The sequence below is a fragment of the Rhodococcus sp. BUPNP1 genome (genome assembly GCF_002215235.1).
Classification (GTDB): Bacteria; Actinomycetota; Actinomycetes; order Mycobacteriales; family Mycobacteriaceae; genus Rhodococcus.
In genome coordinates, this window is sequence record NZ_NERM01000008.1 from 113306 (window position 1) to 169247 (window position 55942).

The 55942-nt window shown below is 68.9% G+C and carries 56 protein-coding genes, 2 pseudogenes and 1 riboswitch (2 of these 59 cut by a window edge); of the genes and pseudogenes, 25 read left to right on the forward strand and 33 right to left on the reverse strand.

Translation table 11 applies throughout. The features are described from left to right. The 4 genes in view from B9C99_RS10680 to B9C99_RS10695 are tightly spaced (at most 44 nt apart) and all read left to right on the forward strand, a layout consistent with a single transcriptional unit that may run on beyond the window. Nucleotides 1–474 carry the 3' portion of a flavin reductase family protein gene (locus tag B9C99_RS10680; protein ID WP_016694490.1) on the forward strand. The gene continues 36 nt to the left of window position 1, outside the view, so the window shows 474 of its 510 coding nt (coding positions 37–510); its start codon lies off the left edge, out of view; the stop codon is at nt 472–474. A gap of 37 nt (nt 475–511) precedes the next feature. Further along, nucleotides 512–1288: a pyrimidine reductase family protein gene (locus B9C99_RS10685; RefSeq protein ID WP_037191438.1), complete on the forward strand. Its 777-nt coding sequence runs from the start codon at nt 512–514 to the stop codon at nt 1286–1288. Next, a complete protein-coding gene (locus B9C99_RS10690) occupies nt 1278–1769 on the forward strand; it encodes a CinA family protein (protein WP_016694488.1) in 492 nt (163 codons plus the stop codon). Before B9C99_RS10685 ends, B9C99_RS10690 begins: the two co-directional genes overlap by 11 nt. 44 nt (nt 1770–1813) lie before the next feature. Beyond that, nucleotides 1814–2326: a hypothetical protein gene (locus B9C99_RS10695; protein WP_172414915.1), complete on the forward strand. Its 513-nt coding sequence runs from the start codon at nt 1814–1816 to the stop codon at nt 2324–2326. Here the strand turns inward: B9C99_RS10695 and B9C99_RS10700 are convergent. Continuing rightward, nucleotides 2309–4108: an acyl-CoA dehydrogenase gene (locus tag B9C99_RS10700; protein ID WP_016694485.1), complete on the reverse strand. Its 1800-nt coding sequence runs from the start codon at nt 4106–4108 to the stop codon at nt 2309–2311. The genes B9C99_RS10695 and B9C99_RS10700 overlap by 18 nt on opposite strands. 91 nt (nt 4109–4199) lie before the next feature. Here B9C99_RS10700 and B9C99_RS10705 point away from each other — a divergent pair, with 91 nt between their 5' ends. After that, nucleotides 4200–4880 (forward strand): TetR/AcrR family transcriptional regulator, encoded by a 681-nt coding sequence (locus tag B9C99_RS10705; protein ID WP_088897803.1) that lies wholly within the window; start codon nt 4200–4202, stop codon nt 4878–4880. Between the two features lie 86 nt (nt 4881–4966). Here B9C99_RS10705 and B9C99_RS26095 read toward each other — a convergent pair whose 3' ends face one another. The 4 genes and pseudogenes from B9C99_RS26095 to bla all read right to left on the reverse strand — a co-directional run bounded on the left by B9C99_RS26095 (nt 4967) and on the right by bla (nt 8286). Beyond that, on the reverse strand, nt 4967–5332 hold the full coding sequence (locus B9C99_RS26095; RefSeq protein ID WP_039958015.1) for an FKBP-type peptidyl-prolyl cis-trans isomerase: 366 nt from the start codon (nt 5330–5332) through the stop codon (nt 4967–4969). 6 nt (nt 5333–5338) lie between these two features. Then, nucleotides 5339–5689: pseudogene (locus B9C99_RS26100) on the reverse strand (FKBP-type peptidyl-prolyl cis-trans isomerase); the annotation flags it as partial. A 49-nt stretch (nt 5690–5738) separates the two neighbouring features. Next, nucleotides 5739–7037: a citrate synthase gene (locus B9C99_RS10715; protein ID WP_016694482.1), complete on the reverse strand. Its 1299-nt coding sequence runs from the start codon at nt 7035–7037 to the stop codon at nt 5739–5741. 271 nt (nt 7038–7308) lie between these two features. Continuing rightward, nucleotides 7309–8286 (reverse strand): class A beta-lactamase, encoded by a 978-nt coding sequence (bla, locus tag B9C99_RS10720; protein WP_253250036.1) that lies wholly within the window; start codon nt 8284–8286, stop codon nt 7309–7311. A 167-nt stretch (nt 8287–8453) separates the two neighbouring features. Here bla and B9C99_RS10725 point away from each other — a divergent pair, with 167 nt between their 5' ends. Beyond that, the gene (locus B9C99_RS10725; RefSeq protein ID WP_088897804.1) at nt 8454–9329 is read left to right on the forward strand and encodes a LysR family transcriptional regulator; all 876 of its coding nucleotides are present in this window, start codon (nt 8454–8456) and stop codon (nt 9327–9329) included. Continuing rightward, nucleotides 9326–10273: a serine hydrolase gene (locus B9C99_RS10730; protein ID WP_088897805.1), complete on the forward strand. Its 948-nt coding sequence runs from the start codon at nt 9326–9328 to the stop codon at nt 10271–10273. Before B9C99_RS10725 ends, B9C99_RS10730 begins: the two co-directional genes overlap by 4 nt. Here B9C99_RS10730 and B9C99_RS10735 read toward each other — a convergent pair. Then, nucleotides 10256–11524, reverse strand: a complete 1269-nt coding sequence (locus tag B9C99_RS10735; RefSeq protein ID WP_088897806.1) for an MFS transporter — start codon at nt 11522–11524, stop codon at nt 10256–10258. The genes B9C99_RS10730 and B9C99_RS10735 overlap by 18 nt on opposite strands. Then, a complete protein-coding gene (gene pdxH, locus B9C99_RS10740; protein ID WP_172414919.1) occupies nt 11521–12207 on the reverse strand; it encodes a pyridoxamine 5'-phosphate oxidase in 687 nt (228 codons plus the stop codon). The genes B9C99_RS10735 and pdxH overlap by 4 nt, the downstream gene beginning before the upstream one ends. 184 nt (nt 12208–12391) lie before the next feature. Here pdxH and B9C99_RS10745 point away from each other — a divergent pair, with 184 nt between their 5' ends. The 4 genes from B9C99_RS10745 to B9C99_RS10760 all read left to right on the forward strand — a co-directional run bounded on the left by B9C99_RS10745 (nt 12392) and on the right by B9C99_RS10760 (nt 16551). After that, complete coding sequence (locus tag B9C99_RS10745) at nt 12392–13519, forward strand: citrate synthase 2 (RefSeq protein ID WP_088897808.1); 1128 nt, start codon at nt 12392–12394, stop codon at nt 13517–13519. 104 nt (nt 13520–13623) lie between these two features. Then, on the forward strand, nt 13624–14745 hold the full coding sequence (serC, locus tag B9C99_RS10750; protein ID WP_060651998.1) for a phosphoserine transaminase: 1122 nt from the start codon (nt 13624–13626) through the stop codon (nt 14743–14745). 220 nt (nt 14746–14965) lie between these two features. Then, nucleotides 14966–15835 (forward strand): septation protein SepH, encoded by an 870-nt coding sequence (gene sepH / locus B9C99_RS10755; protein ID WP_172414916.1) that lies wholly within the window; start codon nt 14966–14968, stop codon nt 15833–15835. A gap of 14 nt (nt 15836–15849) precedes the next feature. Beyond that, nucleotides 15850–16551: a hypothetical protein gene (locus B9C99_RS10760; protein WP_088897810.1), complete on the forward strand. Its 702-nt coding sequence runs from the start codon at nt 15850–15852 to the stop codon at nt 16549–16551. Nucleotides 16552–16584: 33 nt separating this feature from the next. On the opposite strand, the gene B9C99_RS10765 is transcribed toward B9C99_RS10760, so the two are convergent. The 8 genes from B9C99_RS10765 to B9C99_RS10800 all read right to left on the reverse strand — a co-directional run bounded on the left by B9C99_RS10765 (nt 16585) and on the right by B9C99_RS10800 (nt 23286). Next, entirely contained in the window at nt 16585–18168 is a 1584-nt protein-coding gene (locus tag B9C99_RS10765; protein WP_088897867.1) for an alpha/beta-hydrolase family protein, read from the reverse strand. Nucleotides 18169–18295: 127 nt separating this feature from the next. Then, nucleotides 18296–18721, reverse strand: coding sequence for a hypothetical protein (locus B9C99_RS10770; RefSeq protein WP_059381851.1), 426 nt, complete (start codon nt 18719–18721; stop codon nt 18296–18298). A gap of 208 nt (nt 18722–18929) precedes the next feature. Then, nucleotides 18930–19346 (reverse strand): SHOCT domain-containing protein, encoded by a 417-nt coding sequence (locus B9C99_RS10775; RefSeq protein WP_059381798.1) that lies wholly within the window; start codon nt 19344–19346, stop codon nt 18930–18932. 308 nt (nt 19347–19654) lie between these two features. Then, nucleotides 19655–20080: a hypothetical protein gene (locus B9C99_RS10780; protein WP_059381799.1), complete on the reverse strand. Its 426-nt coding sequence runs from the start codon at nt 20078–20080 to the stop codon at nt 19655–19657. A 94-nt stretch (nt 20081–20174) separates the two neighbouring features. Next, entirely contained in the window at nt 20175–20447 is a 273-nt protein-coding gene (locus tag B9C99_RS10785) for a DUF2537 domain-containing protein (RefSeq protein WP_059381800.1), read from the reverse strand. After that, nucleotides 20444–21250 carry an RNA methyltransferase gene (locus B9C99_RS10790; RefSeq protein WP_088897868.1) on the reverse strand — a complete coding sequence of 269 codons (807 nt, stop codon included), beginning with the start codon at nt 21248–21250 and terminating at the stop codon, nt 20444–20446. The genes B9C99_RS10785 and B9C99_RS10790 overlap by 4 nt, the downstream gene beginning before the upstream one ends. Nucleotides 21251–21340: 90 nt before the next feature. After that, entirely contained in the window at nt 21341–21772 is a 432-nt protein-coding gene (locus tag B9C99_RS10795) for a MarR family winged helix-turn-helix transcriptional regulator (RefSeq protein WP_085469263.1), read from the reverse strand. Between the two features lie 44 nt (nt 21773–21816). Further along, nucleotides 21817–23286, reverse strand: coding sequence for an NCS2 family permease (locus tag B9C99_RS10800; protein WP_016691320.1), 1470 nt, complete (start codon nt 23284–23286; stop codon nt 21817–21819). An 80-nt stretch (nt 23287–23366) separates the two neighbouring features. Here B9C99_RS10800 and B9C99_RS10805 point away from each other — a divergent pair, with 80 nt between their 5' ends. After that, on the forward strand, nt 23367–23618 hold the full coding sequence (locus tag B9C99_RS10805; RefSeq protein ID WP_016691319.1) for a DUF2530 domain-containing protein: 252 nt from the start codon (nt 23367–23369) through the stop codon (nt 23616–23618). 39 nt (nt 23619–23657) lie between these two features. On the opposite strand, the gene B9C99_RS10810 is transcribed toward B9C99_RS10805, so the two are convergent. Genes B9C99_RS10810 through B9C99_RS10820 form a run of 3 tightly spaced genes read right to left on the reverse strand, consistent with a single transcriptional unit; the run spans nt 23658 to nt 27833 of the window. After that, complete coding sequence (locus B9C99_RS10810; RefSeq protein ID WP_088897811.1) at nt 23658–24197, reverse strand: phosphatase PAP2 family protein; 540 nt, start codon at nt 24195–24197, stop codon at nt 23658–23660. After that, complete coding sequence (locus B9C99_RS10815) at nt 24194–27004, reverse strand: ATP-binding protein (protein WP_088897812.1); 2811 nt, start codon at nt 27002–27004, stop codon at nt 24194–24196. Before B9C99_RS10815 ends, B9C99_RS10810 begins: the two co-directional genes overlap by 4 nt. Nucleotide 27005: 1 nt before the next feature. Further along, complete coding sequence (locus B9C99_RS10820) at nt 27006–27833, reverse strand: DUF3027 domain-containing protein (protein WP_088897813.1); 828 nt, start codon at nt 27831–27833, stop codon at nt 27006–27008. 135 nt (nt 27834–27968) lie between these two features. On the opposite strand from B9C99_RS10820, the gene B9C99_RS10825 reads away from it, so the two are divergent. The 3 genes from B9C99_RS10825 (at nt 27969) to B9C99_RS10835 (ending at nt 31042) form a co-directional block, all read left to right on the forward strand. Next, entirely contained in the window at nt 27969–28784 is an 816-nt protein-coding gene (locus B9C99_RS10825; RefSeq protein ID WP_088897814.1) for a glutaminyl-peptide cyclotransferase, read from the forward strand. 91 nt (nt 28785–28875) lie between these two features. After that, on the forward strand, nt 28876–30552 hold the full coding sequence (locus B9C99_RS10830) for an MFS transporter (RefSeq protein WP_088897815.1): 1677 nt from the start codon (nt 28876–28878) through the stop codon (nt 30550–30552). A gap of 1 nt (nt 30553) precedes the next feature. Next, complete coding sequence (locus tag B9C99_RS10835; RefSeq protein WP_088897816.1) at nt 30554–31042, forward strand: DUF2771 domain-containing protein; 489 nt, start codon at nt 30554–30556, stop codon at nt 31040–31042. Nucleotides 31043–31121: 79 nt separating this feature from the next. Here B9C99_RS10835 and B9C99_RS10840 read toward each other — a convergent pair whose 3' ends face one another. Then, nucleotides 31122–31529, reverse strand: a complete 408-nt coding sequence (locus tag B9C99_RS10840) for a cold-shock protein (RefSeq protein ID WP_006551677.1) — start codon at nt 31527–31529, stop codon at nt 31122–31124. A gap of 193 nt (nt 31530–31722) precedes the next feature. Between B9C99_RS10840 and B9C99_RS10845 the strand changes: the two genes are divergently transcribed. From B9C99_RS10845 to B9C99_RS10855, 3 genes are all read left to right on the forward strand, one after another. Continuing rightward, complete coding sequence (locus tag B9C99_RS10845; protein WP_051032935.1) at nt 31723–31965, forward strand: hypothetical protein; 243 nt, start codon at nt 31723–31725, stop codon at nt 31963–31965. Further along, entirely contained in the window at nt 31962–32354 is a 393-nt protein-coding gene (locus tag B9C99_RS10850) for a YccF domain-containing protein (RefSeq protein WP_016691310.1), read from the forward strand. The genes B9C99_RS10845 and B9C99_RS10850 overlap by 4 nt, the downstream gene beginning before the upstream one ends. A gap of 302 nt (nt 32355–32656) precedes the next feature. Beyond that, nucleotides 32657–32816, forward strand: a riboswitch (cyclic di-AMP (ydaO/yuaA leader). A gap of 10 nt (nt 32817–32826) precedes the next feature. Next, a complete protein-coding gene (locus B9C99_RS10855; protein ID WP_016691309.1) occupies nt 32827–33417 on the forward strand; it encodes a resuscitation-promoting factor Rpf1 domain-containing protein in 591 nt (196 codons plus the stop codon). A 155-nt stretch (nt 33418–33572) separates the two neighbouring features. Here B9C99_RS10855 and B9C99_RS10860 read toward each other — a convergent pair whose 3' ends face one another. Continuing rightward, a complete protein-coding gene (locus tag B9C99_RS10860; RefSeq protein WP_006551681.1) occupies nt 33573–33761 on the reverse strand; it encodes a hypothetical protein in 189 nt (62 codons plus the stop codon). 59 nt (nt 33762–33820) lie between these two features. On the opposite strand from B9C99_RS10860, the gene B9C99_RS10865 reads away from it, so the two are divergent. After that, a complete protein-coding gene (locus B9C99_RS10865) occupies nt 33821–36100 on the forward strand; it encodes a helicase-associated domain-containing protein (protein ID WP_088897818.1) in 2280 nt (759 codons plus the stop codon). 20 nt (nt 36101–36120) lie between these two features. Here B9C99_RS10865 and B9C99_RS10870 read toward each other — a convergent pair whose 3' ends face one another. The 6 genes from B9C99_RS10870 to B9C99_RS10895 all read right to left on the reverse strand — a co-directional run bounded on the left by B9C99_RS10870 (nt 36121) and on the right by B9C99_RS10895 (nt 42313). Further along, nucleotides 36121–36585 carry a hypothetical protein gene (locus B9C99_RS10870; RefSeq protein WP_088897819.1) on the reverse strand — a complete coding sequence of 155 codons (465 nt, stop codon included), beginning with the start codon at nt 36583–36585 and terminating at the stop codon, nt 36121–36123. Beyond that, on the reverse strand, nt 36582–38222 hold the full coding sequence (locus B9C99_RS10875) for a GMC oxidoreductase (RefSeq protein ID WP_088897869.1): 1641 nt from the start codon (nt 38220–38222) through the stop codon (nt 36582–36584). The genes B9C99_RS10870 and B9C99_RS10875 overlap by 4 nt, the downstream gene beginning before the upstream one ends. A gap of 81 nt (nt 38223–38303) precedes the next feature. Next, entirely contained in the window at nt 38304–39659 is a 1356-nt protein-coding gene (locus B9C99_RS10880) for an LLM class flavin-dependent oxidoreductase (protein WP_088897820.1), read from the reverse strand. A 28-nt stretch (nt 39660–39687) separates the two neighbouring features. Next, the gene (locus tag B9C99_RS10885) at nt 39688–40413 is read right to left on the reverse strand and encodes an ABC transporter ATP-binding protein (protein WP_088897870.1); all 726 of its coding nucleotides are present in this window, start codon (nt 40411–40413) and stop codon (nt 39688–39690) included. Further along, nucleotides 40389–41252, reverse strand: coding sequence for an ABC transporter permease (locus B9C99_RS10890; protein ID WP_088897821.1), 864 nt, complete (start codon nt 41250–41252; stop codon nt 40389–40391). Before B9C99_RS10890 ends, B9C99_RS10885 begins: the two co-directional genes overlap by 25 nt. Then, complete coding sequence (locus tag B9C99_RS10895; RefSeq protein ID WP_088897822.1) at nt 41249–42313, reverse strand: PhnD/SsuA/transferrin family substrate-binding protein; 1065 nt, start codon at nt 42311–42313, stop codon at nt 41249–41251. The genes B9C99_RS10890 and B9C99_RS10895 overlap by 4 nt, the downstream gene beginning before the upstream one ends. 626 nt (nt 42314–42939) lie before the next feature. Here B9C99_RS10895 and B9C99_RS25830 point away from each other — a divergent pair. The 3 genes from B9C99_RS25830 to B9C99_RS10900 all read left to right on the forward strand — a co-directional run bounded on the left by B9C99_RS25830 (nt 42940) and on the right by B9C99_RS10900 (nt 45078). Further along, complete coding sequence (locus tag B9C99_RS25830) at nt 42940–43107, forward strand: hypothetical protein (RefSeq protein WP_016691300.1); 168 nt, start codon at nt 42940–42942, stop codon at nt 43105–43107. A 21-nt stretch (nt 43108–43128) separates the two neighbouring features. Continuing rightward, nucleotides 43129–43287 (forward strand): hypothetical protein, encoded by a 159-nt coding sequence (locus B9C99_RS25835; protein WP_016691299.1) that lies wholly within the window; start codon nt 43129–43131, stop codon nt 43285–43287. Nucleotides 43288–43419: 132 nt separating this feature from the next. Continuing rightward, on the forward strand, nt 43420–45078 hold the full coding sequence (locus tag B9C99_RS10900) for a DNA repair helicase XPB (protein ID WP_088897823.1): 1659 nt from the start codon (nt 43420–43422) through the stop codon (nt 45076–45078). A 39-nt stretch (nt 45079–45117) separates the two neighbouring features. Here the strand turns inward: B9C99_RS10900 and B9C99_RS10905 are convergent, their stop codons facing one another. The 3 genes from B9C99_RS10905 to B9C99_RS10915 are packed head-to-tail and all read right to left on the reverse strand — an operon-like array spanning nt 45118 to nt 48909. Further along, on the reverse strand, nt 45118–45780 hold the full coding sequence (locus B9C99_RS10905) for a response regulator (RefSeq protein ID WP_016691297.1): 663 nt from the start codon (nt 45778–45780) through the stop codon (nt 45118–45120). Next, on the reverse strand, nt 45762–47492 hold the full coding sequence (locus B9C99_RS10910) for a sensor histidine kinase (protein WP_088897824.1): 1731 nt from the start codon (nt 47490–47492) through the stop codon (nt 45762–45764). Before B9C99_RS10910 ends, B9C99_RS10905 begins: the two co-directional genes overlap by 19 nt. A gap of 49 nt (nt 47493–47541) precedes the next feature. After that, nucleotides 47542–48909 carry a CitMHS family transporter gene (locus B9C99_RS10915; RefSeq protein WP_026060963.1) on the reverse strand — a complete coding sequence of 456 codons (1368 nt, stop codon included), beginning with the start codon at nt 48907–48909 and terminating at the stop codon, nt 47542–47544. A 243-nt stretch (nt 48910–49152) separates the two neighbouring features. On the opposite strand from B9C99_RS10915, the gene B9C99_RS10920 reads away from it, so the two are divergent. After that, the gene (locus B9C99_RS10920) at nt 49153–49821 is read left to right on the forward strand and encodes a DUF3239 domain-containing protein (protein WP_024103075.1); all 669 of its coding nucleotides are present in this window, start codon (nt 49153–49155) and stop codon (nt 49819–49821) included. A gap of 1 nt (nt 49822) precedes the next feature. Beyond that, nucleotides 49823–50386: a GNAT family N-acetyltransferase gene (locus B9C99_RS10925; RefSeq protein WP_088897825.1), complete on the forward strand. Its 564-nt coding sequence runs from the start codon at nt 49823–49825 to the stop codon at nt 50384–50386. Between the two features lie 33 nt (nt 50387–50419). Here the strand turns inward: B9C99_RS10925 and B9C99_RS10930 are convergent, their stop codons facing one another. Then, on the reverse strand, nt 50420–51406 hold the full coding sequence (locus tag B9C99_RS10930; protein ID WP_088897871.1) for an LLM class F420-dependent oxidoreductase: 987 nt from the start codon (nt 51404–51406) through the stop codon (nt 50420–50422). Nucleotides 51407–51571: 165 nt separating this feature from the next. Here B9C99_RS10930 and B9C99_RS10935 point away from each other — a divergent pair, with 165 nt between their 5' ends. After that, complete coding sequence (locus tag B9C99_RS10935) at nt 51572–52621, forward strand: patatin-like phospholipase family protein (protein ID WP_037189806.1); 1050 nt, start codon at nt 51572–51574, stop codon at nt 52619–52621. Between the two features lie 3 nt (nt 52622–52624). Here the strand turns inward: B9C99_RS10935 and B9C99_RS10940 are convergent. The 3 genes and pseudogenes from B9C99_RS10940 to B9C99_RS10950 form a co-directional block, all read right to left on the reverse strand. Next, nucleotides 52625–53904: pseudogene (locus B9C99_RS10940) on the reverse strand (MFS transporter). Between the two features lie 294 nt (nt 53905–54198). Continuing rightward, nucleotides 54199–54573, reverse strand: coding sequence for a thioredoxin (trxA, locus tag B9C99_RS10945; RefSeq protein ID WP_016691289.1), 375 nt, complete (start codon nt 54571–54573; stop codon nt 54199–54201). 31 nt (nt 54574–54604) lie between these two features. Next, nucleotides 54605–55942, reverse strand: the 3' portion of a protein-coding gene (locus B9C99_RS10950) for a rhodanese-like domain-containing protein (RefSeq protein WP_064852757.1). Its footprint extends 42 nt past the window's final position; 1338 of the gene's 1380 nt are visible here — the last part of the coding sequence; its start codon lies beyond the right edge, outside the window; it ends in the stop codon at nt 54605–54607.

The following is a 55942-nucleotide window of genomic DNA, read 5'->3' on the forward strand; positions in this document are numbered from 1 at the left end:
TTCGCGGACATCGCCTCGCAGCTCGACTACCCGATGTTCATCGTCACCGCATTCGACGGTGAGGAACGCAGCGGTTGCCTGATCGGCTTCGCGACCCAGTCCGCGATCGATCCGGCCCGCTTCCTGGTGGCGTTGTCGAACAAGAACCGGACCTACCGGGTGGCATCGAAGGCGAAACACCTCGCCGTGCACGTCCTGACCCCGGACGACCGCGAACTGGCAGCGCTGTTCGGTGAGCACACCGGCGACGACATCGACAAGTTCGACCGCTGCGCGTGGCGCGAGGGACCCCACGGCCTGCCCGTGCTGGACGGTCCGCGCGCGTGGTTCGTCGGCCGGATCCTCGAGACGTTCACGACCGGTGACCACGGCGGTTTCCTCCTCGAACCCGAACGCGGTGAGCTCCGCGGCGACCTGGACCGCCTCATGACCTTCAAGTCCGTGGGCGATCTCGACGCCGGGCACGGCGCGTGACGTGCATCCGGCGGGCGGGAGTGGTCTGATCGGCGACATGCGACGACTCGACGGCACCGATGCGGCGCAGCACGTGGACGACACGGCGCTGCGCGCTCTCTACGCCTACCCCGACGGCCTGTCCCGGCCGTGGATGCGGATCAACTTCGTGTCCTCCCTCGACGGAGCCGTGGCGGTCGAGGGACGATCCGGCGCCCTCGGCTCGCCCGCCGACAAGAAGGTCTTCGGGCTGCTGCGCGAACTCGCCGACGTGATCCTCGTGGGCGCGGGCACCGTGCGGGCCGAGAACTACGGCGGCGCCCGGACCGGCGAGGCCCTGCGTGCGCGCCGCGAGGAGGCCGGACTCGCTCCGATACCGCCGATCGCGGTGGTGACGGCCTCGTGCGACCTGCCGCCCGACCTGCGGCTGTTCACGGACACGACGATCCCGCCCGTGGTCTTCACGACCGCACGGGCCCCCGAGACCGCCCGGCGCGCGGTCGAGGCCGCCGGAGGCGACGTCCGCGTCATCGCCGACGCGGTGATCGACGGGCCCTCTCTGCTCGCGGCGATCGGCGAGGCCGGATGGCTCCGGGTGCTGTGCGAGGGCGGACCGAATCTGTTCGGCCGCATGATCGAGGACGGCGTCGTCGACGAACTGTGCCTGACCTGGGCTCCGGTCCTGGCCGCCGGCAACGCCGCGCGTATCGCGCACTCGCCGACGGCCGCTCTGACACCCCTGCGACGTGCGCACCTCGTGTGTGACGACGACGGCACCCTGCTCACCCGCTGGGTGCGACCCGATGCTCTGGAAGGAGACACGCATGGCCGATGACGACGTGGTGGAGGGGACGGACACCTCCGACGAGTTGATCGAGCAGCTGGCTCAGCTCGCCTCCGACAAGGAGCTGACGCTCGGCTGCGCGGAGTCGCTCACCGCGGGCACGCTCGCAGCCCGCCTGGGTGCCGCGAAGGGCAGCTCCGACTGGTTCCGCGGCGGCATCGTCGCGTACTCGCGCGAGGTCAAGTACGGCCTGCTCGAGGTTCCGGAGGGCCCCGTCGTGTCCGAGAGCGCGGCCCGCACGATGGCGGAGAGCACCTCCCGCCTCTTGGGCGCGGACATCGTCGTCGCCGTGAGCGGCGCCGGTGGACCGGACCCGCAGGACGGCCGCCCGCCGGGCACGGTCTGCTTCGCGACGACCGGTCCGGACGGCACCCGCAGCGAGGAGCAGCGCTTCGACGGTGACCCCCAGGATGTGCTCGCGAAGACGGTGCGTCATGCCCTGTCGTTGCTCGTCGAGCGCGCGTCCGCCTGAAAATCGGATGCGATCCTCTGCCCGCGGGGCCTAAGGTGACGAGCATGCGCGTCGTCTTCACGAAGGGTCCCGGCATCGGGTACGAGATCGCGGTGCACCGCGACACCGGTCCGGAGCTCGCTCCGCGCAACGGCCCGGGCGGTCACCCCTATCTCCCCCACGACCTCGTACATCTGCTGGTCGAGAAGGAGGCGGGGATCGAACTCGGCGTCTTCGGGCAGCTGGCCGCGGGCGACAACGGCCTGTTCTGGCCCGCCGACAACGCGGAACGCACCCGCGCGGGCCGACGCCGCAAGGCGAAGAAGCATGCGATGCCGTTGCGCGCGGAGGCCGACATGATCAGGTCGGAGGAATTGGCGCGCATCGCCGTTCCCGTCTGGGAGGTGCGACGCGGTCTGGCGCAGAGCCTTCCGGCATATGTGTCCGCACACGATGTCACCCCGGTGGTCGACCGGATCGTCGACACCTTCGACGACCACGCCGACCGGTGGCATGCGCTACCGGTCGGCGGGTCGTTGACGGTCGCCTGGAATGTGTCGCTACAGAACCGACGGTGACACGTCGAGGGTCGTGCGGTCGAGGCTTGCGAGCAGATCGAACTGCGGTCCGGTCCTGGGCAGTTCGAAACGGAAGAAATAGCGTGCGGCGGCGCGCTTCCCGTCGAAGAAGTCGCCCTCGCGGTCGCCCACGGCGAGGAGCTGTTCGAGCCACATCCACGCCACCACGACATGCCCGACGGCTTCGAGGTAGACCGACGAGTTGGCGAGGGCCACAGCGGGATCGCCGGTGGACCACAGTGTCGCGGTGGTCTCCGCGACGCGAGCGACGGCCGCACCCAGCTGCTGGGCGTAGGCGGCGGCGTCACCCCCGGCCTGAGTCGCCCGCGCGATCGTCTCGCCCACCGCTTCGCCGAGCAGCGCGAGAGCGGCACCGCCCTGCATGATCACCTTGCGGCCGAGCAGGTCGAGGCCCTGGATACCGTGCGTGCCTTCGTGGATGGGGTTGAGGCGGTTGTCGCGGTAGAACTGCTCGACGTCGAACTCGCGGGTGTAGCCGTAGCCGCCGAGCACCTGGATGGCGAGGCTGTTGGCCTCGAGGCACCACTGCGACGGCCAGGACTTCGCGATGGGGGTGAGCAGGTCCAGCAGCAGACCGGCGCGGGTACGCTCGTCGTCGCTCTCGGCGGTGCGCTGCACGTCGACGAGCTTCGAGCAGTACAACCCCAGCGCGAGCGCGCCTTCGACATAGGACTTCTGCGCCAACAGCATTCGGCGCACATCGGCGTGTTCGACGAGCGGCACCTGCGGCGAGGCCGGATCCTTCGCGCCGAGCGGCCGGCCCTGCGCGCGGGTACGGGCGTAGTCGAGCGACTGCAGGTACCCGGCGTAGCCGAGGGAGGTGGCGAGGAAGCCGACGCCGATCCGGGCCTCGTTCATCATGTGGAACATGTACGACAGGCCCTTGTGCGGCTCACCGAGCAGGTAGCCGACCGCCCCGGCCTCCCCGCCGGGGGTGTGGACGCCCTCGCCGAAGTTGAGCAGAGTGTTGGTGGTGCCGCGGTTGCCCATCTTGTGGTTGAGGCCGACGAGGGCGACGTCGTTGCGTTCGCCGAGCGTGCCGTCGGCCTCGACGAGGAACTTCGGGACGATGAACAGCGAGATGCCCTTCACCCCGTCCGGCCCGCCGGGGATCTTGGCGAGGACGAGGTGGACGATGTTCTCGGTGAGTTCGTGGTCACCGCCGGAGATCCACATCTTGGTGCCGGTCAGCCGGTAGGTGCCGTCCGCGGCGGGCACGGCCCTCGTAGTGATGTCGGCGAGCGACGAACCGGCCTGCGGTTCGGACAGGCACATGGTGCCGAAGAAGCGGCCCTCGAGCATCGGCGGCACGAACGTCTCGATCTGCTCGTCGCTGCCGTGGGTGACCAGCAGGCTCGCGTTGGCGGCGGTGAGGAAGGGATAGGCCGAGGTGCCGGCGTTCGCGGCCTGGAACCACGCCATCGATGCGCGCTGCACGGTGACCGGCAGTTGCATGCCGCCGTGCTCCTCGTCGAACCCGCCGGCAAGGAGTCCCGCCTTGCAGAACAGGTCGAGCGCGTCCTTGACCTCGGGGATGATCTCGACGCGACCGTCCTCGCCGATGCGGGGTTCCTGGGCGTCGCCCTTCTTGTTGTGGGTCGCGAAGTGCTTGGTGGCGATGTCGGCGCTCAGGTCGAGCACGGCGTCGAAGGTCTCCCGGGAGTGCTCGGCGAACCGGCTCCGCGCGGTGAGGGACTCGATGTCGAGCCAGTCGTACAGGAGGAAGTCCAGGTCGCGGCGGGACAGTACGGGAGAGGGCATCGAGGATCCTTTCGGGCGACTCGGATATCGGCCGCAGCAGGAACGAACTCAGCAGGAACGAACTAAGCGCTCACTCAGTAGACCAACGACGGTGCATGATGTCAACGACGCCTTCTCCGCGACCCGCAGGACGGACCCCGTGACCGACACACCCGAGCAGACCCCCGACGCCTCTCTCGCCGCAGCGCTCCCAGGCGGTGGATCCGAGGTCGCACGTCGGCTGGTCGCCTCCGCGGTGGAGTCCTTCGCACGCCGCGGCTACCACGCGACCACCACCCGCGACATCTCCGTCGGCGCAGGATTGAGTCCCGCGGCGCTCTACGTGCACTTCCCGTCCAAGGAGGCCGTGCTCTTCGAGGCCGGCCGCAACGGGCACCTCCACGTCCTCGAGGAGGTCGAGAGCGCCGCTTCGAGTTCCACCGACCCGATCGAGCGGATCCGCGCCATCGTCGATCGCTTCGTGCGGATCCACGCCGTGCACCACACCACCTGCCGGGTGGCGCAGTACGAACTGCATGCGCTCTCGGAGGAGCACTACCGCGAGATCGCGGAGATCCGCAGACGCACCGACGCCGTGGTCCGGGAGGTCATCTCCTCGGGCGTCGACGGCGGCGCGTTCCGGGTCGGCGACGTACCCACCGCAGCCCTGGCGATCCTGTCGCTGGGGATCGACGTCGCCCGCTGGTACCGGCCCGGCCGTGTGGGCGTCGACGATCTGGCCCGCAACTACGTCGACCTCGCGTTGTCGATGCTCGGGGCGTCCCGCAACTGAGCCGGCCGGGCACCGAACGACGACGAGGCCCGCAACCCCGGCGGTCTCACCGGTGTTGCGGGCCTCGAATGTCGTTGCGGGTCGGGTTATCCGACGCCGAGCAGATCGATCACGAAGACGAGCGTCTTGCCTCCGAGCGGGTGTCCGGAACCGGCCGGTCCGTACGCGAGCTGCGGGGGCACCGTGAGCTTGCGACGTCCACCGACGCGCATGCCCGGAATGCCTTCCTGCCAGCCCGGGATCAGGCGTCCGAGCGGGAAGCGGACGGAGTCGCCACGAGCGAACGACGAGTCGAACACGTCGTTGGTGTCGTACTCGACCCCGTGGTAGTGCACGTCGACCACGCCGCCGGGCTGCGCTTCGTCGCCGTCACCGATGGTGATGTCCTCGATGACGAGATCGGCGGGAGCCGGGCCGGTTGCAGGCTCGACCGTCGGAACCTCCGGCGGCACCTGCACGGCGAGCAGGTCGATGATGAACACCAGCGTCTTGCCCGACAGGCGGTGGCCCGATCCGGCGGGACCGTAGGCGAGCTCCGGCGGGATGGTCAGCTGGCGACGGCCGCCGACCTTCATCCCCGGGATGCCCTCCTGCCAACCGGCGATCAGACCGGACAGCGGGAAGGTGATGGACTCACCACGGCTCCACGACGAGTCGAACTCTTCACCGGTATCGAACTCGACCCCGACGTAGTGGACTTCGACCTTCGATCCGGGCTCCGCTTCGGCACCTTCGCCGACCACCAGGTCCTTGATGACCAACTGGGTGGGGGCGGGGCCCTCCTGGAACTCGATTTCGGGCTTTGTCATGCGTGTCTCCTCGTCGGGATTCGGTCGATCTTTCCGGTCGCTACGAGGTTCAGCGCTCCTCGAGGGACGTGTACGGGCGCTCGGTGTAACCGGTGTAGATCTGACGCGGACGGCCGATCTTCAGGGTCGGGTCCGAGTGCATCTCACGCCAGTGCGCGATCCAGCCGGGCAGGCGACCCAGGGCGAACAGCACGGTGAACATGCGGTCCGGGAAGCCCATCGCACGGTAGATCAGGCCCGTGTAGAAGTCGACGTTCGGGTACAGCTTGCGCTCGATGAAGTAGTCGTCCGTGAGGGCGGCCTCTTCGAGCTTCATGGCGATCTCGAGCAGTTCGTCGCCCGCACCGAGCTTCTTGAGGATGCGGTCGGCGGTCTTCTTGACGATCGCGGCCCGCGGGTCGTAGTTGCGGTAGACGCGGTGCCCGAAGCCCATGAGCTTCACGCCGTCTTCCTTGTTCTTGACCTTGCGGACGAAGTCCTTGACGTCGCCGTCGGACTTCTGGATGCCGTCGAGCATCTCGAGCACGGCCTGGTTGGCGCCGCCGTGCAGCGGGCCCCACAGTGCGTTGATGCCGCCCGAGATGGACGTGAAGAGGTTGGCGTCGGAGGAGCCGACGAGGCGCACCGTCGACGTCGAGCAGTTCTGCTCGTGATCGGCGTGCAGGATGAGCAGCATGTCGAGCGCCTGAGCGATCTCGGGATCGATCTCGTAGGGCTCGGCCGGGAAGCCGAAGGTCATGCGCAGGAAGTTCTCGACCAGCGACAGCGAGTTGTCGGGGTAGAGGAAGGGCTGGCCGACCGACTTCTTGTAGGCGTAGGCCGCGATGGTCGGCAGCTTGGCGAGCAGACGGATCGTCGACAGCTCGACCTGCTCGGAGTCGTCCGGATCGAGGGAGTCGGGGTAGTACGCCGACAGGGCGTTGACCGCGCTCGACACGACGGGCATCGGGTGCGCGTTGCGCGGGAAGCCGTCGAAGAACCGCTTGAGATCCTCGTGCAGGAGGGTGTGGCGGCGGATCTTGTCGGTGAAGACCTCGAGCTGCTCCGCGGTCGGCAGCTCACCGTAGATCAGCAGGTAGCTGACCTCGATGAACGTCGACTTCTCGGCGAGCTGCTCGATCGGGTATCCGCGGTACCGCAGAATGCCCTTCTCGCCGTCGATATACGTGATCGCCGACTTCGTGGAGGCGGTGTTGACGAAACCCGGGTCGAGGGTGGTGTACCCGGTCGCCGCGAGGAGCTTGCCCAGCTCGATACCGTCATTGCCTTCCGTCGCCTTGGCGATCGACATCGTGTGTTCGCCACCGGGGTAGCTGAGGGTGGGGTTGGTGTCATTCTCAGCGGGCACGAAGGATCCCTCTCAAGCTCAGACCTACGAGAAACTTCCGGACATTCACGTAGAACCTAGCCGTAGCGCGGGGTATGCGCTGCGGCAGGGTCCGCCGAAAGTCCCCGATCGGTATGTCGTCCATGTGGGTTCCGAACGCTCGCCCGCACCCTCCGCGACTGCGCCGCAAGGCCGGCACACGCCGATAACCTGCGGCAATACTACCCGGGTCTCACCAAGGTCGTTACGCGGGGATCTGCGCGTATCCGGCGCCCCACGCCGGCCACTGTACTCACGGCACGGCGAAGAGCGCATCGACCAGCACGGCGGTGGTCTCCGCGACGGGCCCGCCCTCGAGGGGAGCGTCGGGGTCACCGGTGGTCGAGTCCGACAGGATCACCAGCAACAGCGGCTGCCCGTCCGGCGACCACGCCACCCCGGCGTCGTTCACCGTCCCGTGATTGCCCCCGCCCGTCTTGTCCGCCGACGTCCATCCCGACGGCAATCCCCCGCGGATCCGGGTGTCCGAAGTGGTGGTCGCGCGCATCCAGCCGAGCAGTGTCCGCTGTTGCGGAGCGGGCAGCCCCGAACCGAGCAGCACCTCGCCGAAGCCACGGGACAGTCCGGCAGCGGTGGTGGTGTCGCGCTGATCGCCCCGTGCCGCCTCGTTGAGTTCGGGTTCCCAGCGGTCGAGCCGGGTGGCCCCGTCCCCGACGGAGCGGGCGAAGGCGGTGACAGCCTCGGGTCCACCGATCCGTTGCAGCATCAGGTTTCCGGCGGTGTTGTCACTGCGGGTGAGCGCGGCCTCGCACAGCCGGTCGAGCGGCAGCACGCGCCCCTGATGTTCCGAGGTCACCGGCGAATTGACGACGATGTCGTCCGGGTCGATCGGAAGGGTCTCGTCGAGCCGGAGGGTTCCCTCGGCCTCGAGGCGCAGGATCGCGGCGGCGGCGTAGACCTTGAACGGAGAACAGATCGCGAACCGCTCGTCGGCCCTGTAGGTGTGGACGCGCCCGGTCACCGGCGACTGCGCGACCACACCGAGCCTCACGGCGTAGCGGTCCTCGATCTCCTTCAGGCGCTCGTCGACACCGGTGGCGAGCAGCCGGGTATCGGTGGCCGACTCGGCCGTCGTCGACGGGATCGTGTCGACCGGACCGTCCTGTGACCCACAGGCCGCCGCGGCGGTGACGGACGACAGGGCGAGGGCGGAATGGAGAAAACCCCTGCGCGACAATCTGTTCCGGACAATGGATTCGGTGGGTGTCATGTCGACAGGACACCACCGACGGGAATCGGCCCGCCAATACCCACCTGCCGTCCGCACGAGTCGGAAAAACTATCGCCGCTGTTGGCGGCCGGGACGACGGGCGGGATCCGGCCGCGCGACACGGCGGGTCGGCGAATCGTCCGCCGGTGCTGATTGAATCCCCTGCCATGGACCTGATCCGCCATCTCCGGTTCTTCGTCACCGTCGCGGAGGAAGGACACTTCGGGCGGGCCGCGGCGGCGCTCGACATGACGCAACCTCCTCTGTCACAAGGACTTCGGAAACTCGAACAGCATCTCGGTTCCGAACTCGTGCATCGCACCAGGCAGGGAGCGGTCCTCACTCCTGCCGGAGCCGAGCTGCTCCCCCGCGCGCGTCTCCTCGTCGACGACGCCGACCGTTTCCTCGCCGAGGCCGGACGCGTCGCCCGCGCCCGGGGTCTCCTGCACTGGGGGGCCACCCGCGCACTGCCCGACCGCCTGGTCACCATATGCGTCACCGCATTGAGCAGACGCGGTGAAGCGACCGTCTCGACACGATCCGCGAGCACCGTCGAACTCGTCGACGCCGTGCGCTCGGGCATGTGCGATCTCGCCGTCGTCGAACATCCGGCCCTGACCGAAGGACTCGACGCCGGCCCGGTGGTCAAACTCCGGCGATGGCTCGTCGTGCCGGCCGACCACCGCAGCGCCCGTTCCGACCGGCCCCGTCTGCCGATGCTCTCCGACCTGACGTTCGCCGCGGCGCCGCGGACGGGGAACCCGGCGGCCTTCGACGCGGTGCAGGATCTGTTGCGCGAACGCGGACTCGATGTCGACACCACCCCGGCGGTGGACGACCGTGCGGTACTCGCCGCCGTGGCCGCCGGTACCCACTTCGGGATGTCGACCTCACCGCCCGGCTCGGTGCCCGGCGTCGCCTGGCTGGACTGGGCTCCGTCCGCGCTGGCGCTGCGGGTGCGCATCGTACGACGCGCCGACGCCGACGTCGGTGCGCACGTCGACGCCCTCGACCGCGTCCTGTTCAAGGAACGGGTCCGATGACCGGCGGGGATCGGCGAGACACGGCGGTCGACCGGATCCGGGCGGTCTTCGCGGATGCGGGGTGCACGGGATTGCTGCACGCCCGCCGGTGTTCGGATCCGCGTGCGGCGATGCTGTCGGTGCGCGGGGACGAACGCGTGGTGCTCGCGTCGGTGTACAAGCTTCCGCTGTTCCTCGCGTTCTGTGCAGAGGTGGACGCCGGCCGGCTCGACGCATCCGGGCAGCTGCGCATCGTGCCGTCGGACTGCACCCCCGGACCGACGGGGATCGCGAGCTTCCGGGATCCGGTGACGATGAGCCGACGCGACGTGGCCGCGTCGATGATGACGGTGTCCGACAACGCAGCGGCCGACGTGCTGCTCGGCGAGATCGGCACGACCGCCGTCGAGGAACTCCTCGCGCGCCTCGGACTCACACGGACCCGGATCATCGGTGGCACGGCGGACGTCTATCAACGCCTCGTCGAAGAGACGGACACCCGCACCACCGTCGAGGCGTTCCGGGCGCTCACCGACATCGACGCGGCCTGGACCGTCTCGGCGTACGACCCGGCCTATACGAGCGCGACCACCCCGCAGGAGATGACCCGACTGCTCGAAGCCGTGTGGTCGGGCTCGGTGCTCTCGCCCGAGAGCACCGACTTCGCGCAGCAGGTGATGCGCGCGCAGGTCTGGCCGCATCGCATCGCATCGGGCTTCCCGCATCGCGGGGTCGCGATCGCGGGCAAGACCGGCACGATCGGCATCATCCGCAACGAGGTGGCGGTCGTCGAGTTCCCCGGCGAGTATCCGATCGCCGTCGCGGTGTTCACCCGCGCCGCCCGCGCGGATCCCGTACTGCCCGTCGTCGACGCGGCGATCGGTGAGGCCGCGCGCATCGCCGTCACGGAGTTGCGGGCTCCCCTGCCGGACGACCCCGCAGGCCCGTCACCCGAGTGTGCGTGAGACCCGGTAGCGCACGAAGGCAGGGAAGGCGACGACGCACACGAGCGTGCCTACGATCACGAGGACGCCTCCCCCGGCAGCCGCGACGGCCGTGCCCGCAGCCGCTGCTGCGGCACCGTGGAGCACGTCGCCGATACGCGGCCCGCCCGCGACGACGACGATGAACACGCCCTGCAACCGGCCGCGCATCTCGTCGGTGGCGACGGTCTGCAGCATCGTCGAGCGGAAGGCCGCGGACACCATGTCGACCGCCCCGCCGAACGCCAGGAAGAACAGGGCGACCCACAGCAGCAGACCGCTGCCCTCGGGTTCGGCCCACCACACCGCGGCGCCGAAACCGACCATCGCCACGCCCCACAGGACGATGCACACGATCACGGCGAGACCCTGGCGCTGCACCCGCGGCAGCCATCCGGAGAAGACACCGCCGACCACCGCGCCGACCGACATCGCCGCGAACAGCAGACCGAGGGCGAAGCCGCCCTGGGCCGGATCGCCGAACGACTCGTGGGCGATCTGCGGGAACAGGGCGCGCGGCATCCCGAACACCATGGCGACGATGTCGACGACGAACGACGCCAGCAGGATCTTCTGTCCCGACAGATATCGGAAACCGTCGAAGACCGCGCGCAGTCCGGCCTTCGTGACCTCACCGAGCGGCGGGATCGCCGGGAGCCGGACCACCGCCCACAGCGTGGCGAGCAGGAAGATCGCGTCCAGCAGGTAGAGGGTGGACAGTCCCACGACGGGAATGAGGGCGCCGGCGAACAACGGACCGGCGATCGCCCCGAACTGCACGACCGTCATGTTCAGCGAGGTGGCCGCCGCGATCTGCCCGACCGGCAGCAGCCGCGGGATCACCGCCGCACGGGTGGGCTGGTTGACGGCGAAGAACGCCTGCTGCACCGAGAAGAGACAGAGCAGCACCCACACGTTGTTCAATCCGATCGCGGCCTGCGCCCACAACAACAGCGACGTGAGACCGAGACCGGTGGAGGTGACGATCAGCAGTTTCCGGCGGTCCATCGCATCGGCGAGGGCTCCACCCCACAGGCCGAACACCACGAGCGGCACGAGCCCGAACACACCGGTCAACCCCACATAGGCGGAGTTGCGGGTGATCTCGTAGATCTGCTGGGGTACGGCGACGACCGCCATCTGCGCACCGATGACGGTGACGATCCCGGCCCACCACAGCCGGGCGTAGTCCTTGTTGCGCAGCGGTGTGGTGTCGGCGAGCAGACGCCTCACGGTTGCAGACGCTCGGTGATCCAGCGACCGTCCACCAGCCGGGTCCGGATCCGGTTGTGCAACCGGTTGGGCCGGCCCTGCCAGAACTCGACCGACTCGGGCACGATGCGGAATCCGCCCCAGAACGGCGGTACCGGGATGTCGTCGTCGACCTCGTAGCGCTCGGCGGTCTCGACGAGGGCGTGCTCGAGATCGGCGCGCTCCGCCACCGGACGCGACTGCTGCGACGCCCACGCGCCCAGGCGGGATCCGCGCGGCCGCGTCTGCCAGTAAGCCAGGGTCTCCTCGTCGGGCACGCGCACGACCGGTCCGCGGACGGTCACCTGCCGGTAGATCGGCAGCCAGAGGAAGGTCACCGACGCGTAGGGATGCCCGGCCAGATGACGGCCCTTGTCGGATTCGAAGTTGGTGAAGAAGGTCAGGCCGTCGGCGTCGATCTTCTTGCACAGCACGGTGCGGGTCGCGGGGTGGCCGTGCTCGTCGACGGTCGCGAGCACCATCGCGTTCGGCTCGGGCACCGCGGTGGCGACCGCGTTCGCAAACCACATACGCACCAGCGGAAGCCAGCCCTCGGCGACATCGCCGGGGGTGAGATCGCGGTCGGCCGGGGACTCGTCGGTCGGCCCGGCCGGGCTGTAGTCGACACGCATACGCGCGAGGTCGTCACCCTCGGGACGCGGCAACGGGAAATCGGACGGCACGAACGACGACGGTACTCCCGGCATCCGGGCGTCGACGCTCGGACCACGGGAGCTACAGTTTTGACGACGACCCGAGTGGGGCGCCGATCACACCTGACGGTGACCTCATTCCACCGGCAGCGCGGCTCGGACCGGGCCGTGCTCGAACGAGGAGAGCCCAACCGTCATGGCAGCGAGCGCGTCAGTTCCCGAGGATTTCGTCGCAGGACTCGAAGGCGTGGTCGCCTTCACGAGCGACATCGCCGAGCCCGACAAGGACGGTGGCGCACTGCGCTATCGCGGGGTCGACATCGAAGAGCTCGTCGAGAAGGGCGTCACCTTCGGCGACGTGTGGGCCCTGCTCGTCGACGGTGAGTTCGGTCGCGGCCTGCATCCGGCCGAGCCGTTTCCCCTGCCGATCCACACCGGTGACGTGCGTGTCGACGTCCAGGCCGGTCTCGCGATGCTCGCACCCATCTGGGGCTTCCGTCCGCTGCTCGACATCGACGACGCCACGGCCCGCGACAATCTCGCCCGCGCCGCGGTGATGGCCCTGTCCTATGTCGCGCAGTCCGCCCGCGGCATCTACCAGCCCGCCGTGCCGCAGCAGCGCATCGACGAGGCGAGCACCGTCACCGAGCGCTTCATGGTCCGCTGGAAGGGCGACCCGGATCCCAAGCACGTCGAGGCGATCGACGCCTACTGGGTGTCGGCGGCCGAGCACGGCATGAACGCCTCCACGTTCACCGCCCGGGTCATCGCCTCGACCGGTGCGGACGCGGCCGCCGCGCTCTCCGGCGCGGTCGGCGCGATGTCCGGCCCGCTGCACGGCGGCGCCCCGGCCCGCGTGCTGCCGATGATCGAGGAGACCGAACGCACCGGCGATCCGCGCGGCCTGGTCAAGGGCATTCTCGACCGCAAGGAGAAGCTCATGGGCTTCGGTCACCGCGTCTACCGCGCCGAGGACCCCCGCGCCCGGGTGCTGCGCAGCACCGCCCAGCGGCTCGACGCTCCTCGTTTCGAGGCGGCGGCCGCGCTCGAGCAGGCCGCCCTGGCCGAGCTGCGCGAGCGTCGTCCCGACCGGGCGATCGAGACCAACGTCGAGTTCTGGGCCGCGGTGATCCTCGATTTCGCCGAGGTCCCCGCGGCGATGATGCCCGCGATGTTCACCTGCGGACGGACCGCCGGCTGGTGCGCCCACATCCTCGAGCAGAAGCGTCTGGGCAAGCTCGTGCGTCCCGCGGCGATCTACACCGGCCCCGATCCGCGCCCTGCCTCCGAGGTCACGGGCTGGGATTCGATCACGCATCGCTGATGCCTCTTCCCCTGCCGGGCCGACCAGCGCCCGGCGGGGGCTCCGAGGGGGCGGTCTAGACTACCTGTGCACCATGTCCCTCGACTCTTAGGACACGCATTCCGATGGCAGACGCGTCACCGATCATTCCCGCCGACCTCAAGCCCGCAGACGGCCGCTTCGGCTGCGGCCCGTCCAAGGTTCGTCCCGAGCAGCTGCAGTCGCTGGTCGACGTCGGCGCTTCGGTGTTCGGCACCAGCCACCGGCAGAAGCCGGTCAAGGACGTCGTCGCCCGTGTCCGCTCGGGTCTGCGCGACCTGTTCTCCCTGCCCGAAGGCTACGAGGTCGTCCTCGGCAACGGCGGCACCACCGCTTTCTGGGACGCCGCGGCCTTCGGTCTGATCCGGGAGCGTTCGCAGCACTTCACCTACGGCGAGTTCTCGTCGAAGTTCGCGACGGTCGCGAAGAAGAACCCGTTCATCGGCGACCCGATCGTCGTGGGTTCGGAGCCGGGCTCGGCTCCGGAGATCGTCGCCGACGCGTCGGCCGACCTCATCGGCTGGGCGCACAACGAGACCTCGACGGGTGTCGCGGTTCCCGTGCAGCGTCCTGCCGGTTCCGACAACGCCCTGATCGCGATCGACGCGACCTCGGGCGCCGGCGGCCTGCCGGTGAACATCTCCGACGTCGACGTGTATTACTTCGCCCCGCAGAAGAGCTTCGCCGCCGACGGTGGCCTGTGGATCGCGCTGATGAGCCCGGCCGCGCTCGAGCGTGTCGCCGAGATCAAGGAGTCGGGTCGCTTCACCCCCGAGTTCCTGTCGCTGCCGATCGCCGTCGACAACAGCAGCAAGGACCAGACCTACAACACCCCGGCGCTGGCCACCCTGCTGATGTTCGCCAATCAGATCGAGTGGCTCAACGGCAACGGCGGTCTCGACTGGGCCGTCGCGCGCACGAAGGATTCGTCCTCGCGCCTGTACGAGTGGGCCGAGGCCTCCGAGTACGCGACGCCGTTCGTCGCCGATCCGTCGCTGCGTTCGCAGGTCGTCGGCACCGTCGACTTCGCCGACTCCGTCGATGCGGCGCAGGTCGCGAAGATCCTGCGGGCCAACGGCATCGTCGACACCGAGCCGTACCGCAAGCTCGGCCGCAACCAGCTGCGCATCGGCATGTTCCCGGCCATCGATCCCGAGGACGTCACGCAGCTGACCAAGAGCATCGACTGGGTCGTCTCCCAGCTCTGAGCACGCCGCACAGCGGGGCCGGGTCCGATGTCGGATCCGGCCCCGTTGTCGTCATAGTCTCGACCTCGCATCGAGACATTTCGGCGAACCCTGGACGATAACGCGCCGCGTCGGATTTCTTGCGATGTCGCTCGGCGTGGCGCGGCGTGTCCGGCCACGAAAAATATCCAGGTCGGTTACAGTCGGGCGGGTCAATCGCGATCGGCGCGAGGAGGTCAAGGTGCGAGAGCTTCGAGTGGTCGGTCTCGAGCCCGATGCTAAGCATGTGGTGCTCGCCGATCCCACGACGGGGGACAAGTTCCGCATTCCCGTCGACGACACCCTGCGCGCGGCCGCTCGCGGCGATCTGGCCCGTCTCGGCCAGATCCAGATCGAGACGACCAGCCAGCTCCGTCCTCGCGAGATCCAGGCCCGCATCCGCGGCGGCGCCTCGATCGAACAGGTGGCCGACGAGGCCGGCATCCCGGTCGCCAAGGTCGAACGGTTCGCCTATCCCGTCCTGCTCGAGCGGTCCCGGGCGGCCGACATGGCCAAGAAGGGCCATCCCGTCCGACCCGACGGCCCCGCCGTCGAGACCCTCCACGAGATCGTCACGCAGGCCTTCCGCGCTCGCGGGCACAGCCTCGACGAGGCCGAGTGGGACGCCTGGCGCGACGACGAGGGCTTCTGGGTCGCGCAGCTGCGGTGGCACGCGGGTCGCTCCACGAACCGCGCCCACTGGCGGTACCAGCCCGACGCTCACGGCGGCACGATCACCGCGCTCGACGACATCGCCGCCGATCTCGTCGATCCCGACTGCGGTCGCCCCCTGCGCTACCTGACCCCGGTCTACTCGGCGCGCGACGTCGACGATTCCACCGAGGCGGAGAACGCCGAGCGGCACGCCCCGATCGCGCTGGAGGCTCCCGCCGCCGACGAACCGGCCCCCGAGCCGGTCGCCGACGAGGAGACCACCGTCGCCGTCACGGTGCCCGACGACACCGACGCATCGCGCACGTCGCAGGCTCCCGCGAAGGACAAGCGCGGCAAGCCGGCACTCCCCTCGTGGGACGACGTGCTGCTCGGTGTGCGCAGTAACGGACGCGTCTGAGGAAGTCGTCGACGATGTCGGCGACGGTGTCGACGCTCTGGTACGTCGACGCACCCGATCCCGCAGCGGTCCTGCGCGAGTTCTCCCCGGATCGCGATGCGGCCCAGGCACTTCTGTCGCGCCTGTTCCCGGATCTCCAGGTCGATCCCGGCGGCCGGGTTCCGCTGACCGAGGCCGGGGATGCCGGTGAGGACGACGGCGTCGAACAATTCCGGATCGGTAGTTATCCCGGTGTGACGGTGGTGTCGAGCCCCCGGTTCGCGCTGCGCCACCCCTCGCAGCTACCCGCGATGTGGTTGCGCACGCCCGCCGCCGAACGCACGTGCCTGCTGGCCTCCGATCCGGCCGGCGCGTGGGGATCGTTCGCCGTGTGGGAATGCGGCACGCTGCGCCGCAGCTTCGGGGCGAACACCGTCGAGTTCTTCGAGGATCAGGGACTCCCGTTCGTGTGGGAGCGCCCGTTCTGGGCGGGTGAGCATCCGCTCCGCTGGCCGCCGAACGTGCCCCCTCCCCCGGAGTCCCTGCCCTTCCACCCACGCAAGCTCGTCGAGGAGGCCCACGGGGCGTGGCTCGGATTCCGCTACGTCGGCCGTCGCGACGACGAGCTCGACCCGCGGAACATCGAGACGTGGAGTTTCACGCTGCGCACCCCCGTCCCACAGATCTCCGTCCCCGCACCGAAGACCTCCTGGTGGCGGCGACTCGCCGCGCACTGACGTGCCGTCGAGCGACGCTCCCGGTCGGACTCGTCACTCCTCTGCTCCGACAATGGATTTCAGTTCTTCGATGTCGTCGGGCGTGATCTCCGGGGACTGCAGGACGACGGCCCAGGCGTCGACGTACTCGGTGCTGTACTTGTGGCCGTGCCCGGCAGGGACACCCGTGGAGAAGGGCAGATCGGCCGTGACCTGCCAGAAGGTCACGAACGGGATCCACACCATGCCCTCGAGCACGTCACGGCCGGGGGCTTCGCCGATCCAGTCCGGCTCGCTCGTGATCAGGCGCGGACTCCACCAGACGATCGGATCCGAGGGGTGCATCAGATACAGCACCCGGCTGCCCTCCCACGGCTCGTCCGCCGGCGGGATCTCCGCCTGCGGGTCGTTCGTGAACCGCACCGTGCGGCCGTCCCGGAAGACCGGTTCGATCTCGGGGCTGCCGGCCTCCCTGCGATCGCTGAACTCCCGGAAGAGGACGTTGAAATTCGGAGGTCCGGCGAAGACCGTACCCGACGTGCGATTGCGCAGGTCGTACTCGCCGCTGAAGGCGGTCTCCCCGCCGAACGAACCGAGGCTCTCCCCAGCCACGAGCAGTCGGGGGCGGGCGTCCTGGGGAAGCTTCGACCAGACGTCGTAGACCGCGTCGAACAGGTCGCGTCCGGCTTCCCGCGCCTTCGACTGATCGACGAGATACGAGATCCACGAGGGCAGATAGGAGTACTGGATCGCGACCGTCGCGACGTCGCCACCGGTGAGGTACTCGACGGAGTCCACCAGGGCCGGGTCCACCCAGCCGCTCCCCGTCGTCGTCACCACCACCAGGTTGCTCCGCTCGAATCCTCCTGCCCGGGTGAGGTCCTCGACCGCGAGGGACGCTCGATCCTCGGTGTCGTCCGCCGATGCCAGGCCGGCGTAGATCCGGATCGGTTCCAGAGCAGGACCTTCCGCGAACTCGCCGAGTTGCTCGGTGGTCGGGCCCTGCCCGACGAAGATCCGACCCTGCCACCCGAGAGAATCCCACGGAACGACCGAATCCGGTCCACCGGAGCGGAGTGCGGTCGTCGGTTGCTGCACACCTTCCTCGGTTCTCGTGTCCCGCGCCGAGAACGCCGCGTTGGCGGCGTCGATGAAGCCGGCGAGGAGCACTCCGGAGACGATCGCGTACACGAGTCCCGCGACGAGAACCCACCCCACGACGTTCGCGGCCCGCTGCCCGATCCACCGGTCGAGTGTCCGTGCCGCCCAGTGGTACAGAGCGCGGATACCGCGTCCGATCGCCAGCAGCACAGCGAACATCACGACCGCGACGAGCGGGGAGAGGACCGCAAGTGCCAGGTTGTACTCGGAAACCCCCATCAGAGTACGGATCTCGTGCTGCCAGTACTGACCGAGCCCGAAGAAGACCGCGAAGAGGACCACCGCACAGACACCGAAGGTCCACCACGACGTCGCCTTCGGAGGTCGAGGAGGACGGTCGGCGAACGCACGCCACACGAACGCGACGAGCACACCGAGACCGTATCCGATCGCAGCGGTGATCCCGCAGATCATCCCCTGCAGGATCCCGCCGCGCGGGAGCAGCGACGGCGTGAAGGACAGGCACGCGAAAAGCACTGCACCCCAACACCCGGGAAGTGTGAGGTGCAGCGCTTTCCGTCGTGTCCGCGATCGGGGGTCATCGGCCGCGACGTTCGCGACCGGATCGCCCCGGACGCTGCGGCCGTCTTTCTGCACGGTCGCGTCAGTAGTAGTCGGGGCGCGGGTTCCAGGTCGAGATCGCCCAGATCACGACCGCGTCCAGCGCGATGATCAGGATCGACCACCACGGGTAGTACGGCAACCACAGGAAGTTCGCGATGATCGACAACGCCGCGAGGACGATCGCCGTGACACGGGCCCAGGTGGCACCGCTCATCAACGCGAGACCGGCGACCAGCATCACGACACCGAGGACGATGTGGATCCATCCCCACGTGGTGAAGTCGAACTTGAACGTGTATTCCACGCCCCGGACGAACACTTCGTCCTCGGCCACCGCAGCGATGCCCTGGAAGAGCTGGACGACGCCGACCGTTGCCAGGATGATCGCGGCCCCGATCGAGGTGCCTGCGGCGATGCCCTGTTTCACACTCATCCCGTCCCTGTCGGGACGTACGTCATGCGACATGACGATCCTCTCGTGTACGAAGGAGACATCGATCGTGCACCGACCCTCGCGAGGAGCGGTCACGATCCGATTCGGAGGAACAAGGGTGCTGCGGGTTACGCTGTCACCCTTACACTTTCAACCGCCGGCTGCCCCGACGCGACACGACGATCGCACGAGCCGACCATGGGAGGGCACCGTCCTTCGATGCCCTCCCCGCACCGATGGTTCACGCGATGGGCACGCCGTCGCGTCCGGTCGTGACGTTGCCGAGCGCCTGCGCCTTGAGGTGTTCGTACTCCGTGGGTGTGATCGCACCCGAATCGAGCAGGGCCTTGGCGTCGGCGATCTGCTGGGCCGGGGATTTCCCGACCGCCACGGTCCGGATGTACTCGTCGGTGGCCTGCTTCGCCTCCGCTTGGGCCTGCTGCGCCCGCAGTGCCATCCCGCGGCCCCGAGCGATCAGATAGACCAGTGCCGTGAGGTACGGGAGGATCACCAGTCCGATGACCCACACCGCTTTGACCCAGCCGGACACGGAGTGATCACGGAAGAGGTCGACGATGATTTGGAACAGGACGATCAGATATGCCACGAATGCGAATACGACGACTGTGTACCACACGTAGTCCCAGAATGAATCCATAGCCGAACCTCCTCGGCCGGACCGGGGGACGGAACGATGCCCGCGAAACCGCCCGGAAATTGAAGATCTCGAATCCTGTTTCCCCCTGCGGCGTGCCGCTGCCGGCACCACCACCAGTCACGGCTCATCCGCTCGTCGACACCGGATCGAATCGTGGCATCTGTCCGACTCCGGCGTCGGCGGGTGTCTCTACAAGCCATGACGACCTCCGTCCCTCCCGTCCGGAAGGAACGCATAAACCATACGCCCATCACGAGTGAAGGGCACCTGTTTTCGCTGATCGTGCGGCCGGCGCACGACCGGGTCGTTCAGGAGTAGATCGCTCGGGGGTTCCACGCCGAGATGGCCCAGATCACCATCACGTCGAGCGCGATGATCAGGATCGCCCAGCCCGGATAGTTCGGTAGCCACAGGAAATTCGCCACGATCGACAGTGCGGCGATGACGATCGCCACCACGCGCGCCCAGGTCGCACCGGCGATCAATGCGATTCCCACCACCGCCATCGCGACCCCGATGACGATGTGGATCCATCCCCACGTCGTGAGGTCGAACGCGAACGTGTATTCCGGCCCGGCGACGAGCAACTCGTCGCCGGCGACAGCAGCGATCCCCTGGAGGATCTGCAGCGCGCCGATCAAGGTCAGGATGATGGCGGCTCCCACCGACATCCCGGCTGCCAGACCCTGACCGATCGTCATGTGCTCTTGTTCGGCATGCGCACCGTGGGACATGATGCTCCTTTCGGCCCACCCGACATTTCCGAGTGTGCGCTTCGGAGACGTTCTGCGGAATGCCTGCCGCGGGAGGAATGCTCCGCAGGGACGGTCAGGACACGATCAGCGCGAGCCAGCCGAACGGCACACCGGCCACGAAACCGGCGGCAAGCCAGCGCAGTACCTGCACCCGGAGCCACGACCACACGGTCGGCGCGACTCCCGCGACCGTCACGACATTGACGACGACGGCGAGGGCCGGATGGATCCGTCCGAGCGCCTGCCCGCAGGCGACGACGGTGATGACGGTGGCGACGAAGGAGAATGCCGTCAGTGTGAGCCCCGTCGCCCAGGGGGTGGGCGCGGGGCCGCGAGCCTGGCTCATCGCGGGAGCCGCACCCGCTCGTAGAACGCCATCGCAGCAGCGGTGGCCACGTTCAGCGAATCGGTGCCGGGAGCCATGGGAATGCGGGCGCGCACGTCGGTCGCCCGCATCGCATGCTCGGTCAGGCCCGGGCCCTCGGCACCGAGGAGCAGCGCGACCTTCTCCCCCGTCATCGCTTCGGCGAGCGGGATCGCCCGCGGGTCCGGGGTCAGCGAGATCAGCTGGAAGCCACTGCTGCGCAACAGATCCAGGTCGGACGGCCACCGGTCGACGTGCGCGAAGGGGACACGGAGGACGTGCCCCATCGACACACGCACCGCACGCCGGTACAGAGGGTCGGCGCATCCCTTCCCGAAGAGCACACCGTCGACGCCGAGCCCGGCGGCGTTGCGGAACATCGAGCCGATGTTCTCGTGGTCGTTGACCCCTTCGAGCACTGCGACCGTGGTCGCCTTGTCGAGGACGTCGTCGAGCGACAGCGGTTCGGGCCGGTGCGCTACGGCGAGCACCCCGCGGTTGAGGTGGAAGCCGACGACCTCCGCCATGGTCGCCGCATCGGTGCGGTAGAACGGCACGTCGACGTCGCGCAGGTCGTCGGCGAGTTCGTCCAGCCGCCGACCCACTCCGAGCAGGCTCGTCGGTGCGAACCGGGAGTCGAGCATGCGCTGGACCACCAGCACACCCTCCGCGATCACCAGCCCCTTGCCGCCGGGAAGGTCGGGCCGACGGTCCGCGGAGTTGAGATCGCGGAAGTCGTCCACCCGGGGGTCGGAAGGATCGTCGATGTCGATGACGTGAACCACCGGGTCATTCTCCCAGCGCCCCCGCACCCCCCCGCACCGGGTCGGTCGTCACCACCGCGGTGCGGTCGGTCGTGATCGACCGCGGGGCGGTCAGTCGTCTTCAGCGACGAGCGCCGTGAGGATTCCGACGGCGTCGCGCAGCGTGGCGAGCGAGTCGGGATCGAGCTTCTCGAGCCGTTCGGTCAGCCACGCTTCGCGTGCCTGCGCCTCGTCGGCGAGCAGCTCGCTCCCGGCGTCGGACAGCGTCACGATGATCTGTCGTCCGTCGGTCGGGTGCGGTGTCCGTTCGACGAGACCGAGTTCGTGCAGAGACGCGATGACCCTGGTCATCGAGGGTGGTTGGACGCGTTCGCGTGCTGCCAGTGCCCCCGGGGTCATCGCACCCTCCTGCGCGAGGGTGGCCATCGCCGAGATCTGGGTCAGGGAAACTCGGGAATCGCTGCGTCTCCCCCGCAAATGACGCGTCAGACGCACTACGGCGAGTGAGAGGTCACCGGCGAGTGCGCGTGTATCCGAGATCATGGCGTGCAGAATACGTCACATCGCCCGAAACACGCGTCGGCCGTCTAGGTGAGCAGTTCCGTGAGGGGATCGACCGAGAAGTACAGGGCGAACAGCACTGCGACGATCCACATCAGCGGGTGGATGGTGCGGATCTTGCCGCTGGCGGCGTGCAGGATCACCCAGGTGATGAAGCCGACGCCGATGCCGTTGGCGATCGAGTAGGTGAACGGCATGACCATGATGGTCAGGAAGGCCGGCAGGGCGATCTCGAACTTGGTGAAGTCGATGTCGCGGACCTGACCGATCATCAGGGCGCCGACGACCACGAGTGCCGGGGAGGCCGCCTCGATGGGTACCACCTCGTACAGCGGGGTCAGGAACATCGCGAGCAGGAACAGCACGCCGGTGACCACGTTGGCCAGACCGGTGCGGGCTCCTTCCGCGATACCCGAGGCCGATTCGACGAACACCGTGTTCGACGAGGCGGAGGCGCCGCCACCGACGATGGCGCCGGTGCCCTCGACGACGAGGGCCTTGCCGATGCCGGGCAGGGTGCCGTTCTTGTCGGCCAGGCCGGCTTCCTTGCCGAGACCGGTCATGGTGCCCATGGCGTCGAAGAAGTTCGCGAGGACGAGGGTGAACACGAGCAGGGTCGCGGCGATCACGCCGATGCGGGTGAACGCGCCGAACAGGTCGACGTTGCCGACGAGGCTCAGGTTCGGGATACCGAAGAAGGAGTCGGGGGCCTCGGGGGTGCTGAGGTTCCAGCCCTTGGGGTTGGTGCCCAGCGAGGGGCCGACGTCGGCGATGGCCTCGATGATCATCGACAGGATCGTGGTGGCGACGATGCCGATCAGCAGTCCGCCGCGCACCTTGCGTGCGACGAGAACACCCATCAGCAGCACGCCGATGACGAAGACGAAGGTCGGCCACGACGCGATCGATCCGTCGATGCCCAGGCCGACGGGCACGGTGGTGCCGGCGGCGTCGGGGATGCGGCGGACGAAGCCGGCGTCGACGAGGCCGATCATGGCGATGAACGCGCCGATACCGGCGGCGATGGCGGCCTTGAGTTCTGCCGGGATCGCGTTGAAGACGGCGGTGCGGAAACCGGTCAGGGCCAGCACGACGATGATGATGCCGTCGATGACGACCAGGCCCATCGCTTCGGGCCAGGTGACCTGCGGCGCGATGGTCACCGCGAGCAGGCTGTTGATGCCGAGGCCGGCGGCGATGGCGAACGGATAGTTGGCGACCACACCGAAGACGATGCTCATGAAGCCGGCGACCAGCGCGGTGACGGCGGCGACCTGGTTGATGGGCAGGATGTTGCCCATCACGTCGACCTTCGCGCTCGCGTCGTCGGCGGAGAAGCTACCGAGGATCAGCGGGTTGAGGACCACGATGTACGACATCGCGAAGAACGTGACGATGCCGCCACGCACCTCCCGGGACACGGTGGAACCGCGTTCCGTGATCTTGAAATAGGTGTCCAGAAAGGACGTTCGCTTGGAGTCGGTGCCTACGGCCATGTCCACAAATCCGCTCGTCGAGTACGGGGCGTCGCAACGGGAACCGATTATTGCAGCGCGAAGGAACTAATCTGCAAACCGTGGAACCCGCCCAGCTCGTCGCAGCCCGCATCCGACGCCTCGCCGACCCTCGCCCCGCGCTCGCCGTGGGAACCGGTCTGTGGGTGGTGGCGACCGTCGTCGTGGCGGTGGTGGGCGGCGAGCTCCGGGACGATGTGCTCCCGGTCTGCGTGGCGGGAATCGTGGTGGGGCTGCTGGGAACTGCGCTCTTCCTGCTGCAGCGCCGGGCCGCCCGGCGCGGCGACCGGGGTGCCCAGGTGGGGCTGGACTGACCCTCGCCCACAGCCGTCCGCGACACGCCCGCAGCGGTGTCAGCGACGGATCCGCACCCGAGTGATCAACCACACCCACAGCAGTGCCCATGTGATCCCGAAGATCCAGCCCGCGACGACATCGGTGAACCAGTGCGCCGCGAGGTAGACGCGGGAGAGCCCGATCACGACGGTGTAGGCGGCGAGCGCGATCGTCGCGGCGGTCCGGCGGCGATCGCCCCGCGGCCATGTGCGCACGACGACCGCGATGAGCACCGTGGCCAGAACGGCGCTGGTCATCGCATGTCCGGACGGGAACGATTCGGTGTGCAGGGCCAGCAGCCGTTCGGGTTCCGGTGGCCGGACGCGGCCGAACAGATTCTTGAGCAGGACCATCACCGGCCAGCCCGTGAGGACCGCTCCGGCGACGAGGACGGCGTCGGACAGACGATCGGCCCGCACCAGCAGCAGCGTCGTCACCGCGGCGATCAGGGTCGTGGCGACTCCCCCGCCCGTGTGGGTGAGTGCGGTCACGGCGGTGGTCAGCCCCGGCTCACGGATCGACACCATCCAGTCGAGCACCGCGGCATCGAGCGTCACGGTTCGGTTCTCACGTCCGGAGCCGCGAACGCGGTGAGTGCCGCCGCCAGACCGGCCGGTGTGCTGTGGACGGTGCCGGCCGCGTCGACCCACCACGGGACCTCGACCTCACCGGTCAGCGCTCCGGAGCAGCGGACGACGAGTCGGTCGTGCAGCGCGAGCACCCCGCGCGGAAGCGGCACACCCGCGACGATCCCGGCCAGGACCGCGGCCGGTTCGCGCTCCCACGTCGAACTCCGGCCCTGCTCGACAGGTTCGGCGTCGATCACCGCGGATGCCACGGCGATGTCGAGCACGTCCGCGAGCGCGTGGGCGGTTCCCCGGCCCCCGGTGACGAGCCGGTCGTGCGGGATCGCGGCCGCGAACCACGGACGGTCGGGCACGAGAGCGTCGGCTGCATCGACGACGACACCCACCAGGCTGCGCACCCCGTCGGGCAGGGTCACCGACTCCGGGTCGAGACCACCCGACGAGAAGGCCGCTGCGAGCGCGTCGTGGGCGGCGACGATCGCGGCCGGTCCCGGCGACCTGCTGTCGTCCGCGAGCCGGTCGAGCAGTGTTTGTGCCAGATCGGTGTCGTCGATCCGCGTACCGGCGAGGGCGCTGCGGAAGGCCGATGCGTCGGGGTGGGTGCAGGGGTCGAGCAGACCCTCGAAGAGGGTGTCGTCGGCGAATCGGTAGTGCCCCAGAGGCCGGCCGTCGAGCGACGCGCGGGTGCGCAGGTACCACGCCGTGTATCCGGCGGGGTCGGTGATCGCCTCGGCCGTCGCAGGTTCGGCGGCCAGCAGGGTCAATGCCCGCGACCAGCGGCGATCGTCGACGAGATCGAGGTCGCGCACGGCGACGAGCACCTCGGGATCGTCGTCGAGCCGCTCCCACCACAGGTGCTCGTCGGGCAGGTCGTGGTCGGGTCCGGTCGGCAGTTCCGCGCGCAGGACCGTGAAACCCCAGCCCACACCGATCGCGCGCAGGGCGTCGGCGCCGTACCGGTCGGGGACGGACGGGTCGACGGTGCCGAAGGGCGCGTCCGCGACCAGCACTTCTGCGAGCGGTGCACCGGGAAGCAGCAGTTCGTCGGCGGGGACGAGGTCGCCGTGGGCGTCGGGCAACAGCAGCGCCCCGAGTTCGCGGGGCACGGCCGTGGGCGACACGAGCGGCACCAGCCGCAGCACGACGTCGGCGAGCTCACCGGCCGGGAAGTCGCCGTCCGGGTCGATGTCGTCGGGATCGGTGTCCTCGACGGCCGCGACGAGCGCCGGGTCGGCGAGCAGGTCCTCGACCGTCACGGTGCCGGCTCCGAGCCGGGCGAGCAGCGGATGCGCGGCGTCGGGATGGACGAGACGCACCCACGGCATCGACACCGGGCCGAGATCCTGCAGTTGCGTCGCGAGCACGGCCGTGCGCGGGCCGGTCACGGTCCGGCCGTCCGACAGCGGAACGGGAAGGGACGCGAGTTCCTCGGCTGCGACCGCGTCGACAACGAGCGGAGTGAGCGCCTCGTACAGGCGGTTCCACCACTTCGGATCGCGTTCGTGCCCGGAGAGCAGTTCGGCCAGTCGCGCGAGACCGAGCCGATGCACGCCGACGGCGGTCAGCGCGGAGGCATGTCGCGGCCCGCACAACTCGGGGATCACGAGTCCCGGGACGACCTCGCCGAGGACGTCGGCGAGCTCGTCGGTGAGACCGGGGAGTGCGACGGCCCGGTCGGGCACCAGATCGGCGCTGCCGTCGGCGGCGGGAAGCCACGCGCCGGCAGCCAGCTCGTCGAGGATCGCCTCGCGGATCCGTCCGTCGACCTCGCTGCGCGCGAAACCCGGCAGGGGCACCAGGTCGAGTCGCTGCTCGGCGGGCAGAGCCGCGACGAACCGCGCGTATCCGCGGGCGACGTTCTCGACATGGGCACCGGGAAGCACACGCCGCCGGTCGGGTTGCATGGCGACGTCGGCGACGACGATCGCAGGGAGCGACAGCTCCTCGTCGGAGCGGGTGGGGGCCCGCAGGACGTCGTTGCGGACCGGGTCGATCCGCCCGTCGACGACGGGCACCAGCCATCGCGCCGACGCTCCGGTGAACTCCCACCAGGTGCGATCGCCGATCCGCACCTCCCATAGGCCGCTGTCGAGTTCGCGCCGGTGACGGGTGAATTCGTCGTCTGCGACGACGAGGGTGTGCAGGCCCGGGAGTTCGAGCAGGATGTCGTGGGCCTCGGAACGGAAGGCGTCGAGCAACGCGACCGCGTCGACTCCCGGGCGTAGGACGAGCACGACTTCGGTGTCGCTGCCGGTCGCCGGCGGTGTCTCCGTCGGCCACACGAGGCGCAGCGCCGGGACACCGGATTCCGGCTCGGGCAGGTTCCGCTCGGCGAGCACCGCGCGGGTGCGGTCGGCCGAGAAGTGGAGCGAACCGGTGCGCGAACGCACCTCGATGTCGTCGGAGACCGACAGCACCGCCGTGAAGCCGACACCGAACCGCCCCACGGTGGATCCCGCGCCGGTCTTGTTCGACGAGCGCAGCGCGGTCAGCGCGTGGACACCGCCCTCGTCGAGCGGCTCACCGATGTTCGCGACGTGGAGACGGCCTTCGGCGAACCACACCCGCAACTCACCCGGCACACCGGCACGTGCCGCGGCGTCGGCGGCGTTCTGGGCGAGCTCGGTCAGGACGCGGTCGCGGTACCCCGCACGGACGTGATCGGCCTCGGTGGCCGCGTCCTCGCGCAGACGGGTGGGCGACGACGACCAGGCCGCGATGATCCCTTCGCGTAACGCCGCGGTCCCGAACGGATCCGCGGGGTCCGGCCGGGTCACGTCAGTCGGTCTGTTCCGACTCGGGCGGGGACGGCTCGGACGACTCGGCGGTGGAATCGGTCGGCGCGGAATCGGTCGGCGCGGACTCGGTGGCCGGCCCGAGCTCGACGACCTCCACTGCCGAATCGTCGAACGCCTCGTAGATCGGCGAACCGGCGCCGGTGGGCAGGGTCGTGTCGGAATGCGCGCCGCACCCGTACTCGGCATGCACGACGTGACCGTCGGCGGCGAACTCGTTCCCGCAGACGCCGAAGGCCGCGCGCAGCGATCCGGCGAGCGGAAGGTAGAAACCGCACAGGCGGCACGAGGACGGAGCGGCCTTCGCCATCTCCGAGCCGGGGCCGTACTCTCCGTCGAACCAGCGCTGCGCTGCCTCGAGGCGACCCTCCAGGCTCATGACCTGCTTGCGGCCCAGCCCGATCTCGAGAGCGGTCTCGTCGACCTCTGGGTCGCCGGACTGCATGTAACCGGGGACCAGGCGCACGTCGTCGGGAGCGGGAGCCAGCAGGTCGCCGGGGCCCAGATCGCCGGGACGGATCCGCTCGCTCCACGGCACCCACTCGGGCGCGACGAGCGCGTCGGGACCGGGCAGGAGCACGAGTTCGCTCACCGTCACCCGATCCGAGTCCGGGGCGGCGGCCACGACGACGGCCCACTGCCACCCGCGGTAGCCCGGCAACTCCGAGGCGAAACGATGGGTGGCCGAGCACTCGTCCTCGCGCGTCACGCCCAGATAGGCGCCGACTCCACCGTCCCCGAGTTCGTCGAGTGCGGCCCGGGCGAGGTCGACGGCGTCGGCGAGCACGGAACGCACCGCCGGATCGACCACGGGGTTCGTTCCTCGGGAAGTGGAAGCAGAGGCAACACTCACGGCCCCCATTCTGCCTGACCTGTCTGCTCCGGCGCCTGCGGGTCGCGGAAGGTCGTACACGCACCGCTCACACGCGAGGTGCAGGATGGGCGCGTGTCCCGTCTTCTCCTCTCGGCCGCGGTCGCGACGGTCGTCTGCGTCACCACCGCCGGATGCGGCGACGATCTCGTCGCCGAACCCGGTCCGCCCGCCACCGAACTCGGTGTGGAGGTCGTCGCCACGCACCCCCACGATCCGGAAGCGTTCACCCAGGGCCTCGAGATCGACGAGGGCGAACTGCTCGAAGGCACCGGCCGGGCCGGGCGATCGTGGGTATCGGCCCGGCAAGTCGACCTCGACGGCGGCACCGTCGCCCTCGCCGAGACCGAGCGCACCCGCGAACCCGTCCTCGACGACTTCTTCGGTGAGGGCATCACCGTGGTCGGCGACGAGCTGTGGCAGCTGACCTGGAAGGACGGCACGGCCGTCGTCCGCGATCGCGACACCCTCCTCGAGAAGCGCCGGGTCGACTACGACGGCGAGGGCTGGGGGCTGTGCGCGCAACCCGACCGCCTGGTGATGAGCGACGGCTCGGCCGAGCTGATCTTCCGCGACCCGGCCACCTTCGACGAACTCGGGCGCGTCACCGTGCACCGGGACGGGCGTGCCGTGTCGGAGCTCAACGAACTCGAGTGCACCGAGGACGGCAGGGTCTGGGCGAACGTGTGGCAGACGGACGAGATCGTGCTGATCGATCCGGCGTCGGGCCGCGTGGAGGCCCGGGTCGATGCGGCTCCGCTGCGCGATCGGCTGCCCGAGGACGCCGATGTGGACGTCCTCAACGGCATCGCGCAGATCCCCGGGACCGATCGGTTCCTGGTGACGGGCAAGTACTGGCCGACGCTGTTCGAAGTGCGTTTCGTGGAGTGATCCGGGTGGCATACCGATCGCGACACGCGTCACTCGGGCCACGTGCCGCCCTTGTGTTACAGCCGCTATCGCGTGGGGAAGAATCGAAGACGTGACCGAACCGGACGAGCGACCCGCCCCCGAGGGAGCGGACGGCCGTGCCCCGGGTTCGCAGCATCCGGGGTACAGCAACTATCCGCCTCCGCGCCGCGTCTCGGGCCGTCGCACTCCCCTGCCGCCCCTGCATCCCGTCGACCATCCGCGCCGGCCACCGGGTGCGTCGGCCGCCGGTCGGACGGAGTCCTCGTCCGAGACCGACTCGCCGCGCGCCCCGCGCATGCCGCGGAAGTTGACGGTGACGCGGGTCGCGGCCCTGCGCAGCCGCGAACTCACCTCGAAGGGCATCGCGACCTTCCGTCGAGCGGCCACGGCCGACGGCGCCGACAAGTCGGGCCTGACCGCGCTCACCTACGCGACGATGGCGAACTTCGCCTCCGACGCGGCCATCGCCGTCGCGCTCGCGAACACCCTGTTCTTCTCGGCGGCCACCGGTGAGGACAGGACGAAGGTCGCGCTGTATCTGCTCATCACGATCGCGCCGTTCGCGATCATCGCCCCGCTCATCGGGCCGTTGCTCGACAGGTTGCAACACGGTCGTCGCGTCGCTCTGGCGACGTCGTTCGCGCTGCGCACGGTGCTCGCAGTGGTGCTGGTGTTCAACTTCGACAGCTGGCTGTTGTATCCGGCGGCCCTCGGCATGATGGTGCTGAGCAAATCGTTCGCGGTGCTCAAATCCGCGGTGACACCCAGAGTCCTGCCACCGGAGATCGACCTGGTGCGGGTGAACTCCCGGTTGACGGTCTTCGGCCTGGTCGGCGGCACGATCGGCGCCGGCGCGATCGCGGCGGCCGCAGCGTGGGCGTTCGGTTCGTCGGGCGCGCTGTGGCTGTGCGCCGGGATCACCGCATTCGGCGCCTACCTGAGCATGCGTATCCCTGCCTGGGTCGAGGTCACCGAGGGCGAGGTGCCGGCGACGCTGTCGTACCACCGCTCCGACGCGCGCACCGAGGTGCTGAACGCCGACACCGTGACCGAGGTGATCGTCACCAAGTCCGGCAAACGCAAGCAACCGCTGGGACGGGCGGTGGTGACCGGGCTGTGGGGCAACGGCACGATCCGCATCCTCACCGGCTTCCTGACCTTGTTCATGGCGTTCGTCGCGAAGAACACCACCGGGCAGGATCCGCTCATGCAGGCCGCGATGCTCGGTGGTGTCGGTGCCGCCGCTGCGGTCGGCAACTTCGCGGGCAACGCCACCGGGGCGCGACTCGCGCTCGGACGGCCCGCTCTGATTGTCGTGCGATGCACCGCCGCGGTCGTCGTCGTGGCCGCCGTCGTCGCCGCGACCGGCAACGTCCTGGCCGCCGCGCTGGCGGCGCTCGTGGCGGCGTGCGCCAGCGCGCTGGCCAAGGTCTCGCTCGACGCATCGCTCCAGCAGGACCTTCCCGAGGAGTCGATCGCGTCCGGATTCGGCAGGTCCGAGACGGTCCTCCAGCTCAGCTGGGTGTTCGGCGGAGCAATGGGTGTGCTGTTGCCGACCGAACTGTGGCTCGGGTTCGCTGTGGTCTCCGTAGCGCTGGTTCTCGGATTCGCGCAGACGGTGCTGACATACCGTGGGGGGACATTGTTGCCGGGATTCGGCGGCCGTCGACCCGAACGCGTCTCCACCGAGACGGCTGCCGGGCGAAGGCGCGCCGGTGGATCCCCCACCGAAGATTGGAACAGTTGAGTTGCAGGCCCGGACGAAGAAGACTCTCGCGCTGCTGCTGGTAGCCCTGGTGGTCGTGGTAGCGGGAGTCGCCGCCACGGTGTGGAAACTGGTCGATTCGGCCGAGCCCACGCTCCCCACGATCACCGCGTACGCACGGGGAGAGACCGTGACGGTCGACCCCGCGCAGCACTGCAATCTCTATCTCGAGGACTGCGTGGAGAACCCGATCGGTCAGCTCGACGTGCCGGCCGGTTACCCGCTGCAGCTGTCTCTTCCGTCGGAGATCGCCGACGCGCCGTGGCGCATCCTCACCGTCTACGGCGACACGCAGACCGGGCAGACCTACATCGACGGCGCGATGTTCGAGGCCGGTGCGCGCCGCACCCTCACCGTGGAGAGCTCTCCGGAGCTGCAGCTGCTCGGAGTGGAGATCCAGCTGCCGTCGGCCGTGGTCGACGAGGCCGGTGAACCGATCGCGCACGCCGTGTGGGCCGTCAAGACGTTCTGAGCTTCGGCCCCGCGTACGACGACGGGCCGTCCTCGCACATGGCGAGGGCGGCCCGTCGTGGTTCGTCCCAGGATTACATCTAGTGGTCGAGCTCGCGCGCGATCGCCCGCATGACCTCGGAGATGCGCTGCCCGGTCTTGCGGTCGGGGTAACGCCCGCGCCGCAGATCGGGCTGGACCGCTGCTTCGAGCAGCTTGATCATGTCCTCGACCATGCCGTGCAGCTCGTCCGGCGCGCGGCGCTTCTGCTGGGCGGGAGCCTCGCGGCGACCCTGCCGCAGCGTGGGCTGCTCGAGGAGCTCGACCTTCAGCGCCTGCGGACCCCGGCGGCCCACCGCCATACCGAACTCGACGCGCTGGCCGGGCTTGAGCGCTTCCACTCCCTCCGGGAGCGCCGAGGCGCGGACGTAGACGTCCTCGCCCTCGTCCTGGGACAGGAAGCCGAAGCCCTTCTCGACGTCGTACCACTTCACCTTGCCGGTCGGCACCGCGCTCACCTGCTCCTCGACAGCTGTGCCCCACAGTGGGGCAACCGTTCAACATGCAAAACAACGCGCCCCGACTCGGTCGAGCGGGACGCGTGGACACCTGTCAGTGTACCCGCAGAGGTGGGTCCGCCCCCGAATCGTCTTCCCGCTCCCGGACGTCACCGTCCGTCCTTGCGGCGACTACCGTGGTCACGTGGGTACTTCATCTTCGGATTCGTCTGCCGCCCCGCGTAACGGCCTCCTGAAGGCCGCGATCGCCTGCTTCGTCGTCGGTGTGGTGGCGGTCGTCGCCATCTTCCTCATTCCGGCGCTCACCGACGGCAAGCCCGGGCTCGTGCTGTACCTGTTGACCCTCGCATGGCCGTTGGGCTTCGCCCTCGCCATCGCCTTCGCGCTGCGCTCGGGCCGGCGCGCTCGGAACGGAGACCGGACATGAGGATCCTGCTCAACATCATCTGGCTGATCTTCGGCGGGCTGTGGCTCGCGCTCGGCTACTTCGCGGCAGGTCTGATCTGCTGCATCCTCATCATCACCATCCCGTTCGGCATCGCGTCGTTCCGGATCGGCATCTATGCGCTGTGGCCCTTCGGCAAGACGACGGTCGACAAGCCGACGGCCGGCGCCATGTCGCTGATCGGCAACGTCATCTGGATCCTGGTGGCCGGCATCTGGTTGGCCCTCGGCCACATCGCCACCGCGATCGCCATGGCCGTCACGATCATCGGTATCCCGCTCGCCGTCGCGAACCTGAAGATGATCCCGATCTCCCTGATGCCCTTGGGGCGGGAGATCGTTCCTGTGGATGCCCGCCCGAGTTACATGTGATCTTTCTCACATAACGAGCGGATAACGGGCGGGACTCGAAACGGATTTTCGGGTACCCGAACCCCACTACCTGGGACTTTATTCCCTGATCTGCGCCACGCACGTCTGTCGCCACGCGAATCGGCGCGTTATCAATTGGTGACACTTCGCCCTCGGAACCGTTACCGTCATGTCCGGTCGAACCGCCTGGCTCGACCGGTCCGGAACCGCCGCGCCAAATTCCTGTCCCGTGGTTCCGGAAGTCCCGACGAACGATCCACAGGGGACAGGAAACGGGGGACCCACCGGTCTCCCAGGAACCGATCGGCCCACAGCCGGACGGTGTCCAGGAGGCCCGGGCCGACGCAACCGCGACGGTCCTCGGGGTGAAGCCGAAGGCGCTCCCAACGGAGCGACACGGCCGGGCAACCTCTTCAGCCCGAACCCGACAGCTGACCTCGTAGGTGCGTACGGAGAGGAACACGGAACCGACATGAGCGGACGCCATCGCAAGCCCACCAATACCGGTCGTACCGTCGCCAAGTTCGCGCTGACGGGTGCAGTCCTCGGCGTCACGGGTGTCGCGTTCAGCGGCACCGCCGCTGCCGCTCCCGACTCCGACTGGGACCGCCTCGCACAGTGCGAGTCCGGTGGCAACTGGGCGATCAACACCGGCAACGGTTTCCAGGGCGGCCTGCAGTTCTCGCCGAGCACCTGGAACGCCTACGGTGGCCAGGAATACGCTGCCACGGCCCACCAGGCCAGCCGCGAACAGCAGATCGCCGTCGCCGAGCGTGTCCTCGCCGGCCAGGGCTGGGGCGCATGGCCCTCCTGCTCGTCGAGCCTCGGACTGTCGAGCGCGCCCACGCAGCGCTCCGTCGACGCAGCCCCCAGCGCTCCCGCCGAGACCCCTGCGCCCGCCATCCAGAACGCTGTCCCGCAGCTTCCGGAGACCCCCGCTCTCCCCGCCGAGGTCCAGGGCATCCTGGCCGGCTTCGAGCAGGGCGTCACCGCACTCCAGGACGCCGGTGTCGAGCTCGACCCGAACATCCTGGACGCCGTTCGCGCGGTGCTCCCGCAGTAACACCCCGAACATCCCGGAAGGGCCCCGCACCGATCACGGTGCGGGGCCCTTCCGCATATGCGGACGAGCTCGTTCCTCCCTCACACGACGACGCCCGGCCCCACGAAGGGACCGGGCGTCGTACGGAAGAGCCTGTTCGGTGATCCGCGATCGGATCAGCGGTTGATCACCGTCTTCGGATGCGTGTAGGGCAGGTCCTCGACCGGCAACGGGAACACGGTGTCCTCACCGTACGGGGAGAGCGGACCGGAACGCGTGGACGACAGTTCGGTGACAGCGTGCTCACCGTCGGCCAGCTCGGGCCATCCGTGGTCGACGTAATGCTTTTTCGAAGAGGTAGCCATGCGCTCATTTTGGCAGGTGAGTTCGGGGCCTGCTACCGCAGGTCTCTAATCTGGAGGGGATGTCCCCGACCACGCCCGCTCCCGACACCGCCTCGGACTCCCTCGCCCGCTGGCTGGCAGGTCGACGCGACACGGATCTGGCCGCCACGCTGCGTGCCCGTCCCGATCTCGTGGTGCCGCCACCGGCGAGCATGAACGTGCTCGCGAGCCGAGCGCAGCAACGCGCCTCGGTCTTCCGTGCGGCCGACGAACTCGACACCGCCGCCTTCGGGATCGTCGAGGTCCTGGCCCGTCTCGGAGCGGTGGACACCCCCGTCTCCCGCGCCGCCGTGCTCGACGAGGTCTCCGGCCGCATCAGCGCGAGGAATCTCGACCGGATCCTGTCCACCCTGCGCTCGCTGCTGCTCGTGTGGGGGTCCACCGACGAGCTGCGTCTCGTTGCCGCCGCCGTGGACGCCGTTCCGTGGCGCGTCGGACGCACCGGCGACGTCACCGGACCGTCCCGGCAGGAACTCGACGACCTCCTCGCGGCTCTCCCGCCCGAGCAGCGCAGCATCCTCGACACCCTGTCGCGCACGTCCCCGATCGGCCGGACCCGCGACGCCGCGCCGGACACTCCCGCCGACCGGCCCGTGCAGAAGCTGCTCGCTGCCGGGCTGCTCTTCCGTATCGACGACGAGACCGTCGAACTCCCCCACCGGGTGGGCCAAGCGCTGCGCGACGACGCCCCCTTCGATCCGGCGGCGCTCGCTCCCCCGCGCGCACCGAAACCCACCCGCTCGACCGCCGACGTCAACGCGACCGCTGCCGGTGCCGCCCTCGAACTGTTGCGGCACTGCGAGGACGTTCTCGACATTCTCGGGGCGCAACCCGCTCCCGTCCTCAAGGCCGGAGGGCTCGGCGTCCGCGAACTGCATCGCGTCGGGAAGGCGGTCGGACTCGACGACGAGGAGACGGCGCTCGTCGTCGAGGTCCTTGCCGGTGCCGGTCTGATCGCGCGCGGCCTCCCCGACCCGCCGACACCCGGGGACGACGATCACTGGGCCCCGACCACCGCCACCGACGCGTGGCTCACGTCCTCCCCCGCCTACCGCTGGGCCGTGCTCGCCGGTGCCTGGCTCGACCTGCCGCGCCGGCCCTGGCTGATCGGCCGCCGCGACCAGAACGACAAGCCGGTCGCCGCACTGTCCGACGAGGTGAAGTCCCCCACCGCCGCCCGTGACCGGCGGCTGCTGCTCGACGTCCTCTCCGACGTGCCGGCGGCGGGCACGGACGTCGCCGACCTGCGTGCCGCTGCGGCGTGGCGTCGTCCGCGCTGGGCGGGTCGTTTCGACACGACGAGTGTCGTGGAGACCGTGCGGGAGGCGACGACACTCGGTCTCGTCGCGCACGGCATGCTCGCGTCGCCGGGCAAGGCGCTGCTGCACGGCGGCGACGCCGAGGCCGAGATGGCGGCGGTGCTGCCCGAACCCGTCGATTACGTGCTCGTCCAGGCCGACCTCACGGTCGTCGCTCCCGGCCCGCTCGTCCCCGAACTCGGCGAGCGGATCGCGCTCGTCGCCGATGTCGAATCGGCCGGTGCCGCGACCGTCTACCGGATCGGCGACAGCAGTATCCGGCGCGCGCTCGACGCCGGTCTCGGCGCGAGCGACCTGCACGGACTGTTCGCGACGCATTCGCGCACACCGGTGCCGCAGTCGCTCACCTACCTGATCGACGACGTCGCGCGTCGCCACGGACGCCTGCGGGCCGGTGTGGCGACGTCCTTCGTCCGCGCCGACGATCCGGCCCTGCTCACCGAGGTGCTGTCCGCCCCGGTCGCCGCCACGCTCGCCCTGCGCGCGGTCGCCCCGACCGTCGCGATCTCGCAGGCGCCTCTCGCCGAGGTGCTCACCGAGCTGCGCGCCGCGGGCTTCGCGCCCGCCGGGGAGGACGCCTCGGGAGCGATCGTGGATCTACGGCCCCGGGGCGCCCGTGTTGCGATGCCGCGTGCCCGGGCCCGCTATGCCGGACCCACCGCGCCGAGCGACGAGCAACTCGACACCCTCGTGCGCACGCTGCGCGCCGGCGACCGTGCGGAGGCCGCGACACCGACGGCCTCGGCACGTGGTGACGGCAGCCGATCCGGCGGTGCGGCGACACTCGCGCTGCTGCAACTGGCTGTGCACGGCAAGCGCAGCGTCACCCTCGGCTACGTCGACGCGCAGGGGGTGGCGACGCGCCGCATCGTCGACCCGGTGTCGGTGGGCGGCGGGCAGGTGCAGGCCTTCGACCCGGCGACCGGCTCGGTGCGCAGTTTCGTGCTGCACCGCGTCACGTCGGTGGCGCTGGTCGACTGACGACGGGCCCGTGCGGCCGGTCAGGCGTCGCGCACGAGCGTGAACGGTGACGCCGCGATCCGCGAGGCCGGAGCCGCCACGAAGGTGAGACCGAGGAGGGTCCCGTCGTCGATGGGGCGGAACTCGTCGCGGACCCAGCGCCACGGCACCGGCCCGTCCGATCCGTACGACACGACGATTGCGGGACGGCCGTCGAGCCACGACGGTTCGAGCGCGACCCGCATGGGCAGCACCTCGCGCAGGGTGCCGTCTGCGTCGGCGAGGAGGTTCACGGCGCTGCCGTCGTCGGCGAACCGCTTGCCGTACCACCGGGGCATCCCACCGAGCGCGATGGCGCGGGGCGCGGCGGCCCGCAACGCGGCCGGTCCGACGAAGACGGCCCGGTAGGCACCGGCGGCCGGAAGCGCGTCGGCATGCAGGGTCCGGAATCGTTGCTGCAGTCCGCGTATCGATCGCGGCAGCGCGCCGGTGTCCCGTGTCGTCATGAGTTCTCCTCGGTGGTGTGCGCGAATGTGGCTGTGCGGGACGGGTGGTCGGAGGCACGACGCGCGGCGTAGCGTGCCGCGAACCGTTCGGCCATCGCCGTGATGGTGAGTGACGGGTTGACTCCGACGTTGGCGGGGATCGCGGAACCGTCCACGACGTACAGACCCGGATGCCCGAACACCTGGTGATCGGTGTCGATCACGCCGTCCGCCGCGTCGGTGCCCATGGACGCGCCTCCGAGGATGTGCGCGGTGATGGACTTGCCCCCGATGCTCTCGAGCAGCAGGTTGAGCGGTCGTCCGCCGATCGACTCGGCGAACGAGCGGGCGACGGCATTCGCCTGGGGCAGATAGCTCGGTGCCTGCAGCCCCTCTCCTGCCCGTGAACGCAGCACGCGCCGCCAGGGCCGCACCGGCGACCGGTCGAAGACCAGACGGATCTCGTTCTCCACGTCCTGCATCACCGTGAACACGCTGAGCCGGCGGATGAAGTTGCGTGCGAACATCGTCCGCAGTTGCAGTGCAGGGCGCGACGCCAGCGCCCGCAGCGCCTCGCGCCGTCGCCGACGGGGATCGACGCCGTCCACCAGCGGCCCGAGCTGCAATCGCATGTGCCATCCCCCGACGTAGCGGTTCTGCGTGACGTGGGTGCGTTCGTCCGGGTAGAACTCGCTCGAGATCGTCGGTCCGCGGGTGAGGTCGACGTCGACGTCGTCGGCAAGCACGGCGGTGATCGCCTCCGAGTTGGTGCGCACGCCGACGCCGAGACGCTCCGAGACGTTCGGCAGTCCCCCGTTCTCCCGCGACCGGAACAACAGTTCCACGGTGCCGAGGACACCGGCGGCGAGGACGACCTCACCGGCGCGCAGACGCTCCCCGTCGGCGAGTTCCACTTCGTACCCGCCGGCATCGAGGGCGGCGACGGACACCACGCGGCTGTCGGATCGGATCTCGGCTCCGCGACGCTGCGCGAGCCACAGATAGTTGAGGTCGAGGGTGTTCTTGCTGCCGTACGGGCATCCGACGAGGCATCCGCCGCACATCACGCATCCGGTGCGCTCCGGTCCCTCACCACCGAAGAAGGGATCGGGAACGGTGACACCCTCCTCACCGAAATAGATCGCCATCGGCGTCGGACCGTACGTCTCACCCGCGCCGGCCCGGCGCGCGACGACCTCCAGGTGCTCGTCCATGGGCCCCGTGATCGGAGCGGTGGCGCGGCCGAGCATGCGGGCGGCCGTCCGGTAGTGCTCGGTCAGCTCCGCGCGCCATCCGTCCGGCACCGACGGCCAGGCGGGATCGGTGAAGAAGGCATCCTTCGGTTCGAGCAGGACACCCGCCCAGACGATGCTGCCGCCTCCCACGCCGACTCCCCCGATGATCCCGACGTGGGAGAGGACGCGCTGGGAGAAGAAGCCGCGCAGCCCGATCTCGGGCATCCACAGATAGCGACGGGGATCGCGGCGGGCGGCGGCGAAATCGTCCCGGGTGTGCCGTCGGCCCTGTTCGAGCACGAGGACCTTCCGGCCCTGTTCACTCAGGCGCAGTGCCGCGACGGCACCACCGAATCCACTGCCCACCACGATGACGTCGGCGGCGGCGCCGTCCGAAGCACCCGCCCGGCTCTGCGATGACATGGCGCAGAGCATAGAGGGCGGTCGGTCCGGCGGCGCCGTCGACGTACAGCCTGTAGGTTCGCGTTCCCCGTGCGGTGAGGCTCAGGGCTGCGTCGCGAGCCCCCTGAACGCCCTGCCGACGGTGAACTGGTTCTCCGGCCGTGGGAGTCCGTAGTGCCCACGCAGGGTGGCTTCGGTGTACTCGGTGCGGAACAGACCGCGCTCCTGCAGGATCGGCACCACACCGTCGACGAACTTCTCGAGCCCCGACGGCAGCACCGCGGGCATGATGTTGAAGCCGTCGGCCGCACCGCTGTGGAACCAGTGCTCGATCGTGTCGGCCACCTGCTCGGCCGTGCCCGCGAAGGTGCGGTGGCCACGACCGCCGCCGAGGCGTTCGATGAGCTGCCGCACCGTGAGGTTCTCCCGTCGTGCGAGCTGCACGATGAGCGTGTACCGGCTCTTGGCTCCCTCGATCTCGTCCTCGGACGGCAGGTTCTCCGGCAGCGGCTCGTCGAGCGGAAGCTGCTCCGGCCGCAGCCCGAACCGTTCGGCGAGCTGGCGGCGGGCGTACTCGGGCGAGATCAGGCGGGCCAGTTCGGCGTCGAGTTCCCGTGCTTCCTTCTCCGTATCGCCGATGACGGGCACGATGCCCGGGAGGATCAGCACCTGTCGCGGGTCGCGGCCGACCTTGCCGACACGGTCCTTGACGTCGTCGTAGAACGCCTTGCCCTCTTCGAAGGTGGGCTGGGCGGTGAAGATCGCCTCGGCGTACAGCGCGGCGAAGTCCTTGCCGTTCTCCGACGAGCCCGCCTGCACCAGCAGCGGGTAGCCCTGCGGTGACCGCGGCACGTTGAGCGGCCCGGCCACCGAGAAGAACTCTCCCTCGTGTTCGAAGGTGTGGACCTTCGCGGAGTCGGCGTGGATCGCCGCCTCCTTGTCGGCGACGATCGCGTCGTCCTCCCAGCTGTCCCACAGCTTGGTCGACACCTCGACGAACTCGGCGGCCCGCGCGTAGCGGCTCTTGTGCGCCGGCACCCCGTCGAGACCGAAGTTGCGGGCGGCGTCGTCACCGGCGGTGGTGACGATGTTCCAGCCGGCACGTCCACCGCTGACGAAGTCCAGCGACGCGAATCTCCGCGCGAGGTTGTAGGGCTCGTTGTAGGTCGTCGATGCGGTCCCGATGAGACCGATCCGCTCGGTGGCCGTCGCGATCGTGGTGAGGATGATCGTGGGTTCGAGCTTGCCGCTCGGACGCCGTTCGGGATTCGCGAACAGTACGGGGCTGTCGGCGAGGAACACCGAGTCGAACCTGCCGCGCTCGGCGGTGCGGGCGAGCGAAATATAGTGCTGGATGTCGAGATTCGCGTTCGGGTCGCTCGCCGGCAGACGCCACGCCGCTTCGTGGTGGCCGATGGGCATGAGGAAGGCGTTGAGGTGCAATCGACGGTCGGTCATGTCTTCTCCTGTCGTGAAAGGTCTTTCGTCACGGTTGTGTGACGACACCGAGGGCGGTGAGGAGGTCCTCCCGGATGCCCCGGAAACCGGGGTCGGTGATGGAACGGGGTTTGTCGAGATCCACGTGGCGGTCGACGGCGATGCATCCTTCGTCCAGCACGACGATCCGGTCGGCGAGGACGATCGCCTCGTCGACGTCGTGGGTCACGAGCAGCACCGTGGGGCGGTGCGCGCGGACGAGGTCGTCGAGCAGTCCGTGCATCCTGATGCGGGTCAGGGCGTCGAGCGCGCCGAACGGCTCGTCGGCGAGCAGCAACTGCGGCTCCCGCACCAGGGCCCGGGCCAGCGCGACACGCTGTTGCTCCCCACCCGAGAGTTCGAGCGGCCAGGCGTCCTCACGTCCGGCCAGGCCGACCTCGGCCAGCATCTCGGATCCCCGGCTCCTCCCCTGCCTGTCGAGTCCGAGCGTGACGTTGTCGAGCACGCGCAGCCAGGGCAGCAGGCGGGAGTCCTGGAAGGCGACGGAGACCTTCTCCGGTACCGCGAGTGCGCCGCCGCGGATCTCCACGTCGTAGTCGAGACCGGCGAGCGCACGCAGCAGGGTGGACTTCCCGGATCCGCTCCTGCCGAGCAGGGCGACGAACTGCCCTTCGGGGATCTCGAGATCGAGCCCGTCGAGGACGTTCCGGTCGCCGAAGCCGCGGATCAGGCCGCGGATGCGTACGGCGTTCATCCGCCCAGCGTCTTCCGCCAGGCGAGCGCGCGACGCTCGAGCAACCGGAGGCCGGCGTCGGATGCCAGACCGAAGACGCCGTAGACGAGCAGCCCGACCAGGATGACGTCCGGCTGACCGTAGTTCTGGGCGTTGAACATCATCTTGCCCAGACCGCTCACGGCATTGATGCTCTCGACCACGATCAGGGTGAGCCACGCACCGGTCACCGCCAGGCGCAGACCGAGGAAGAATCCGGGCAGCGCTCCCCGCAGCACCACCTTCCACACGAACTGTGCGCGCGTGAGACCGAGGACCTCGGCGAGTTCGACGTAACGCTGTTCGAGTGCCGTGAGGGCGTTGTGCGTCTGGATGTAGATGGTCACGACCGTCCCGAGCGCGATCACCGTGATCTTGAAGGTCTCGCCGATGCCGAGCCACAGGATCAGCAGCGGGATGAGACCCAGCGTCGGGATCGCGCGCTTGAACTGCACGGGGCCGTCGATCAGGGCTTCACCGGTGCGGGTCAGGCCGGATGCGAGCGCGAGCGCGGTGCCGATGACGCATCCGATCACGAAGCCGAGCACGGCGCGGCTCAGCGATGCCAGGATGTGTTGTTGCAGAGTTCCTTCCGCGACGAGTTCGACCGCGCTGGTCACCACCGTCCAGGGAGCGGAGAGCTTGCGGTCGTCGATCCACCCGGCACCCGAACCGGTCGCCCACGCGGCGAGCAGCAGAACCACGCCGGTCATGCGCGAGAACGGGACGGCCTTGCGGAGACCGAGCCGCCGAAGCGGCCTGATCCCGTCCGTCGGTGGCGGATCGACGGGGTCCGGCGGGCGGGCGCCGACCTCCACCGGTTGTGTCAGTGTGCTGGTCACGAATCCGACCCCTTCCGGTACTCCTGCGGAACCGACTCCGCGGCAATCGTTTCGAATCTGCGATCGAAGATCTGCTCGACGTCGAACTCGTCGAACCATCCGGCCTCGTCGAGCAGTTCCGAGGTCTCCTGCGTCCATTCGATCGCGGAGTCCCAGTCGGTGGGATATGCCGGTTTCTGGCCGACGGTGTCGACGATCCGCCTGCCGTCCTCGTACGAGACCCCCTCGCTCTCGACGTAGTACTTCCGGATCCACTCGTCCCGGTTCTCCCATGCCCAGACGTCGCCCTGCGCCCACAGCGGGATGAACTCCTTGATCGCTGCGACCTTCGCGGAGTCCTCGAGCACGGACACCGGAGCCCACAGAACACTCAGCGCGTCGACCTCGGGCGTGAACACCCCTCGCGCACCCTCGGTTTCGTACTGGTTCAGGTACTTCGTGAGGGTCGGTTCCGCCAGCGGTGCGACGTCGACCTGTTTCGCCTGGAGCGCCGTGAGGAACTGAGTGCTCGGCAGTTCGACGAATTCCACCTCGTCGAGGCCGATTCCGGCCGACTTCAGCGTCCGGAGCACGACGACACCCTGAGCCTGCCCCGGCGACAACGCGATTCTCCTGCCGCGCAGGTCGTCCAGCGAATCGATGTCGGTACCGGGTGCCGTCGCGAGCGAGTACTGCGGCGAATCCTTCTCGCGTACGGCGACGATCCTGGCGTCGAGCCCGGTGGTATGGGCCTGGATGGGAGGAATGGCGGCATTGGCCGCGAGATCGACGGCGTCGCCGCGGAACGCCTGGATGACGTCGGGACCGGCCGAGACATCGGGCCAGTCCGACACCGTGAACGGCAACTCGTCGATACGGCCGGTCGCCTCGAGCTGGATACGAGTGGGCTTGACCGCGATGCTCAACGACGTCCCCGGTGGAATCTCCTCGGGGAGTTCGGCGTCGGCGGACAATCCCCCGGTCGAACCGCCGGCGCACCCTGTGAGCACGACGCTCAGTGCGGCCGCGACGACGATCGGAGCGCGCGATCTTCGAGAGCGCACGAGTGAGGACACGGTCATGAGAACTCCTTGCGAAGGTGAACGGCGCGACGTCGCGCGGAATGCGCCGACGCGCGCTACCGGAAGACGAACGGGAACCCGAGCGCAGGCCCGGCCCCGAGAGGAACGATCCCGAAATCATCGGTCGCGGTTCGGAGAACAGCGACAGTGCGGACAGCCGCGGAACCGCGATCGGTCGACGACGCGACACGCACGGTGCTCGCGACGCGAGACGCTGCGGCCTGCGATCACGCTCCGGCCCATCGCTCTCCCCCGTCTGCCCGGCTGTGGACGTCCTCTGTCCGCACAGCATCGCCGGTGACGGTATCGGCCGCGTGGAACGTCCCGACAGGGATCGACGCACGGTGAAATCAACTCGGGAAACCGGAGTACGGAATATTTCGACGCCGTGTTCGGATGGCGCACAGAATAATTCGAGCGACTGGCTTTTCCTGGGAAATGACGTATGGTGTGGTCCTGTCGAGTGGTTGTTCATCGAAGATGGAGTGACAATGGCCGACAAGGGCAAGAATCCGAAGAAGCCTGCGAAGTCCCTGAAGGAACGTCGCCAGGAGAAGCGGCAGAAGGCCGCCGAAGCCGGCGAGTTCATTCGTAAGCGGAAGCGGAGCTGAATCCGGTTGCAGGCCATGGATCTCGAGATCGCAGCGCTCGAAGCGCTGTACGAGAAGATAAGTGGATTGTCCGGTCGGGAAACGGGCACCGACGCACAGCGGCACGGATATCGTGCCGCATTGGCGCGTGCACGGGTGTTCGTTCTCGACGAGCGAGCCGGCGCGATGAAACAGCCGGCCTGAGAAAGAGAAATCGGTACTGGAATGAAGCGGACGCTGCATGCCCTGGACAAGATCCAGGAACGACTCGAATCGGAACTGGATTCGAGGCCTCCCGCCTCCGAGAAGGACGCCGGCTACCGGTCCGGTATCTCCGAGGCACTGGTGTGCGTGATGGAGGTGCGGCAGTCGCTCGCACGGTGAGTACGCCGTGAAACCGGTCGGCCGTGCGTTCCCGCCACGGGGGAACGCACGGCCGTACACCGTCGTGGTGGCGCGGTACGGCCCGAACCTGGAGAATGGGAAAGTTCTACTTTCCATCCACAGGAGGCACTCGTGGCCGACGGACCGCTCATCGTCCAGTCCGACAAGACCGTGCTCCTCGAGGTCGATCACGAACGGGCGAACGAGGCGCGGCAGGCGATCGCACCGTTCGCCGAGCTCGAACGCGCCCCCGAGCACATCCACACCTACCGGGTGACGCCGCTGGCACTGTGGAACGCGCGTGCCGCCGGTCACGACGCCGAGCAGGTCGTCGACGCGCTGGTCTCGCATTCCCGGTTCGCCGTCCCGCAGGCCCTGCTCGTCGACATCGTCGACACCATGGGCCGCTACGGGCGCCTCCAGCTGGTCAAGAACCCCGCGCACGGCCTGACCCTGGTCAGCCTCGACCGGGCGGTGCTCGCCGAGGTCCTGCGGAACAAGAAGATCGCCCCGATGCTCGGCGCCCGCATCGACGACGACACCGTGATCGTGCATCCGAGCGAGCGCGGACGCGTCAAGCAGATGCTGCTGAAGATCGGCTGGCCGGCCGAGGACCTCGCGGGGTACGTCGACGGCGAGGCGCATTCGATCTCGCTGGACTTCGAGACGAACCCCTGGCACCTGCGCGACTACCAGGAACTGGCCGCCGACTCGTTCTGGTCGGGCGGCTCGGGTGTCGTGGTGCTGCCGTGCGGCGCCGGCAAGACGATGGTGGGCGCCGCCGCGATGGCGAAGGCCGGCGCGACGACACTCATCCTCGTGACGAACACGGTCGCCGGCCGCCAGTGGAAGCGCGAGTTGATCGCCCGCACCTCCCTCACCGAGGACGAGATCGGTGAGTACTCGGGTGAGAAGAAGGAGATCCGCCCGGTCACCATCGCCACCTACCAGGTGATCACCCGCAAGTCGAAGGGTGAGTACCGCAATCTCGAGTTGTTCGACTCCCGCGACTGGGGGCTGATGATCTACGACGAGGTGCACCTGCTGCCGGCGCCGGTCTTCCGCATGACCGCCGACCTGCAGTCCCGCCGCCGCCTCGGCCTCACCGCGACCCTCGTGCGCGAGGACGGACGCGAAGGCGACGTCTTCTCGCTCATCGGCCCGAAGCGGTTCGACGCGCCGTGGAAGGACATCGAGGCCCAGGGCTGGATCGCGCCTGCCGACTGCGTGGAGGTCCGCGTGACCCTCACCGACGCCGAACGCATGGCGTACGCGGTGGCCGAGCCCGAGGAGCGGTACAAGCTGTGCTCGACCGCGCGCACCAAGATCCCGGTGGTCAAGTCGATCCTCGAGCAGCACCAGGACGCCCCGACACTCATCATCGGTGCCTACATCGATCAGCTCGACGAGCTCGGTGAAGCGCTCGACGCCCCGGTCATCAAGGGGTCGACGAAGACGAAGGAACGCGAGGCGCTGTTCGACCGGTTCCGGTCGGGCGAGTTGAAGGTGCTCGTCGTGTCGAAGGTCGCGAACTTCTCCATCGACCTGCCGGAGGCCTCGGTCGCGATCCAGGTGTCGGGCACCTTCGGTTCGCGGCAGGAGGAGGCCCAGCGTCTCGGGCGGTTGCTGCGTCCGAAGCACGACGGTGGGCAGGCGCACTTCTACTCCGTGGTCTCCCGCGACACCCTCGACGCCGAGTACGCCGCGCACCGCCAGCGGTTCCTCGCCGAGCAGGGTTACGCGTACCGGATCACCGACGCCGACGACCTGCTCGGACCGCAGATCGGCTGACGCGGAGTTCTCCGGAAGCGCGGATCACAGGGACCAGCGTCACAGCGGTCGGTATTCCTGTTCGGGACGGCCGGTGGTGCCGTAGCGCAACTGCATCCGCAGGCGTTTTCTCGCGACAAGGGCCGCGAGATAGCGCTGGGCGGTCGCGCGCGACACCCCGATCGTCACGGCCACCTCCCCCGCCGACATCGGTTCCGGTGATTCCCGCAGCGCCTGCATCACGAGTTCCTCGGTCATCGAACGCGAGGGTGCCGGGCGGGCGGCCGGCAACACCGGTCGCAGTGCGGCCAGCGCCGTGTCGATCTCGGTCTGGGTGAGCTCCTCCCCCGCGACGACCCTGCGGTACTGCGCGTAGGCCGCCAGGCGGCGGGCCAGTTCGGTGCTCGCGAACGGCTTGACCAGGTACACCAGCGCACCGGCGGCGATCGCCGCCCGCACCGTCGTGCCCTCGCCGGCGGCACCGAGCACGAAACTGTCGCATTCGAGACTCCGGATCAGGTCGACCCCGGAGCCGTCCGGCAGATACACGTCCACGAGGGCGAGATCGACGGGACCGGACCGAACGGCGTCCCGAGCTGCCGCGATGCTCCCGGCGACCGCGCAGACCTCGAATCCCGCCACACCCGAGACCACGGATGCGTGGAGTTCGGCGACGCGGAAGTCGTCGTCGACGACGAGGACCTTCAGATCCGTTCCGCCCATCCCCTATCCCTTTCGTCGAGCATCCCGGGCAGCGTCGCCAGGAAGACCGCACCCCCGGTCGGATTCTCCGGTGTGCGCTGCCCGCCGCGGTCCGCCAGCACGACGTCGCCGCCGTGCAGCCGTGCGATGCGCCGTGCCAGCGCCAGCCCCATTCCGCGACCGCCGGGCACCGTCGGATCGCTGCGGGTCGTCGCACCCTCGACGAAGACGTCGGGCAACGCGGGATCGACGCCGTCGCCGGTGTCGGCGACACTCACGTGCAGGTCGACACCGGCCTCCATCAGTTCGACCTCGACCTCGGCCGGTGTGCGCCCGCTCGTGCGTGCCGCCTCGATCGCATTGTCGAGCAGGTTCCCGAGCACCGTGGTGACGTCGACGGGCGCCCGCACGGTGGCGTGCACCCACGTGTTCTCGCCGAGCACGAGCGCCACTCCCTGCTCGCGCGCATGCGCGGCCTTCGCGACGAGGAAGGCGTGCAGGTAGGGGTCGGTGATCGCGTCGATGCCGTCGAGCTGCTCACCGAGCGGACCCGAACCCAGGATCTGTTCGATGTACTCGAGCGCCTGCTCCGCGTGCCCGCGGCGGAGCAGTCCGTCGAGCAGGTGGAGGCGGTTCGCGAATTCGTGCCGCTGGGCCCGCAGCGCCGTACTCATCGCCTTGACGGCATCGAGTTCACGCGTGAGCGTCTCGATGTCGGTCCGGTCCCGCACCGACATCACCGTGCCGAGATCCCGGCCGTCGCGCACCACGCGCCGCGAGACGGCGACCACGACCCGGTCGCCGGTGGTCGCCGCGACCGGGATGCCGTCCGCGGCGCGCAGCACGTCGAGCAACCGCGGGGTCATTCCGAGGGTGTCGACGCTGTGGCCGATTCCGTCGTCGAGGTCGACGCTGTGGCCGATTCCGTCGTCGAGGCCGACGCGGTGGCCGATCCTGTCGTCGAGATCGAGCAGGCGACGCGCCTCGGCATTGACGACCGTGACGATGCCGCGGGCATCGGTGCCGACGACCCCGTCGGAGATCCCGTGCAGCACGACCTCCTGTTCGCGGACCAGCTCGGTGAGCTGTTCGGGTTCGAGTCCCAGGGTGAGTCGCTTCCAGCGGTTGGCGAGCAGCAACGACCCGGCAGCACCGCACCCGAGCGCCGCGAGCGCGATCAGTGCGGCATCGGCGAGGTCGCTGCGCAGATCGGCGCGCACCCGGTCGGTGGCGATGCCGACGCTGACCTCCCCGACCACCCTGCCCGAGACGGGATCACCCACCGGCACCTTGGCCCGCACGGAATCGCCGAGCGTGCCCGACTCGCTGGTCACGACCTCGCGTCCGGCGAGCGCTTCGGTGGGGTCGGTGCTCACCCTCCGGCCGAGCTGCTCCGGATCGGGATGGGCGAGGCGGAGTCCCTGGTCGTCGGTGACCACGACGAACAACGCTCCGGTGGCGGTGCGGACTGCCTCGGCAGCCTGCTGCACCGCACCGGATGCGAGTTCCGGGTTGTCCGGGGAGACTACCCCGTCGTCCGCGGCCGAATAGCGTGCGACCTCGTTCCGCACGGTCGGGTCCGCGGACACCGACCGTGCGATCGCGAGCGCCCGCTGACCGTGCTCGTCGGTGACGCGGTCCTCGGTGGTGGTGGCGAACACCGTGAATCCGATGCCGAGTGCCACCGCCACCACCGCGGACTGGAGCAGAAGTACCTGGGTGCGAAGTTTCACGGCGTCGCTCCCGTTCGTCCCATCCGTCCAGTGTGGCCCGCGGCCGATCTCACCCGAACGGAATCTGCCCGAGTACCACCCCGACCACGAGCATCACGATCGAGACCACTCCGGCGCGCCACAGCACCTTGCGGTGGTGGTCGGCCAGCGGCACCCCTGCGAGGGTCACCAGCAGCAGGATCGCCGGGACCAGCGGGCTCTGCATGTGGACGGGCTGTCCGGTGATCGATGCGCGTGCCATCTCGACCGGTTCGATGCCGTACTGCGCTGCGGTCTCCGCCAGCACGGGGAGCACCCCGAAGTAGAAGGCATCGTTGGTCATGAAGAAGGTCATCGGGATGCTGAGCAGGCCGGTGATGACGGCGAGGAACGGGCCGAGTGAGTCGGGGACGACGCCGGTGAGCCACAACGCCATCGACTCGACCATGCCGGTGCCCTGGAACACGCCGGTCAGGACCGCAGCGGCGAACACCATCGCGACGACCGACACGATGCTCGACGAGTGCCGTGCGATCGCGGCGGACTGGTCGACGACGCGCGGGAAGTTCACGGCCAACGCGATGCCGGCGGCGATCATGAACAGCACGGGGATCGGCAGGATGTCGAGACCGAGGACGACGAGCAGCGCCACCGTGAGGATCGCGTTGAAGGGCAGCAGACGCGGACGCAGGGTCGGACGGTCGGGGTCGAGCCCGGCAGCCAACTGCCCGACCTCCCCGGCCTCGTCCGTGTCCTTGCCGACCGTCGTACCCACTCCGGACGGGCCGGCGCCGAGCGGCATCAGGTCGGGCTTCCAGGTCAGCTTCCCGATGCGGCGACGTTCGACGAAGCCCAGGTGGGCGGCGAAACCCAACACGACCACGAGTCCGACGACGAGCGACGGGATCATCGGGACGAACACGTCGGACGGGGACAACCCGAGCGCGCTGGCCGCGCGCACCGTCGGCCCGCCCCACGGGATGATGTTCATCGTGGCGTTCGCCAGTCCCGCGACGACGGTGAGGACGACGGGGCTGACCTTCAGTTTCAGGTAGAGCGGCAGCAGCGCGGAGGTGGTGATGATGAACGTCGTGGACCCGTCTCCATCGAGGGAGACGACCATCGCCAGCACCGCGGTTCCGATCACCAGTCGCGCCGGGTCGTCGCGCACGAGCCGCAGGATGAGCCGTACGAGCGGGTCGAACAGGCCGACGTCGATCATGATGCCGAAGAAGATGATCGCGAAGAACAGCAGTGCCGCTGTGGGGGCGAGACTTTCGACGCCGTCGACGATCATGTCGCCGATGTCGGTGCCTGCTCCGGCGATCAGGCCGAACGCGACCGGGATCAGGATCAGGCCGACGACCGGGGTGGCCCGTTTCGACATGATCAGGTACATGAACGTGGCGACCATCAGGAAGCCGAGGACGACGAGCATGGCGGTGCCCACTTTCTGACGGGGTCGGGGCCGGTCCGGGCACACGTCGACCACAGATCGCGGGCGCGACCGGAGGTTCGGTGTGGGGGTCCGGCTCGAAGCCGTGAGGGTTGTGTGATCTCTGCTACAGCAGAGTGTGTGGCCACGCCCCTCACCGAGTCACCGTTGCGCGCGATAGCGCCGTTGTGCGCATTCTGCTCGAGCCCGTCATGGTCGGCCGAAGGGGTCCAATAGGCTGGTGGCGTGCGCCGCTTCGACTTCCCTGTGGACCTGCCCCATGCCAAGGCCGTGAACCAGACCCTCGCGGATGTCCGTCGTCTGCGGTGGTCGGCGATATTCGTCGGCCTGGTGTGCGTCGCGGGTGCGGTGGGTCTGTTCCTGCTCGGTGAGGCCTGGGCGTACATCGTCGCCGCCGTGCTGGCGGTCGCGGCCGCGACGTCGGTGTGGGTGGCGCTGTGGGCGCCGCGCAAGGTGGGGACCATCGAGCAGCTCTACCGCGACAGCCCGCTCGTCCCGGCCGTCGTCGCCGCCGAGCGTGCCCGCGGGCTGACGCTGCTCGCGCTGGTCGACATCGCCAAGCCCGAGACGTCCGGCCGGCACTTCGCCCTGGTCACCCGCAACGTGGAGGCGGTGCCGGGTCATCGGATCGCGATCGGTGAGCGGGTGCCGTGTGCCGCCGTGCTGTCCGACCGCACGACCCGCAACGACTCGGGGGTGTGGCAGATGGTCGGCCCCATGCCGATCGCCTGGGGCACGCGTGATCAGAAGGTCATCGCCGACGCGGTCGCGCAGATCCCCGAGGTGGAGTGGCGCGTGCTGAAGGACAAGCTGAAGATGGTCGACCAGGTCGACGCCACCGACGAGCGTCGTCTCGAACTGGCGAGCAAGGAACTGCCGCCCGAATTGCGGTGACATGGAAGTACGCACGCTGACCGATGGCGTGGTGGTGCTCTCGCCACCGGGTCCGGCCGACGTCGACGCCATCACCGAGGCGTGCCGGGATCCTCTGATCGCCCGGTGGACCACCGTGCCCTCCCCCTACACCCGAGCGGACGCGCTGCACTTCGTCGAGGAGGTCGTTCCGGCCAAGTGGGCGCAGGGATGGCCCGACTGGGCCGTGCGCACCGCCGCGGACGGAGTGCTGTGCGGCATGGTCGGATTCGTTCCGCGTGAGCGATCGGATCCGGAGATCGGCTACTGGATCGCACCGACGACGCGACGCCACGGGCTGGCGACCGCCGCGGTGCGACTGGCATGCGGTTTCGCGTTCGCCCCGGACGGCATGAACGTCCCGCGGGTCGCGTGGCGTGCCTTCGTCGGCAACCGTGCCTCCGCCGCCGTCGCACGACGGGTCGGGTTCCGGTACGAGGGCATCGCCCGCAACGGCCTGCTCCAGCGGGGCGTACCGCGGGACGTGTGGGTCGCCGGACTGTCCGCCGACGACCCACCCGGACCTGTGGACGGCTGGCCCCTGTAGTCCTCGGGCTGTGGTCCTCAGGGACTGTGGGGATCACGCGAGGTGCGGGAGCACTTCCTTCTCGAGCAGTTCCAGCCCCGAGATGTCGTAGGCGGCTTCGGGAACGTAGAAGATCGCGTACTCGAGTCCCTGCTTCTTCAGCGCGGTCAGGTTCTCGACGATCTGCTCGGGAGTGCCGACGGCGGGCATCCCCCGGAAGGCGTCGAGCGCCCCGTCGGCCTTCTCCGCTCCGACGATCGGTTCGAGACGGGCCCGCAGTGCCTCGAGTCGGTCCTGCACCTCGGCTTCGGTGCGGCCGATCGCCACGTTGTAGTTGGCCGATCTCACGATGGCGTCGAAGTCGGTGCCGACCTCGGCGCAGTGCTCGCGCAGGATCTCCGATTTGCGCGCGAATCCTTCGGGTGTGCCGTCGAAGTTGGTGTACTGCGCGTACTTCGCGGCGATCTTCAGGGTCACCTTCTCACCGCCGCCGGCGATCCACAGCGGAATGCCGCCCTCCTGCAGCGGAAGCGGACGGACGATGGCTCCGTCGACGGTGTAGTGCCTGCCCGAGAGCGTCGCGGAGCCGGTGGTCCAGGCCTGCCGGAAGATCTGCACGCCCTCGTCGAGCCGGCGCAGCCGCTCGCCCGCCGGCGGGAATCCGTAACCGTATGCGCGCCATTCGTGCTCGTACCATCCACCACCGATCCCCATCTCGATGCGACCACCGGAGATGATGTCGGCGGTCGCCGCGACCTTCGCGAGGTAGGCGGGGTTGCGGTAGGCCATGGCTGTGCACATCTGGCCGATGCGCACACGGTCGGTGACGGCGGCGAAGGCCGACACGAGGGACCATGCCTCGTGGGTGGCCTCGTCGGTGGGTTCAGGGACGGTGTGGAAGTGGTCGTACACCCAGATCGACTCCCACGGGCCGCGATCGGCGCGGACCGCTAGGTCGCGCATCACCTGCCACTGATCGGAGGGCTCGATGCCGACGAGGTCCAGGCGCCAACCCTGGGGAACGAACAGTCCGAAACGCATGCGGCTCCTTCGCTGATAGGTACGGGGCGCGATGTCGTCCATCCACCCACAGGCTCCAGTGTGCAGTGCGACCGCCGAACATTCTTCCGAACTCCGGCGCTGTGCGCGACACGACGACTGCGCTCCCGTCGGATATCGGTGAGGGTGCTGCGTACCATCGGACCCATGGCCGGACGGACACGCGTGGCACTCGCCCTCGGCAGTGGCGGTGCCCGCGGATACGCCCATATCGGCGCCATCCGGGCGATCGAGGAACGTGGCCTCGAAATTGTCGGAGTCTCAGGCGCTTCGATGGGCGCGCTGGTCGGTGGCGTCTACGCGGCAGGCGCGATGGACTCGTACACCGAATGGGCCACGGGTCTGTCCCAGATGGATGTGGTGCGCCTTCTCGACCTGTCGGTCTCGGCCCCCGGCGCGATCCGCGCCGAACGAATCCTGTCCAAGATGCGGGAGATCCTCGGCGATGCGGTGATCGAGGAACTCCCGATTCCGTTCACCGCAGTAGCCACCGACCTCGCAGCAGGTCGCGCCGTCTGGTTCCAGCGAGGTCCCGTCCACGCTGCGATCCGGGCGTCCATCGCGATACCCGGTGTCATCACGCCGGTGATACTCAACGGCCGCGTCCTCACCGACGGCGGCACCCTGTCGCCCCTACCGATCGCACCGACGGTCGGCATGCCCGCCGACCTCACGATCGGAGTCAGCCTCGGTGGGGAGGAGCAGGGCTCGGCACGATCACCCGAGAACGCCAGCTCCGAGGCACGGCCCATCGAGGAATGGAAGGCACGTTTCCGGCGCAGCGCCAACCAGATGCTCGACACCGACATCGTGCGGTCGGTGGTCAACCGGTTCTCGACCAATGCGGCGAACGACGAGCCGCCGGAGGAGGACACCGAGGACACTGGCGACGTCGACGCCGACGATGCGCTCATCCCGAAGTTCGGACGCGTCGCGGTGATGAACCGGTCGCTCGACATCATGCAGTCGGCGCTGTCCCGGTTCCAGCTGGCGGCCTATCCGCCCGACATCCTCGTGGAGGTCCCGCGCACCGCGTGCCGAAGTCTCGACTTCCACAAGGCGGCCGAGATGATCGCGCTGGGGCGCGCAGTCGCCGAGGACGCCCTCGATCGTGCCGGTATCGCGGCCTCCGCCCCCACCGGTCCGGGGCCCGAGATCTCTGTCGACTCGTCACCGGACGAGCCCGGCTCGCCTTGACTGCTACCGAGCAGCGGCGACCGGCCGGTGTGTTTCGTACATCCGGAGAGCGACGATCAGCGCGGAGGTTGCGCTGACGGCCGCAGCGACTCCGACGGCGGCGTGCAGACCCATCAGGTCGGCGACGATCCCGCCGAGGACTGCCCCGACCGCGTAGCCGAGATCGCGCCAGACGCGGTAGACGCCGACGGCCCTGCCTCGCCAGACCGGGTGGACGACGTCGCCGATCACGGCCAGCAGGGCGGGATAGACCATGGCGGTGCCCGCGCCCAGCAGTACGGTGCCGGTCGCCCAGCCCGCGAATGCGTCGCTCAGCGCGATGACCGCCAGGGCGGCGGCCTGTGCGGCCATTCCCGCGGTGATCAGGTGCTTCCGGCCGATCCGGTCCGAAAAGGCTCCGGTGACCAATTGTCCCGCGCCCCACACTCCTGGATAAAGGGCGAACAGCAGGCCGATCTGTGCAACGGCGAGATCCGCGGTGGCGAACAACAGGGGAACAATCCCCCTGAGAGACCGAAATTGAGGTTGTTGACCAGTCCCGCCTGACTCGCCGAGGACAGAGCGGGTTCCCGAAGACTGGTCTGGGCCACGATCTCACGGTCGGTCAGGGCGGCGTGAAGGTGATCGTGGATCCCGTCGGCGCGGGCCACATGTTGCCCGGCGTCGAGCAGTGCGTGATCCCGAGTTTCCTTCACGAAGAAACCCGACAACACCAACGCCAGGGCTGTGTACGCGAGCCCCAACAGGAAGGGTGCCGGGCGCAGACCGAATTGCTCGGCCAGGTGACCGGCGAACAGTGATGTCACGGCGACAGCGCCGTAACCTGCAGCTTCGTTGAGTCCCATGGCCAGACCGCGCCGGGCCGGACCGACCAGATCGATCTTCATCACCACGGTCGTCGACCAGGTGAGCCCCTGGTTGATACCCAACAGTACGTTCGCGGCTACCACCCACCACCAGTCGGTGGCGAGAATCAGCATGAGAGGTACCGGCAGGGCGAACAACCATCCCACCAGCAGCACGGGTTTGCGTCCGTAGCGGTCGGAGAAGGTCCCGGCAAAGTAGTTCGCGGCGGCCTTGGTGATCCCGAAGGCGGTCACGTAGGTGAAAATGAATGTGTAACCGCTCAGCCCGAATTCGTTCTCGGCAAGCAGCGGCAGCACGGCCTGTTGCTGACCGACCATGCCTCCCACCAGGGCGTTGACCACCACCAACAGGGTGAACTGCGCGGCGTTGGCCCGCAGGCCCAGCACCGGAGGCCGGGGCGTGGCCCTGGGGCTCACGTCCCGGCCTCCGGGTCGGGGCCGACGGCTACGGCCGGTTCCGGTTCGGACACCGTCTCCATGGTTGTGACCGAGGTCAGCGACGGAAGAGCGAACGCACGCTTCGACGCTCGGCGCGGGCCGGGACGGTGTCCTGACCGCAGGTGCAGCGATCGGCGGCGGGCACGGAACGCAAGACGGCGTCGACATGCTGTCCGCATCCGCCCCATCCGGTCTTTCCGCAGTTCGGGCAGGCGACGGGGTAACACATGAGAGTCCTCCTCGATGAGAGTTCGCTACGGACCCGGCGAAGGGTCAGGAGCGGGAGGCTGCGCGTTGTTCGGCAACCTGGTCGTGGATCTCGGTCATATCGAGGGCCTCGATCCGGGTGATCAGGTCCTCGAGAGCCGGTGCCGGCAACGCGCCGGGCTGTGAGTAGACGAGCACACCTTCTCGGAATGCCATGATCGTCGGAATCGAGCGGATGTTCGCCATGGCGGCGAGCTGCTGCTCGGCCTCGGTGTCGACCTTGGCATGCACGATCTCGGGGTGTACCTGCGACGACTTGTCGAAGACCGGGGCGAAGGCACGGCACGGGCCGCACCACGACGCCCAGAAGTCGACGAGCACGATATCGTTGCCGACGATGGTGGATTCGAAGTCCGCCATCGTGAGGTTCTTCGTCGTCATCGTTTCCGTTCCTTTCTCCGGGCCGGAATGATCAGGCAGGGACGTGAGATTCGGCCCACGCGTTGTAGCCGCCGAGCAGGTCCGTGACGTTCTCGAAGCCCTGGGCCCGCAGCAGCGAAGCCGCCACGCTCGAACGCCATCCACCGGCACAGTGCACCACGATCGGCTTGCCGGCGGGAACCTGGTCCAGACGGGCCCGCAACTGCGCCAACGGGATCGGCACCGCGCCCGGGATCGTCCCGAACTCGCGCTCACCGGGGTTGCGGATGTCGACGAGGGTGACCGCGTCGGCGGCGAGCAAGCGGTCGAGTTCCTCGACGGTCGTCCGGGGTGCGGCCTCGATCAGGCCGGCCAGCTCCGCGGGGAAGGTCCCGTCCCGATCGACGTTCAGATAGCCTGCGGCACCGTCGGATCCGATTCGCGCCAGGCGCACCGCGGCGTCCTGCTCGTCACCGGGATAGGTGATCAGCACGATCTTCTCGCCGACCTCGGCGACCATGCCGCCGGTCTCGGCGAAACGCCCGTCGAACCCGACGTTGACCGATCCGCGCAGATGCCCAGCGGCGAAATCGTCGACGCTTCTCGCATCGAGAACACGCGTGCCGGCCTCGAGTTCGGCCTTCACCTGCTCGGGGTTCAGCTCGGGAATGGTGCGGTCCTGCAGCAGAAGCGGGTGCATCCGCTTGTTCATCGCGGCGTCGACCGAGAAGTACGACGGGGCGGCCGGCTGCCCTTCGGTGACCAGGGCGACGAAGTCGTCCTCGCTCATCGGTTGCACGGACGGATTCGTGGCGCGCTGCTCCCCGATGGTCGAGGTGAGTTCGGTCGACAGGTTCTTTCCGCACGACGAACCGGCGCCGTGAGCGGGCATGACGACGACCTCGTCGGGCAGCGTCAGCAACTTCTCGTGCACGGTGTGGTACATGGCCCGCGCCAGATCGCTGGTCGAGCCGTCTCCGAGGTTGACCAGGTCGGGACGGCCGACGTCGCCGATGAACAGGGAGTCGCCGGTGAGCACCGCGGTCGGGACGGCGCCGGGGTGTTCGCGCACCAACACCGAGATCGATTCCCAGGTGTGGCCCGGGGTGGACAGGATTTCGAGTTCGACCTCGCCGAGGGAGAGCTTCTCGCCGTCGCTCAGCCGGCGGATCGGGTAGTCGGTCTCGGCGGCTTCACCGAATCCGATCCACGCACCTGTGGCGTCGACCAGTTCGAGGTGGCCGGAGACGAAGTCGGCGTGGAAGTGGGTGTTGATCACACCTTCGATGGTCAGCCCGTACTTCTTTGCGTCGGACAGGTATTCGGTGATGTCGCGGCGGGGGTCGACCACGACCGCCCTGCCGGTGCTCTCGTCGCCGATGAGGTAGGA

What these genes read in the sequence shown, in the direction of transcription:
- B9C99_RS10685 (WP_037191438.1), top strand. Translation starts at nt 512, where the DNA reads ATGCGACGACTCGACGGCACCGATGCGGCGCAGCACGTGGACGACACG.
- B9C99_RS10690 (WP_016694488.1), top strand. Translation starts at nt 1,278, where the DNA reads ATGGCCGATGACGACGTGGTGGAGGGGACGGACACCTCCGACGAGTTG.
- B9C99_RS10695 (WP_172414915.1), top strand. Translation starts at nt 1,814, where the DNA reads ATGCGCGTCGTCTTCACGAAGGGTCCCGGCATCGGGTACGAGATCGCG.
- B9C99_RS10700 (WP_016694485.1), bottom strand. Translation starts at nt 4,108, where the DNA reads ATGCCCTCTCCCGTACTGTCCCGCCGCGACCTGGACTTCCTCCTGTAC.
- bla (WP_253250036.1), bottom strand. Translation starts at nt 8,286, where the DNA reads ATGACACCCACCGAATCCATTGTCCGGAACAGATTGTCGCGCAGGGGT.
- B9C99_RS10725 (WP_088897804.1), top strand. Translation starts at nt 8,454, where the DNA reads ATGGACCTGATCCGCCATCTCCGGTTCTTCGTCACCGTCGCGGAGGAA.
- B9C99_RS10730 (WP_088897805.1), top strand. Translation starts at nt 9,326, where the DNA reads ATGACCGGCGGGGATCGGCGAGACACGGCGGTCGACCGGATCCGGGCG.
- B9C99_RS10745 (WP_088897808.1), top strand. Translation starts at nt 12,392, where the DNA reads ATGGCAGCGAGCGCGTCAGTTCCCGAGGATTTCGTCGCAGGACTCGAA.
- serC (WP_060651998.1), top strand. Translation starts at nt 13,624, where the DNA reads ATGGCAGACGCGTCACCGATCATTCCCGCCGACCTCAAGCCCGCAGAC.
- B9C99_RS10760 (WP_088897810.1), top strand. Translation starts at nt 15,850, where the DNA reads ATGTCGGCGACGGTGTCGACGCTCTGGTACGTCGACGCACCCGATCCC.
- B9C99_RS10770 (WP_059381851.1), bottom strand. Translation starts at nt 18,721, where the DNA reads ATGTCGCATGACGTACGTCCCGACAGGGACGGGATGAGTGTGAAACAG.
- B9C99_RS10775 (WP_059381798.1), bottom strand. Translation starts at nt 19,346, where the DNA reads ATGGATTCATTCTGGGACTACGTGTGGTACACAGTCGTCGTATTCGCA.
- B9C99_RS10780 (WP_059381799.1), bottom strand. Translation starts at nt 20,080, where the DNA reads ATGTCCCACGGTGCGCATGCCGAACAAGAGCACATGACGATCGGTCAG.
- B9C99_RS10785 (WP_059381800.1), bottom strand. Translation starts at nt 20,447, where the DNA reads ATGAGCCAGGCTCGCGGCCCCGCGCCCACCCCCTGGGCGACGGGGCTC.
- B9C99_RS10795 (WP_085469263.1), bottom strand. Translation starts at nt 21,772, where the DNA reads ATGATCTCGGATACACGCGCACTCGCCGGTGACCTCTCACTCGCCGTA.
- B9C99_RS10800 (WP_016691320.1), bottom strand. Translation starts at nt 23,286, where the DNA reads ATGGCCGTAGGCACCGACTCCAAGCGAACGTCCTTTCTGGACACCTAT.
- B9C99_RS10850 (WP_016691310.1), top strand. Translation starts at nt 31,962, where the DNA reads ATGAGGATCCTGCTCAACATCATCTGGCTGATCTTCGGCGGGCTGTGG.
- B9C99_RS10855 (WP_016691309.1), top strand. Translation starts at nt 32,827, where the DNA reads ATGAGCGGACGCCATCGCAAGCCCACCAATACCGGTCGTACCGTCGCC.
- B9C99_RS10860 (WP_006551681.1), bottom strand. Translation starts at nt 33,761, where the DNA reads ATGGCTACCTCTTCGAAAAAGCATTACGTCGACCACGGATGGCCCGAG.
- B9C99_RS10865 (WP_088897818.1), top strand. Translation starts at nt 33,821, where the DNA reads ATGTCCCCGACCACGCCCGCTCCCGACACCGCCTCGGACTCCCTCGCC.
- B9C99_RS10870 (WP_088897819.1), bottom strand. Translation starts at nt 36,585, where the DNA reads ATGACGACACGGGACACCGGCGCGCTGCCGCGATCGATACGCGGACTG.
- B9C99_RS10875 (WP_088897869.1), bottom strand. Translation starts at nt 38,222, where the DNA reads ATGTCATCGCAGAGCCGGGCGGGTGCTTCGGACGGCGCCGCCGCCGAC.
- B9C99_RS10880 (WP_088897820.1), bottom strand. Translation starts at nt 39,659, where the DNA reads ATGACCGACCGTCGATTGCACCTCAACGCCTTCCTCATGCCCATCGGC.
- B9C99_RS10895 (WP_088897822.1), bottom strand. Translation starts at nt 42,313, where the DNA reads ATGACCGTGTCCTCACTCGTGCGCTCTCGAAGATCGCGCGCTCCGATC.
- B9C99_RS25830 (WP_016691300.1), top strand. Translation starts at nt 42,940, where the DNA reads ATGGATCTCGAGATCGCAGCGCTCGAAGCGCTGTACGAGAAGATAAGT.
- B9C99_RS25835 (WP_016691299.1), top strand. Translation starts at nt 43,129, where the DNA reads ATGAAGCGGACGCTGCATGCCCTGGACAAGATCCAGGAACGACTCGAA.
- B9C99_RS10905 (WP_016691297.1), bottom strand. Translation starts at nt 45,780, where the DNA reads ATGGGCGGAACGGATCTGAAGGTCCTCGTCGTCGACGACGACTTCCGC.
- B9C99_RS10915 (WP_026060963.1), bottom strand. Translation starts at nt 48,909, where the DNA reads ATGCTCGTCGTCCTCGGCTTCCTGATGGTCGCCACGTTCATGTACCTG.
- B9C99_RS10925 (WP_088897825.1), top strand. Translation starts at nt 49,823, where the DNA reads ATGGAAGTACGCACGCTGACCGATGGCGTGGTGGTGCTCTCGCCACCG.
- B9C99_RS10930 (WP_088897871.1), bottom strand. Translation starts at nt 51,406, where the DNA reads ATGCGTTTCGGACTGTTCGTTCCCCAGGGTTGGCGCCTGGACCTCGTC.
- B9C99_RS10935 (WP_037189806.1), top strand. Translation starts at nt 51,572, where the DNA reads ATGGCCGGACGGACACGCGTGGCACTCGCCCTCGGCAGTGGCGGTGCC.
- trxA (WP_016691289.1), bottom strand. Translation starts at nt 54,573, where the DNA reads ATGACGACGAAGAACCTCACGATGGCGGACTTCGAATCCACCATCGTC.